56 protein-coding genes and 1 pseudogene (1 of these 57 only partly in view) are annotated in these 57,447 nt (G+C 66.0%); 39 read left to right on the top strand and 18 right to left on the bottom strand.

Annotated elements, in window-relative coordinates; translation table 11 throughout:
- From EDF27_RS19240 to EDF27_RS19210, 7 genes are all read left to right on the top strand, one after another.
- A protein-coding gene (locus tag EDF27_RS19240; protein ID WP_123704903.1) for a TadE/TadG family type IV pilus assembly protein crosses the window boundary here: on the top strand, positions 1–259 show its 3' portion. The gene continues 143 nt to the left of window position 1, outside the view; only the last 259 of its 402 coding nucleotides appear in the window; its start codon lies off the left edge, out of view; the stop codon is at positions 257–259.
- Entirely contained in the window at positions 256–699 is a 444-nt protein-coding gene (locus tag EDF27_RS19235) for a hypothetical protein (protein ID WP_243698436.1), read from the top strand. The genes EDF27_RS19240 and EDF27_RS19235 overlap by 4 nt, the downstream gene beginning before the upstream one ends.
- A 4-nt stretch (positions 700–703) precedes the next feature.
- Complete coding sequence (locus EDF27_RS19230; protein WP_123704902.1) at positions 704–1,078, top strand: hypothetical protein; 375 nt, start codon at positions 704–706, stop codon at positions 1,076–1,078.
- A 17-nt stretch (positions 1,079–1,095) separates the two neighbouring features.
- Positions 1,096–1,737: a hypothetical protein gene (locus EDF27_RS19225; protein WP_123704901.1), complete on the top strand. Its 642-nt coding sequence runs from the start codon at positions 1,096–1,098 to the stop codon at positions 1,735–1,737.
- A gap of 143 nt (positions 1,738–1,880) precedes the next feature.
- A complete protein-coding gene (locus tag EDF27_RS20175; protein ID WP_243698435.1) occupies positions 1,881–2,771 on the top strand; it encodes a hypothetical protein in 891 nt (296 codons plus the stop codon).
- A 138-nt stretch (positions 2,772–2,909) separates the two neighbouring features.
- Complete coding sequence (locus EDF27_RS19215) at positions 2,910–5,969, top strand: LysM peptidoglycan-binding domain-containing protein (RefSeq protein WP_123704899.1); 3,060 nt, start codon at positions 2,910–2,912, stop codon at positions 5,967–5,969.
- A complete protein-coding gene (locus EDF27_RS19210; protein ID WP_123704897.1) occupies positions 5,966–6,565 on the top strand; it encodes a prepilin peptidase in 600 nt (199 codons plus the stop codon). The genes EDF27_RS19215 and EDF27_RS19210 overlap by 4 nt, the downstream gene beginning before the upstream one ends.
- A 166-nt stretch (positions 6,566–6,731) precedes the next feature.
- Here the strand turns inward: EDF27_RS19210 and EDF27_RS19205 are convergent, their stop codons facing one another.
- Together EDF27_RS19205 and EDF27_RS19200 are read right to left on the bottom strand one after the other, a co-directional pair.
- Complete coding sequence (locus tag EDF27_RS19205; protein ID WP_123704892.1) at positions 6,732–7,268, bottom strand: hypothetical protein; 537 nt, start codon at positions 7,266–7,268, stop codon at positions 6,732–6,734.
- Between the two features lie 135 nt (positions 7,269–7,403).
- Positions 7,404–7,616, bottom strand: coding sequence for a hypothetical protein (locus EDF27_RS19200; protein WP_132050620.1), 213 nt, complete (start codon positions 7,614–7,616; stop codon positions 7,404–7,406).
- Positions 7,617–7,622: 6 nt separating this feature from the next.
- Here EDF27_RS19200 and EDF27_RS19195 point away from each other — a divergent pair, with 6 nt between their 5' ends.
- Positions 7,623–8,063: a hypothetical protein gene (locus EDF27_RS19195; RefSeq protein ID WP_132050618.1), complete on the top strand. Its 441-nt coding sequence runs from the start codon at positions 7,623–7,625 to the stop codon at positions 8,061–8,063.
- A gap of 55 nt (positions 8,064–8,118) precedes the next feature.
- On the opposite strand, the gene EDF27_RS19190 is transcribed toward EDF27_RS19195, so the two are convergent.
- Positions 8,119–8,340: a hypothetical protein gene (locus EDF27_RS19190; RefSeq protein WP_132050616.1), complete on the bottom strand. Its 222-nt coding sequence runs from the start codon at positions 8,338–8,340 to the stop codon at positions 8,119–8,121.
- 107 nt (positions 8,341–8,447) lie between these two features.
- On the opposite strand from EDF27_RS19190, the gene EDF27_RS19185 reads away from it, so the two are divergent.
- From EDF27_RS19185 to EDF27_RS19130, 12 genes are all read left to right on the top strand, one after another.
- A complete protein-coding gene (locus EDF27_RS19185; RefSeq protein WP_132050614.1) occupies positions 8,448–8,864 on the top strand; it encodes a hypothetical protein in 417 nt (138 codons plus the stop codon).
- A 21-nt stretch (positions 8,865–8,885) separates the two neighbouring features.
- The gene (locus EDF27_RS19180) at positions 8,886–9,266 is read left to right on the top strand and encodes a hypothetical protein (protein WP_132050612.1); all 381 of its coding nucleotides are present in this window, start codon (positions 8,886–8,888) and stop codon (positions 9,264–9,266) included.
- The gene (locus EDF27_RS19175; protein ID WP_123704884.1) at positions 9,263–9,730 is read left to right on the top strand and encodes a hypothetical protein; all 468 of its coding nucleotides are present in this window, start codon (positions 9,263–9,265) and stop codon (positions 9,728–9,730) included. The genes EDF27_RS19180 and EDF27_RS19175 overlap by 4 nt, the downstream gene beginning before the upstream one ends.
- 5 nt (positions 9,731–9,735) lie before the next feature.
- Positions 9,736–10,158, top strand: coding sequence for a hypothetical protein (locus EDF27_RS19170; RefSeq protein WP_132050610.1), 423 nt, complete (start codon positions 9,736–9,738; stop codon positions 10,156–10,158).
- Positions 10,104–11,045, top strand: coding sequence for a DUF1524 domain-containing protein (locus tag EDF27_RS19165; protein WP_311316816.1), 942 nt, complete (start codon positions 10,104–10,106; stop codon positions 11,043–11,045). The genes EDF27_RS19170 and EDF27_RS19165 overlap by 55 nt, the downstream gene beginning before the upstream one ends.
- Complete coding sequence (locus EDF27_RS19160; protein WP_123704880.1) at positions 10,927–11,439, top strand: hypothetical protein; 513 nt, start codon at positions 10,927–10,929, stop codon at positions 11,437–11,439. Before EDF27_RS19165 ends, EDF27_RS19160 begins: the two co-directional genes overlap by 119 nt.
- A 239-nt stretch (positions 11,440–11,678) precedes the next feature.
- A complete protein-coding gene (locus EDF27_RS19155; protein ID WP_123704878.1) occupies positions 11,679–12,101 on the top strand; it encodes a hypothetical protein in 423 nt (140 codons plus the stop codon).
- Positions 12,098–12,286 carry a hypothetical protein gene (locus tag EDF27_RS19150; protein WP_123704876.1) on the top strand — a complete coding sequence of 63 codons (189 nt, stop codon included), beginning with the start codon at positions 12,098–12,100 and terminating at the stop codon, positions 12,284–12,286. The genes EDF27_RS19155 and EDF27_RS19150 overlap by 4 nt, the downstream gene beginning before the upstream one ends.
- Positions 12,283–12,501: a hypothetical protein gene (locus tag EDF27_RS19145; protein ID WP_123704874.1), complete on the top strand. Its 219-nt coding sequence runs from the start codon at positions 12,283–12,285 to the stop codon at positions 12,499–12,501. Before EDF27_RS19150 ends, EDF27_RS19145 begins: the two co-directional genes overlap by 4 nt.
- Positions 12,502–12,517: 16 nt before the next feature.
- Complete coding sequence (gene nrdH, locus EDF27_RS19140) at positions 12,518–12,742, top strand: glutaredoxin-like protein NrdH (protein ID WP_123704872.1); 225 nt, start codon at positions 12,518–12,520, stop codon at positions 12,740–12,742.
- Positions 12,739–12,975, top strand: a complete 237-nt coding sequence (locus EDF27_RS19135; protein ID WP_123704870.1) for a hypothetical protein — start codon at positions 12,739–12,741, stop codon at positions 12,973–12,975. The genes nrdH and EDF27_RS19135 overlap by 4 nt, the downstream gene beginning before the upstream one ends.
- A 19-nt stretch (positions 12,976–12,994) precedes the next feature.
- On the top strand, positions 12,995–13,210 hold the full coding sequence (locus EDF27_RS19130) for a hypothetical protein (RefSeq protein ID WP_123704868.1): 216 nt from the start codon (positions 12,995–12,997) through the stop codon (positions 13,208–13,210).
- Here EDF27_RS19130 and EDF27_RS19125 read toward each other — a convergent pair.
- Positions 13,168–14,382, bottom strand: coding sequence for a competence protein CoiA family protein (locus tag EDF27_RS19125; RefSeq protein WP_165931583.1), 1,215 nt, complete (start codon positions 14,380–14,382; stop codon positions 13,168–13,170). The genes EDF27_RS19130 and EDF27_RS19125 overlap by 43 nt on opposite strands.
- Positions 14,383–14,535: 153 nt before the next feature.
- Between EDF27_RS19125 and EDF27_RS19120 the strand changes: the two genes are divergently transcribed.
- The gene (locus EDF27_RS19120) at positions 14,536–15,000 is read left to right on the top strand and encodes a helix-turn-helix domain-containing protein (RefSeq protein ID WP_123704864.1); all 465 of its coding nucleotides are present in this window, start codon (positions 14,536–14,538) and stop codon (positions 14,998–15,000) included.
- Between the two features lie 46 nt (positions 15,001–15,046).
- Here EDF27_RS19120 and EDF27_RS19115 read toward each other — a convergent pair whose 3' ends face one another.
- On the bottom strand, positions 15,047–16,123 hold the full coding sequence (locus tag EDF27_RS19115) for a Gfo/Idh/MocA family oxidoreductase (RefSeq protein ID WP_132050606.1): 1,077 nt from the start codon (positions 16,121–16,123) through the stop codon (positions 15,047–15,049).
- A 140-nt stretch (positions 16,124–16,263) separates the two neighbouring features.
- On the opposite strand from EDF27_RS19115, the gene EDF27_RS19110 reads away from it, so the two are divergent.
- The 3 genes from EDF27_RS19110 to EDF27_RS19100 all read left to right on the top strand — a co-directional run bounded on the left by EDF27_RS19110 (position 16,264) and on the right by EDF27_RS19100 (position 21,922).
- Complete coding sequence (locus tag EDF27_RS19110; protein ID WP_123704850.1) at positions 16,264–17,070, top strand: FCD domain-containing protein; 807 nt, start codon at positions 16,264–16,266, stop codon at positions 17,068–17,070.
- A gap of 186 nt (positions 17,071–17,256) precedes the next feature.
- Entirely contained in the window at positions 17,257–18,396 is a 1,140-nt protein-coding gene (locus EDF27_RS19105; protein ID WP_165931582.1) for a cellulase-like family protein, read from the top strand.
- Positions 18,397–18,670: 274 nt separating this feature from the next.
- Positions 18,671–21,922 carry a glycoside hydrolase domain-containing protein gene (locus EDF27_RS19100; protein ID WP_243698434.1) on the top strand — a complete coding sequence of 1,084 codons (3,252 nt, stop codon included), beginning with the start codon at positions 18,671–18,673 and terminating at the stop codon, positions 21,920–21,922.
- 15 nt (positions 21,923–21,937) lie between these two features.
- On the opposite strand, the gene EDF27_RS19095 is transcribed toward EDF27_RS19100, so the two are convergent.
- Both EDF27_RS19095 and EDF27_RS19090 read right to left on the bottom strand, forming a co-directional pair.
- Positions 21,938–23,623 carry an ABC transporter substrate-binding protein gene (locus EDF27_RS19095; protein WP_123704843.1) on the bottom strand — a complete coding sequence of 562 codons (1,686 nt, stop codon included), beginning with the start codon at positions 23,621–23,623 and terminating at the stop codon, positions 21,938–21,940.
- Between the two features lie 36 nt (positions 23,624–23,659).
- Complete coding sequence (locus EDF27_RS19090) at positions 23,660–25,807, bottom strand: cellulase family glycosylhydrolase (protein WP_165931581.1); 2,148 nt, start codon at positions 25,805–25,807, stop codon at positions 23,660–23,662.
- A 459-nt stretch (positions 25,808–26,266) separates the two neighbouring features.
- On the opposite strand from EDF27_RS19090, the gene EDF27_RS19085 reads away from it, so the two are divergent.
- The 10 genes from EDF27_RS19085 (at position 26,267) to EDF27_RS19040 (ending at position 39,091) form a co-directional block, all read left to right on the top strand.
- Positions 26,267–27,952 (top strand): ABC transporter substrate-binding protein, encoded by a 1,686-nt coding sequence (locus EDF27_RS19085; protein WP_165931580.1) that lies wholly within the window; start codon positions 26,267–26,269, stop codon positions 27,950–27,952.
- A gap of 33 nt (positions 27,953–27,985) precedes the next feature.
- Positions 27,986–28,972, top strand: coding sequence for an ABC transporter permease (locus EDF27_RS19080; RefSeq protein ID WP_123704837.1), 987 nt, complete (start codon positions 27,986–27,988; stop codon positions 28,970–28,972).
- 15 nt (positions 28,973–28,987) lie between these two features.
- A complete protein-coding gene (locus EDF27_RS19075; RefSeq protein ID WP_123704835.1) occupies positions 28,988–29,917 on the top strand; it encodes an ABC transporter permease in 930 nt (309 codons plus the stop codon).
- Between the two features lie 86 nt (positions 29,918–30,003).
- A complete protein-coding gene (locus tag EDF27_RS19070) occupies positions 30,004–30,783 on the top strand; it encodes an ABC transporter ATP-binding protein (protein WP_347812809.1) in 780 nt (259 codons plus the stop codon).
- Complete coding sequence (locus tag EDF27_RS19065) at positions 30,780–31,628, top strand: dipeptide/oligopeptide/nickel ABC transporter ATP-binding protein (RefSeq protein ID WP_123704833.1); 849 nt, start codon at positions 30,780–30,782, stop codon at positions 31,626–31,628. Before EDF27_RS19070 ends, EDF27_RS19065 begins: the two co-directional genes overlap by 4 nt.
- Positions 31,629–31,679: 51 nt before the next feature.
- Complete coding sequence (locus tag EDF27_RS19060; RefSeq protein WP_123704831.1) at positions 31,680–32,669, top strand: glycosyl hydrolase; 990 nt, start codon at positions 31,680–31,682, stop codon at positions 32,667–32,669.
- Positions 32,666–33,307, top strand: coding sequence for an SGNH/GDSL hydrolase family protein (locus EDF27_RS19055; protein WP_123704829.1), 642 nt, complete (start codon positions 32,666–32,668; stop codon positions 33,305–33,307). Before EDF27_RS19060 ends, EDF27_RS19055 begins: the two co-directional genes overlap by 4 nt.
- A gap of 46 nt (positions 33,308–33,353) precedes the next feature.
- Complete coding sequence (locus EDF27_RS19050; RefSeq protein ID WP_165931578.1) at positions 33,354–35,867, top strand: glycoside hydrolase family 2 protein; 2,514 nt, start codon at positions 33,354–33,356, stop codon at positions 35,865–35,867.
- The gene (locus tag EDF27_RS19045; protein WP_123704825.1) at positions 35,864–37,237 is read left to right on the top strand and encodes a glycosyl hydrolase family 28 protein; all 1,374 of its coding nucleotides are present in this window, start codon (positions 35,864–35,866) and stop codon (positions 37,235–37,237) included. Before EDF27_RS19050 ends, EDF27_RS19045 begins: the two co-directional genes overlap by 4 nt.
- 21 nt (positions 37,238–37,258) lie before the next feature.
- Entirely contained in the window at positions 37,259–39,091 is a 1,833-nt protein-coding gene (locus EDF27_RS19040; RefSeq protein WP_207909668.1) for a sugar-binding domain-containing protein, read from the top strand.
- A gap of 322 nt (positions 39,092–39,413) precedes the next feature.
- On the opposite strand, the gene EDF27_RS20170 is transcribed toward EDF27_RS19040, so the two are convergent.
- The 9 genes from EDF27_RS20170 to EDF27_RS18995 form a co-directional block, all read right to left on the bottom strand.
- A complete protein-coding gene (locus EDF27_RS20170) occupies positions 39,414–39,839 on the bottom strand; it encodes a hypothetical protein (RefSeq protein ID WP_243698433.1) in 426 nt (141 codons plus the stop codon).
- A gap of 596 nt (positions 39,840–40,435) precedes the next feature.
- Positions 40,436–41,284 carry an SMP-30/gluconolactonase/LRE family protein gene (locus EDF27_RS19030; protein WP_123704820.1) on the bottom strand — a complete coding sequence of 283 codons (849 nt, stop codon included), beginning with the start codon at positions 41,282–41,284 and terminating at the stop codon, positions 40,436–40,438.
- A gap of 4 nt (positions 41,285–41,288) precedes the next feature.
- The gene (locus tag EDF27_RS19025; RefSeq protein ID WP_123704818.1) at positions 41,289–42,743 is read right to left on the bottom strand and encodes an aldehyde dehydrogenase (NADP(+)); all 1,455 of its coding nucleotides are present in this window, start codon (positions 42,741–42,743) and stop codon (positions 41,289–41,291) included.
- 45 nt (positions 42,744–42,788) lie between these two features.
- Positions 42,789–43,694, bottom strand: a complete 906-nt coding sequence (locus EDF27_RS19020; protein ID WP_165931577.1) for a fumarylacetoacetate hydrolase family protein — start codon at positions 43,692–43,694, stop codon at positions 42,789–42,791.
- A 7-nt stretch (positions 43,695–43,701) separates the two neighbouring features.
- Entirely contained in the window at positions 43,702–44,754 is a 1,053-nt protein-coding gene (locus EDF27_RS19015) for an alcohol dehydrogenase catalytic domain-containing protein (protein ID WP_123704814.1), read from the bottom strand.
- Positions 44,751–45,950 carry a mandelate racemase/muconate lactonizing enzyme family protein gene (locus tag EDF27_RS19010; RefSeq protein ID WP_123704812.1) on the bottom strand — a complete coding sequence of 400 codons (1,200 nt, stop codon included), beginning with the start codon at positions 45,948–45,950 and terminating at the stop codon, positions 44,751–44,753. The genes EDF27_RS19015 and EDF27_RS19010 overlap by 4 nt, the downstream gene beginning before the upstream one ends.
- A 7-nt stretch (positions 45,951–45,957) precedes the next feature.
- Positions 45,958–46,842 (bottom strand): carbohydrate ABC transporter permease, encoded by an 885-nt coding sequence (locus EDF27_RS19005; RefSeq protein WP_123704810.1) that lies wholly within the window; start codon positions 46,840–46,842, stop codon positions 45,958–45,960.
- Positions 46,839–47,828 (bottom strand): sugar ABC transporter permease, encoded by a 990-nt coding sequence (locus tag EDF27_RS19000; protein WP_123704808.1) that lies wholly within the window; start codon positions 47,826–47,828, stop codon positions 46,839–46,841. Before EDF27_RS19000 ends, EDF27_RS19005 begins: the two co-directional genes overlap by 4 nt.
- Positions 47,829–47,838: 10 nt before the next feature.
- Entirely contained in the window at positions 47,839–49,167 is a 1,329-nt protein-coding gene (locus EDF27_RS18995) for an ABC transporter substrate-binding protein (RefSeq protein WP_123704806.1), read from the bottom strand.
- A gap of 75 nt (positions 49,168–49,242) precedes the next feature.
- On the opposite strand from EDF27_RS18995, the gene EDF27_RS18990 reads away from it, so the two are divergent.
- The 3 genes and pseudogenes from EDF27_RS18990 to EDF27_RS18980 form a co-directional block, all read left to right on the top strand.
- The gene (locus tag EDF27_RS18990) at positions 49,243–50,043 is read left to right on the top strand and encodes a FadR/GntR family transcriptional regulator (protein WP_165931576.1); all 801 of its coding nucleotides are present in this window, start codon (positions 49,243–49,245) and stop codon (positions 50,041–50,043) included.
- Complete coding sequence (locus EDF27_RS18985) at positions 49,992–51,182, top strand: cellulase-like family protein (RefSeq protein ID WP_132050600.1); 1,191 nt, start codon at positions 49,992–49,994, stop codon at positions 51,180–51,182. Before EDF27_RS18990 ends, EDF27_RS18985 begins: the two co-directional genes overlap by 52 nt.
- A 353-nt stretch (positions 51,183–51,535) precedes the next feature.
- A pseudogene (locus tag EDF27_RS18980) lies at positions 51,536–51,918 on the top strand (HAD family hydrolase); the annotation flags it as partial.
- A 69-nt stretch (positions 51,919–51,987) separates the two neighbouring features.
- Here EDF27_RS18980 and EDF27_RS18975 read toward each other — a convergent pair.
- The gene (locus EDF27_RS18975; protein ID WP_132050598.1) at positions 51,988–52,452 is read right to left on the bottom strand and encodes a hypothetical protein; all 465 of its coding nucleotides are present in this window, start codon (positions 52,450–52,452) and stop codon (positions 51,988–51,990) included.
- 2,024 nt (positions 52,453–54,476) lie between these two features.
- Here EDF27_RS18975 and EDF27_RS18965 point away from each other — a divergent pair.
- Positions 54,477–55,256, top strand: coding sequence for a hypothetical protein (locus EDF27_RS18965; RefSeq protein ID WP_132050594.1), 780 nt, complete (start codon positions 54,477–54,479; stop codon positions 55,254–55,256).
- A 30-nt stretch (positions 55,257–55,286) separates the two neighbouring features.
- On the opposite strand, the gene EDF27_RS18960 is transcribed toward EDF27_RS18965, so the two are convergent.
- Positions 55,287–56,213, bottom strand: a complete 927-nt coding sequence (locus EDF27_RS18960) for an aminoglycoside phosphotransferase family protein (RefSeq protein ID WP_132050592.1) — start codon at positions 56,211–56,213, stop codon at positions 55,287–55,289.
- A 239-nt stretch (positions 56,214–56,452) separates the two neighbouring features.
- On the opposite strand from EDF27_RS18960, the gene EDF27_RS18955 reads away from it, so the two are divergent.
- Positions 56,453–57,241, top strand: coding sequence for an NRDE family protein (locus tag EDF27_RS18955; RefSeq protein ID WP_132050590.1), 789 nt, complete (start codon positions 56,453–56,455; stop codon positions 57,239–57,241).
- The last annotated feature ends 206 nt before the right edge of the window (positions 57,242–57,447 follow it).

Below are 57,447 nucleotides of genomic sequence, written 5' to 3'. Positions count from 1 at the left end.
CCAGAACGCCGCCGTCGCGGCGTACAACGACGCCCGCGCCTACGAGTCCACGACGGGCGCCGGTCAGGCCTCAGCACGACAGGTGCTCGACCAAGCCGGCGGGTTCCTCCAGCACAGCAACGTGTCGGTGAACCGAACCGCCAACACAGTGACTGTCGACGTCACCGGCCAGGCCGTGTCGATGATCCCCGGCGTGCAGATGCCGGCGGTACACCGCACGATCACCGGTCCGGTCGAGCGATGGGTGCCGGCACCATGATGAGGACCATCCGACGCATCCTCCTCGACGAGCGCGGCGACCTCGAGGACCTGCCTCCGGTGACGATCATGATGATCGTCGCCCTGATCCCGATCATCGGGGTCGTGGTCTTCCTCGGGCGGTACGGGCTCACCGACAACAGCGTGCAGTCCGCCGCGTTCGCCGCGGCGCGGGACGCTTCCATGTCGAGGGGGACGGACGCCGTCTCTCACGCCAAGGAAGCCGCACAGCTCGCCCTCGGGGACAACGCTCACTGCGCCTCGCTCGACGTCGCGATCGGCGGCAACGGGCTCAGCACCGGTCTTGGTCAGACTGGGACCGTCACCGCGACGATCACCTGCCGCATCAACACCGCGGACCTGTCCGTCCCGTTCATCCCCGGCTCGATGACGATCACCAAGACCGCCTCAAGCCCCGTCGACCCCTACCGAGAGCGGTGAGCACATGAAGTTCATCCCGATGATGGTGATCCTCGCCATCGCCATGATGGTCATCGGCGGAGCCGTCGTCGACGGTGACGGGAAGACGCAGACCCTGCAGCAGGCCCTCACCATCGCGCAGGGAGCAGCCCGAGCCGGCACCAACGCGGCCACGGGCAACTCCGTCAACGGAGACGCCTTCACCCTCAGCCCCGACGCCGCCGTGACCGCGGCGGAGAACTACATCAGCGCCGCCGGTGTCCACGGCAGTGCCAGCATCATCGACAACCAGGTCTACGTCACCGTGCAGGAGACGTATACGCCGAAGATCCTCGGCGGCTTCGGGGTCGGCCCCATGCCGGTCCACGCAACAGCATCCGCCCGCCTCGTCGACCACTGAACGAACAGGAACACGACATGACCATCACCCCAAGGCTCGCCCCAGTTGCCGCGGTCGCGATCGGCGCGCTCGTCTTCCTCGCCGGCTGCACCAGCACCCCCGCAGCGGACCCGACCGCGAGCTCGAGCAAGACCGCCACACCCACCCCGACACCCTCGGCCTACACACCCCTCGGCAAGCCGGGGTCGGCCAGCGCGCCGAAGGACCAAAACGAGGCTTGGAGCGGTGCCTCCACGGCGGTGAAGGACTTCATCGCTGTGCAGTACGAGATCCAGCACGACGGCGGCGCAAACCCGGAACGCATCGACAAGTTCGCCATCGGCACCGCCCGCGATTCCGTCCATGCCGTGGCGAAGCAGATCGCAGACCAGAAGTTCAAGGTCTACGGAGCACCGAAGTGGACCGCCGACGCTGCTGCATCCACGTACGGCGCGCTCATCGACCATGACGGTACGCAGATCCCCAACGGCACCGTCTACGTCAAGGGGTGCTTCGACACTTCCGACCAGGTCTCGAAGAAGGCCGACGGGACGGTCGTGCCGAAGTCTGAGACGGTCCGCTTCCCAGTGCAGCTCAAGACGCAATACATCCCCGACGACAAGGCGTGGGAAGTCGCCGAAACGAAGTCGATCAGCGGTGAGGGGGCTCCGCAATGCTGAGGCGCAGGCAGTACCGCATCGCCGGTCTTCTTGCCGCAATCGGTGTCGCGGTCTCGATCATCACTGCAGCCCCTGCGTTCGCCGATGGCGGCGGTAGCGGCGGATGTTCAGGCGACATTCTGAACCCGACCTGCAGTGTCGGTGTGGGTACTCCCGGCACCCCCGGTGGTGGTTCGGGTGGAGGCGGGACGGCGCCGGCGCCGGGCGGCGATGACGGAGCGCCCGCTGACTTCACGCCGGGGCCGCAGAAGTGCTCCTACAACGACAAGGACGTCCCTTGCCAGAGCGATGATGGCTGGTGGTCGTCGAACGGCAACTGCACCGGCTACGTCAAGCTCAGCGACCCTCAGCCCGCACCCGAGGCGGGCGAGTCCGCCGCGACCGGTGCCTGGTACACCTGCACCTGCCCGGGCGCTGACGCCGGCAGCGGTCGCGACTGCTTCGGCGGCACGTTCTGGTCCAACACCCCGCCCGCCGGCATCAACCGGTACACGCCCGCGCAGGCTGCGGCGGCCCTGGTGAAGACCTTCCAGCTCAAGGGCATCGACATCGGCATGGCTCCGGCCAGCAAGACGCACACCGATGACCCCGCCGGTACCGCGCCGTACCGCCGCACCTGGGTCGGCATCCCCGTCTGGCTCTGGGTCGAGAACCCGCAGCCGCTGACGTACGGCCCGTACTCCAAGACCGCGACCATCGGCGGCGTCACCGTCACCGCCACCGCGTCGGTCTCCGGAGTCACGTGGTCTAGCGGCGACGGCCAGACCGTCAACTGCGGCGCCGGCACCGCGTTCAACCAGGCCGCGATGGGTAACCAGGTCGCCACCGACTCTCCGACCTGCGGGTTCCGGTACACGCACACCTCCAAGGGCGGCACCTTCCAGGTCAACGCCACCAGCCACTGGACGGTGAACTGGACCGGTGGTGGCACCGACGGCACGATCGCCGTCCGCGACACGCAGAGCTCCACGGCCGTCCGCGTTGGCGAGCTCCAGAGCGTCAACACCGTCCCCGACGGCGGCACCTACGGATGAGGCCCGTACAGGAGCGGCCGAGCGTGGAAAAGCCCGCGCTCGGCCGCTCCAGCGGCCTGTTCCGAGGCGGCTCCGGTGTGTCGGGCGGCCGTCTTCCTACACTGATGCCACCCGCACGGGGGACAGAAAGGCAGCACCATGCGTAGGTTCATCACCGGTTTCGGCGCTCTCATCGCGATCGTCGCCGTCCTCGTGGGCGTCCCGATCGTGCTCATCATCGCCGCGGGCAACCCGCTCCCCACCGGAGCTCAGCTGCAGAGCGTCATCACGCTCACCCCGGACTACGGCAACACGATCCTCCTGACCAAGCTGCTGCCCTGCGCCGGCTGGGTCGCCTGGGTGCTCTTCGCCGTCCCGTTCCTCATCGAGCTCGCCGCGACGATCACCGGACGCCCGACCAAGAAGCGTCTCCCCATCTTCCGCGGTCAGCAGCACGTCGCCGCGGCCCTGATCGCCGCCGTGCTCGTCATGTTCGCTGGCGGCACGATGATCGGCACTGCCCAGCCCGCCAACGCCGCCCCTGCTCCCGTCACGACGGTCACCTCTCAGCCGGCCGAGACCTCCGCCGCTGCTCCGGCCGCTCCGCGCGCCCCTCCTGCAGTTGAGACCCCTGCGCCCGCTGCTCCCAGCGTGACGACCAAGACGGTGCACCACACGGTGGTGCCCGGCGACAACCTCTGGAGCATCGCCGAGCAGTACTACGGCGACGGCACCCGGGATCTCGACATCTTCAACGCCTCCACCGCCACGGTGCAGCCGGACGGGCAGCACCTGACCAACCCGAACCTGCTCCGGCCCGGGTGGAACCTCACTGTCCCCAACGTCGCGGTCACCCAGACGCCGGCCCCCGCACCGAAGCCCGCCGCCCCAGCTCCGTCACCGTCCTCGAGCGCGTCCTCGAGCAACGCCGGAGCTGACGCCGGCGTACCGGCCGCGCCGAGCCCTTCTGCGTCGGCAACACCGACCGCTTCTGCCTCTGCCTCTGCGACGCCCACAGCCACGCCGAGCGCGTCGTCCACCGCCGCACCGACCGCGAACAGCAACACCGGCGCCGCGGGCGCGCAGCACGCAAACAACGCCTCGGTCGACAACGACGACGACATCAACATCCCCCTCGCGACCACCGGCGGCATCGCCAGCGTCCTCGCCGCGGGCCTCCTCAGTGCGCTGGCGGCGCGGCGCCTCAAGCAGCGCCGCAAGCGCCGTCCTGGTACCCGGATCGCGATGCCCGAGCCGGACGCCGCGAACCTCGAGCTCGAGCTGCGGATGATCGAGAACCCTCTCGGCCTGCAGGACATCGACAACGCACTCCGCAGCCTGCAGATCTGGGCCGAGGACACCGGCGCCGTTCTGCCGGAGCTGTTCGCCCTCCGCCTCGAAGACCAGGAGATCGCGCTCTACCTCAGCGAGCCCGCCGACCTACCGTCACCGTTCGTGGCCGCCTCTGCCGACCGCACCGCATGGGTCGTCCTCCCCAGCACGGCGACCACGCCCGCGCGAGAGTCCGTCTCCCCGTACCCCGCGCTCGCGACGATCGGCGTCGATGACCATGGCGGAGTACTCATGCTCGACCTCGAGCAGATCGGCTCCCTCAACGTCGTCGGCGACGAAGACACCGCCCGCGGCGTCCTCAACGCGATCGCCGTCGAGCTTGCCGAGAACCCGTGGTCCGAACAGATCGAGGTCACCCTCGTGGGTATGCCGCGCGGCCTCGCCCAAGATCTCGACCGGTTCCGTGTCCAACACGTCGACGACACGGCGGCCCTGGTCCGGAACCTCCGCACCAGCCTCGCCGGCCGCGAGGCCTCCTTCGACAGCTACGGCGTCGACGGGGTCCACAGCGCCCGCACCCGAGCCACCGATGCCGAGTCCTGGGCGCCGCACGTCGTCATCCTCGGCCAGCTCCCCGACGAAGCCGTGCAGCGCGAGCTGCAGGAACTCGTCGAACGCGTCCCGCGTCTCGGCATCGCCACCATCGCCAACGGCGAGACGCTCGGCACCGGCTCGATCGTGCGGATCTCGTCAGCGACGAGCGCAGAGCTCGTCTCACCCGGCGACGTCATGCCGCCGCTGCCCTTCACGCCCCAGGTACTCCAGGGGCGTGAACTTGAGCTCGTGCAGGAGCTGTTCGCCACGACCGAGCAGGACAGCGTTGCAGCACCCGTCACCGCCCCGATCGTCACTGTCGACGCCGCACAGGCCGCAGACGACGCTCTCACGGACGAAGCGCAGCAGGCCGAAGTCTCGGTCGTCCCGTCCGCCCTGAGCCCGGAGAGCGTCACAGACAGCGACGTGAAGGCGTCCGCAGGGGAGGATCAGCCGGCTACGGCATCCGATGACGGAGACACCGCTCCCGTGCAGCCCGCCGTTGTCGCAGACATGGCCGCCGATGTCGCAGCGGCCCCGACCGATGTCCCGAACGCGGCTCCGGATGTCCCAACGGCGACCGAAACCGCCACCGCGCCGGACTGGCCCGCCCCCTACGTGCGGATGCTCGGCCCCGTCGACGTGCTGCACCTGGCCGACCCGGACCGGCTGCCCGGCCGCGGAGCCGAGCTGCTGACCTACCTCAGCCTGTCCGCCCCCGTGAACGGGACGATGCTGCAGCAGGCGTTCTGGCCGGACACCGTCAACGCGAAGGACAGCCAGCGCAAGCTCGTCCGCCTCGTCCGCCAGGCACTGGGTGCCGACCCCGACGGCACCCCCTTGTTCCCCGAGAACAAGAACCAGGAGGGCTACCAGCTCCACCCCGCCATCGGGACCGACTGGCACGACTTCCGCCGGCTCATCGGGGACGACCTCGCCCGCACCAGCAACGAGAACCTCGTCACCGCGATCAAGCTCGTCCGCGGGACACCGTTCGCCGGCATCAGCACCCGCCGCGGATGGTGGGCGTGGATCTCCGTCCTGCAGGAGGAGATGATCGCCGCGGTCATGGACGCCGCAGACGAGCTCGCCCGCCGCGCGCTCGAGATCCGCGACGTCAACCAGGCCCGCTACGCCGCCGGCATCGCCAAGGCCGTCGAACCGCTCAACGAGGCTGGCTGGCGCACCGAGCTGCGCGCCGCGATGCAGGACCGCGACGTCGACGAGATCAACCGCATCGTCGACGAGATGTACGCCCGCGTCGGCGGCGGGGACCCGGACTACGAACTCGACGAAGAGACCGCCGAGCTCGTCGACGCCGCAACCCAATGACTGACGTGGCCCCGGACGCCCAACGTCTCCGGATCTCCACCACGCTCGCCGCGAGCATCGCGGCAGCGGGCGGCAGCGCGCTGCTCGCGATCGCGCTGCACGCGGTCGTCGGCACGGCGGCCTACGCGTGGGTCCTCACCGCCCTGATCACCGCCGCCGCGATCGCGCCCGTCGCGATCGACCTGCGCGTCCGAAAGCTGCCCAACCGGTGGGTCGCCCCGATCGCCGCGGCCGGCGCAGCCCAGGCCTTCGCCATCGCCTACGCCACCGTGGACCCCTGGCGCGTGTTCTGGCCGGTCATCGTCGCCAGCATCGTCGCTGCGTTCTACATCGCCCTCGGCCTCGCCGGCATGTTCGGGCTGGGCGACGCGAAGTTTGCCGCCGCGCTGAGCATCACCGTCGCGATCTACGCCGGCCCACTGGCCCTCTACCTGATCCCGATCGCCATGCTCCTCGGGGGACTCTGGCGGGCGGTCCTGGCCGCTGCCGGCCGCGGCAAGCGGCCTCGAGCACACGGCCCCGCAATCGCGATCGCCGCGGTCGCCATCCTGGTCACGACGATCGCGCTGCAGCAGGCCGCCGGCGCCCTGCAGTGACCGGCCCGACGCTGCGTCGCGCCGGGGTCTAGCGGCTCCGAGGGTCACCGAACTGGGGTCTCGTCAACCCGGTTTGAGCGAGCTCCTGGGCCAGGGGTCCACCGTCAACCGCGGCAGGGGTCCGAGACGGCGGGGTCGGCAGCTGTGAGGGTGTCAACCCCGCCGCTCACCGACTCGCGTCTGCGGTGCCGTCCCACTGCCCCTCCACCGTCCCGAACGCCCACACAGCCCACCCTCCCTGCAGCACGTAGATTGCGGCACCGCGGAGCCGGTACGTCACGCCGATCAGCTCGCAGGCCAGCGCGATCATGGCATCGGCGTTCGTCGTCGTGAACTCCTCGCCCTTCCGGTTCAGACGCATGAGCTCCCACTCCTTCGACAAGAAGTCGTCCCGGAGCAGGTCGTGCACGAACCGGTTGCGCCGCTCGTATACGGCACGGGCGGCGTCGAGCGTTGCCAGGATCTTCGGACGTTCCTCGTCGGTCAGTCGATCAGTCGTCGCGACCTTCCGAGCGCACTTCGTGGCGTTCTGCTGGAAGACGTCGGGGGCGTCCCGGAACGCGTGGACGTCGGTCTGTCCGTCCAGCGCGGCGTGGAGGAACCGCAGCGCCGCATCCATGCTCGTCGTCTCGGCCACGAGCCGACCGAGGAGGAACGTTCGCTGGTCGGCCGGCTCCAGGGCGTTGAGCGCACCGAGATCCATCCCGGCATCGTGCCAGCTCGTGTACCGAGCACTCGCCGTCAGGGAAAAGTCAGCGTGATCGCTGCCCGCCGACGTCGCGACCGATCTGGTCAAGCTCGGCGTCGACGCGACCGCGCGGTCGGAGCTGCCGATGTCTCACGAGCGGAGCACCCACACCTTCTGCAGCCGTCCCTGCCAGGTGGTATCGACGAGCACGGCTCGCTCCGAAGCTGCAACCGCGAAGCCGTGCGTCTTGAGGTGCCCGATCTCGACGTACTCGAGTTCGACCCACACCGGCATCGGCTTCTCGAACGCTGTTGCATCTGCTCGGTCCGCTTCCGGAGCCTGCTCGGGCGTGTAGAGGGTCACGTCGGGGTGATCGGGCGGGTGCCAGACATACCGCCGACCATCCCCGCCGGCAGCCGGACGGTCGCGGTCGAGGAACGCGTCAGTCATGCGCCCAGTCTGCCGCTCGTTCGAACGCATGTTCGATTACGTGGGATCATGACGGGCATGGGTAAGAACCGTCGATACGGCACGGATGTGTCGCGTGCTGCGATCAACGAGTTCCTGACCCGTGCCTCGCCCGTCTCGCTGTCCCCGGAGGAGATCGGAGCGGCACCCGTGGTCGAGGTCGACGGCGGCGACACGGTCGACGTGTGGCTCCGGTTCGTCGAGACGCGGGTTCAGGAACGTGCCGTGGTGGTTGCTTTCACCGATCGCGCTGTGCAGGTCGAGGTGACTCGCCGCGACGGGTCGCGGTACCGGGTGTGGGTCTGGCGTGGGGCTGTCACTCGCGCGGGGCGTGATCGGTAGAGACGTTCCGAGGCGGCCGGTACGGAGCGCGACGACGCGGACACCGCGGTGTAGGTCAGTCCTTCGTTCGTCCTCGGGTTGCGGCCTGAGTCTTCATCAGCCCGGTCTCCGTCATCTTGAGGATCGTCGCCGCTTCGCGCCAGGTGATGCCCGCCGCTCGAGCGGCCTCGACTGCGTCATAGCGCCGCGAGATCGCGGCGTCGAGCTCTTGCCGGAGCCGCTCGATGTCGTTGGCGATGTCCTTGAGTTGATCGCGGGCGTCGTCCTGAGGGGTCATGCCAACACTCTAGGTCCACCCAGTTACCCAACCCGGTGACACGCCAAACTCAACCCGGTTACTGAACATGGTTGACAGACACAACCTGGTTACGTAACCTGGTTGACATGAGGACAGCATTCGAACCCGGTCAACGCGTAGCCGGCATGTATATGAACGAGCGTGGTGCGACCGTGCTCGACTACAGCGGCGTGGTCGTCACGGTGACGCCGGCCGAGCTGTGGCCCCGCCTCGAGATCCGTTACCGCGACGGTCAGACCCGCACCACCTCGGCGCACCCCGACTTCGTCATCGCGATGGCCGGCCCCATCGAGTGGGCTCGCCGCGTCCGGGAAACGGTCCCGGACGCCCCTGCCACCGGCGAGGCCGTCGCCGCGGTCCTGCTCACCCAAGGGCACTCGCTCTCGATGCACGAGCTCATCCGGGTCGTGTGGGTGCTCCGCTTCGACCCTGACTCCCTCTCCGACCCCACGGCCGACGATTTTGTCCCGGTCCGGGCTGATCACGGCACCTCTAACAGGTAGAGACGCACGAAGGGAGCCACCATGCAGATCGAACCCACCGACCTGGTGCCGCTCGTGATTCACGTGCCCGCCGCGACGCTCGTGCAGCTGACCGTGATGGGGCGCATGCGCCCCGAGCCGGTCGCGCCGAGCACCCTCGTCGAGACCCTCGTCGACAAAGCGATCCACACGCCCCGGCGAACCCCGCTCGCGCCCGTCGTGCACCGCACCCTCGACAGCCTCACCGGCGGCGACTCGATGCAGATGCTCGCCCACCGCCTCTCCGGCTACACGACGGAGCAGATCGCGAAGATCTTTGGCCTGTCCATCGAGGACACCGCCGCCCACTTCGAGCAGCTCGACAGCGCTCACCGCAGCAAGACCCACCGGCAGCCCCGGAATCGACTGGAGGCCATCGCATGAACCGCCCCGACGACGTGGATTTCGGCTTCGACATTCCCGTGCACACCGATCTCCCGCGCACCCACTGGATGGCGCTCGACGCCTACGCCACGGCGAACGGCACCACGATCGCCGCGCTCCTGCGGGCCACCGCCGTGCACATCCTCAACGTCGCCGGCGCCGCGGCCATCGACGGAGCCACCCCGGCCCCGGTCCGCCCGGCGCCGCCGGCACCGGTCCAGATCCCCGCACCGCCGATGCCGGACGACGAGCCGGCTGCAGCGGAAGCCCCGACGCCCGTGGTCGCACTCCGCACCGTCACCGACGACGACGTGCGACGCCTCCACCGCGACGGCCTGAACGACGTCGAGATCGCCGCGGAGCTGCGCTGCAGCGAACACACGGCGTTCCGGCTCCGCAACACCAAGCTCGGCCTGCCGAAGAACGTGACCGGGCGCCCCGCCAAGCAGCAGAGGACCGCGTGAACGCCATGACCAACTTCGTCTCCCACTACCGCCGCGCGATCTTCTGGGCCACCAGCCACGGCGCCGACACTGCCCTCGCCGACCAGTTCGCCGAGGCGTATGCGACCCTGCTCGAGGACGCTCCCGCGAACCGTTACCCGGACCTGGCGCAGCCCACGCCAGCGGAGTTTGCCGACGACAACGTGCTCGAGTACGGCCAGCTCGTCGACACCACCCCGATTGGCACCGTCGTACCGATCGGCAGCCAGTGGATCGCCCGTTGCACCTCCTGCAAGTGGAACCCCGCCCGTGAGGACGCCACCACGTACGAGGCCGCCGAGCGCGCGGCAGCTCTGCACAACTCCGACATTCACTGCCCGGTACGCCGACCGCAGTGGGGCGACGTCGCCGCCTGGGCCACCGCCGAGCGCGCTGGAGCCCACGCGTGAGCCGCCGCCGTGCGCAACTCCGCACCGGTCTCATCGTCGGCACCGTGTCCGCTGGCCTGGTCATCGTCGCCCAAGTGGTCACCGGTGCGCTCCACCCGGGCGGCGGCACCCATGCCGTGGGCAGCCTGTCCATCAGGGGCGCCCCCTCCGTGACCAACCAGCTCCATGACGCCGGCCTCGTCGACGGCGACAGCATCAACGCCCCCGCCGTCCGCAAGCTCCTCGCCGAGATCCCGGCCACGGCCGCGGCACCTACGACGACGTATGACCGCGACTCCTTCGGCCCGGCGTGGGCAGATACCGACCACAACGGCTGCGACCAACGCAACGACGTTCTCGCCCGCGACCTCACCGCCGTCACCTACAAGCCCGGGACGCACGACTGCGTCGTCCTCACCGGCACCCTCGCCGACCCGTACACCGGCCAGGAGATCTCCTTCACTCACGGCTCAACGACGAGCACCGCAGTGCAGATCGACCACATGGTGCCGCTGTCCTGGGCCTACCAGCACGAAGCATCGACGTGGACTGAGCAGCGGCGCGAGCAGCTCGCCACCGACCTCAACAACCTCACGCCGTCGACGGTCCGAGCAACGAGTCCAAGTCCGACCAGGGCCCGGCGACCTGGCTCCCGCCTGCAGCGTCCTACGCGTGCACGTACGTCACCCGGTTCACCTACGTCGTGCACCGCTACGACCTCACCCTCGACTCGGCTGACCGTGCCGCCGTCAACCGCACCCTCGACACCTGCAAGTGAACGGACCAGCCATGACCCGGACACCCTCAGACCCAGCAGGCCTCGGCGACTTCATCCCCGAGCGGGACGGGCACGCACTGATCCTCGGCGCCGCCGCCGGCAGCGAAGCCGTGGGCTGGTGCTTCGCTAACGCACCGGGCGCCGACATCGTCGTACTCGCCGACCTCTCCGCCCGTCTCACAGGCCCCCGCATCACCACCACCCCCGACCCCGCCGACTGGGACGAGCTGCTCGAGCGAACCCTTGGGGAAGTCGCACGCCGCTACTCGACCGCCCTCACGTCCGTGCAGGCCCGGCGCCTGTATGTCGTCATCGACCTCGGACCACTGCTGAGTACCCCGCCGGCCCTTCCCGAGCCCGGACGGCAGCTCCTCCTCGAGCGGCTCGACGAGCTCGTGCAGATCGGCCGCGCTGCAGCCGTGCACGTCCTGGCGATCGCCACTGACCCGGCGGTTGGGCACCGCGTCAGCAGCAGGGTCCGGAACACGGCCCGCATCTTCCGGGACCCCAGGAGCAACGCGTGATGCACGGCCGTCAGATCCGAGCCGCGCTGATACTCGCGCTCCCGAGCGTGCGCCTGCGGCGCTACGTCGCCGGCGCCGCGTCCACCTACGCGATCGCAGCGTGAGCGCGGCGGACGGATTTGTCCCGGTGGCCGCGACGGAAGGCACCTCTAACCAGTAAAGGCACCTCTAACCAGTAAAGGCACCTCTAACCAGTAGAGGAAGCAAGCCGTCTCACACCGACGAACGGAAGGACCGACATGGGGTACCAGGTCTATGAAGACCCTGACCACAGCTGGCGCTGGGCGGGGTACGCCGTCCCCGCCGAGTGCGACTGGGACGGCTGCGACACCCGGATCGACCGTGGCCTTGCGTACAAGTGCGAGGACCACGGCGACTACGTCCTGATGCTCGACGGCCAGGAGATCTCCTACGACCGTTACGCCGACGAACCCGACGCCGAGGAGGTCTGGCAGGAACGCGACGGCTGCGGGCTCTACTTCTGCCCCGAACACAGGACGCGCACCAGCGAACACGCTCCGGTGCAGCCCAAGCTCGACCTGCTCGAGTGGGAGGCACACATCCTCACCGACGACTCCTGGGCACGTTGGCGCGAGCAGAACGCGACCCGCGTCGGCGTCATGCGCGCCCGCGCCCTGCACACCGCGGAGGCAGCCCGGTGAAGTACGTCCGCTGCCCCTCCTGCGCCGGAACCGGCTACCTCGACGACGAGCTCGCTACCGACGAACCCGCAGCCGTCGCCTGCACCACCTGCTGCAGCTACGGCTGGTTCGACCTCGAAACCGGCAAGCCGGCCGACGTGGAACCGCCCCTGTTCACCCTCACCGAGGAAGGAGTCCTCCAGTGACCACGCACACCACCACCGCCGAGTCACGCACCGCCCCGATCACCCCCGCGCAGCGGGAGCGCGCCCGCGCCTACCTGACTCGCACGATCAGCAACTACGAGCACGACCTCGAGACCACCGACACCGCCACCGAGACCGGCCTCGCACACGCCGCCGTGCTCGACATGACCATCGCCAGCTGGCGACGCCGCCTCGACGCACTCGCAGCGGCCTGACTGGAAGGACCCACCCATGACCGTCACCGTCTACACCAAGCCGTCCTGCGTCCAGTGCACCGCGACGTACCGGGCGCTCGACAGCAAGGGCATCCCATACGAGACCCACGACGTCTCCGCTGACGAGCGTGCGCTCGAGCACGTCAAGAGCCTCGGCTACCTGCAGGCCCCCGTCGTCGTCACCGATGACGACCACTGGTCCGGCTTCCGCCCCGACAAGATCGCCGCGCTCAGCGCATGAGCACCATCGCCGAGACCCGACCCGAGGTGGAGCCGATCGTCGAGTTCGAGCCGGTCACCCTCAAGCGCGGCAAGCCGGTCGAGCTCGTGCGCTGGTGGCACACAGCCGACGGCTGGTCCCACGATCTCGTCCGCGGCAGGTACCGACGCCGCAACCGCAACGCCATCACCCTCGAAGTCGACGGTGAGCTGCGTGACTTCCCCCGCAACCAGTGGCACGTCTGCGCCGCGTGAGCACCGAAGGAGCGGCGCTGTGACCAAGCGCTACGAGTCCCTCCAGACCGTCGTCCCACACGACAACACCCTGAGCACGGACTACTCCCGCACGCGGAAGCTCGCCCAGCGCCTCGAGGATCTCAACAGCTGGGCCAACCGCGGCTATGAGCTCCGCCACACCCACGTCTTCACCCACGACGACAGCGAGATCTACATCGACGACCTCGACAAGGATCTCGACGACCCGCGCTGACCCTGGGGGAGCCGATCAGCGTAGATCGGCCCCGACGCCGTGCCGAAGGTGTTGAACCAGACGACGTCGCCGGACTCGTTCCGCTCCGCCGGGTACGCCGTCCCCTGGACCGGCGGCGGCGAGCATCGTCCGTTCCCGACGTCGACGCACAGGTGCTCGACCGCGGTCACCCTCGGATCGAGCGGTATCCGCGTCAGCGGCACCGGGACCGCGTACGAGGACCAGTTGCGGTACTTCGCAACGATGAAGCCGTCGCCCAGATGCCACCGGCAGCGGGGGCAGTGCTGCGCTGTGTAGTCGGTGTTCGTCGTCTGGCTATGCGCCGCCCGGTACTCCGTCGCAGGCGGCAACGAGCTTGCAGCGAACGCCTTCCGCACCTCCGCCTGGAAGACCAACTCCGGTCGGTCCCGCACCCAGGTCGGGTACCTCGAACCGAACGACACCGTCCCGACCTGGCCGCATCGGGTCTGCAGCTGCACCTCACCGAGCCACCAGAACGAGAACCACGCACCGCAGCGCTCGTTGTGGCACTTCGACATCGCCGTGACGATCTCGACCGCCTCGACTACCGCTTGGTACCGGAGCCGGATCTCGCTGCGAAACCACCGCGTGAGCGCAGTGCGCATCGCAACGAACTCACGCCCCTGCGCCAGCCCGACAGGCATGTCCATCTGCAGCGCGTCCGCTGTCCCGCGCATGTTCCACAAGCCCCGATCGCGGTTCTTCGGCCCGACCAGCCACACGCACTCCACGCCGGCGGCCTCGTACCGAGCCGTTCGACGAGCGAAGTCTTCCGGGGTCTGGCCGGCCCACTGCACCTCGATAGCGACAGAAGACACCCCCGGCTTGGAGACGAGCACGTCAGCGATCCACGAACGATCCGCCGCCGGCGCTTCGACGATCGCCTCCCAACCGTGCTCCCGGGCGACCTCCGCCACCAGTGCTTTCGCCGCCAAGTGCTCACGCGACTCCGGCCCGCCCTCGTGCAGCTCACAGCTGACTGCCTTGTGCCGGAAGTACCGGGTCCCGGCCCGCTCCACCGGGACGCCCGGCTCACCGCACGACATCACCAGACCACGATCCCGGTACGTCGCCCGCACCTGCGCCCACGCCTCATCACCGAGCCCCCAAGACTCGACACGTTCCCCACCCCACAGGGCAACAAGCGGCACAGCAGCTCCCTCATCGGGCCGACGCCCGCTGCACGCGATCCTGCTGCACCCCGCCGTCATCGTCCAGCAGCCGAAAGCCCGCGCAACACGCACACCACACCCACCGCCGAGGCCCACCCAGGTACATTCGTCCTAGCGAGAGGAGCCCTGACCATGACGAAGACGAAGCTGCTCAACTACGCCGACATCGCCAAGGCTCTCAACGTCTCGATCGAGACCGTCTGGGCCTACGCCGTCCGCGACAGCGACTTCCCCACACGCGTGAACCCTGAGACGGAGCGCTCGCCGCTGTTCCTCGAGGAGCAAGTCGACGAGTACTGCCGGCAGAAGCGTGAGCGTGCCCGCGGACGCGCCGGACACCCGCCCCGCGTCCAGGACGCCTCTGAGCGGGTCTCTACGGGCCGATCAGCTGGCGACCGCATCAGAGGGCTCATGGACGCTCCCGACGCCCCAGTGAGCGACGTACGGGCACTGGCGGGGCTGCTGGGTCTCGAGGTGCCGGCGCTGCGGTATCGACTGCGTGGTCAGACACGATGGAAGCCGGCGGAGTTGGAGAAGATCGCCCGCGTGTTCCGGGTCTCCGTCGATGAGCTCACCGGCGCCCTCGAGCTGGTCTGAGCAGCGGAGTCCAGATGGCTCGAGGGTCTCAGATCGGTTCGGCCTCTTATGCGTGTTGGAGTGGAACCGGCAAGGGCCGGTCGCACGTCGAGCAAATTGCGACGGCGGACCCGGATTTGGAGGCAACGAGGAGCGAGAGCATGACATCGAGGACGTGGTACGCGAGATCGCCGTTCGCGCGGAACGGTACTCCGGGGGGAGCGGCGACGAGGTCCGCGACCCCGATGCCACGCGCGACACCCCGGTACCCGGCGCTCGGGTCGAGGGTCTCCCACGATCCGCCAAGGACGTGGAGGCGCACGTCGCCCTCGAACTGATTCGGGTCCGGCACGACGAGTGACGCCGCGTCCCCGTGGATCTCGATGTTTGATGCATGCGTCGCGACGGCGTCGAAGCTCATCACCAGCGTGGAGAGCGCACCGGACTCGTGCCGCAGCACGCCCGACACGTGAGTGTCGATATCGACCGGAACGACCGTGCCCGCACGGGGTCCGGAGCCGATCGTCCTGGCGGATCGTGTGTGGCTCGCGAGCCCGACCACCGACGCGACGGGGCCGAGGAGCGTGACGAGCGCCGACACGTAGTACGGACCCATGTCGAGCAGGGGACCACCGCCGGGCTGGTAGTAGAAGTCGGGGTTCGGATGCCATCGCTCGTGGCCCGGCGTCACCATGGTCGCCGTCGCAGCGATCGGCGATCCGATCAGGCCGTCGTCGATGGCCCGCCTGGCGGCCTGGAGGCCCGTGCCGAGAACCGTGTCGGGTGCGCATCCGAGACGCACACCCGCGGCACGCGCCGCTCCGACGACGCGGGCGGCGTCGTCGAGGTTCGTCGCGAGCGGCTTCTCGCCGTACACCGACTTGCCCGCCGCGATCGCGTCGAGCGCGATCGCGGCATGCGCCGCGGGGATGGTGAGGTTGAGCACCAGATCGACCTCGGGATCGCGGACGAGCTCGTCGACAGTCAGGGCGCGAATTCCGTGCTCGGCCGCGACGGTGGCGGCGCGGGCCGCGTCGATGTCGGCAACGGCGACCACGCGGACCGTGTCCATGCCGGCGAACGCGGCGAAGTACTGGGCTGAGATGGTCCCCACGCCGATTATTCCCACGCGTGACGGTGTCAACGGCGGCTACGACCGGGAATCGGCGGCCGCGACCGGAAGGCTGAGGCATCGTAGCTTCACTCGTGCAGCAGAAGATCAAATCGAGCCGAGGGACTCAAGCTTAGGCCTCAGGACTGGTCGGACCACCATACGATGGGGCCATGGAAATTAGCGAGAGGGTCACGACTCGCGAGGAGCTCGTGACGATCCTTGAGGGTCAGATTCTCAATGGGACGCTGGCAGCCGGCACGATGCTCGCCTCGGAACGTAAACTGTCAGAACAGTATTCCGTAAGCAGATCAGGCGTGCGCGAGGCTCTCCGCGTCCTCGCTGAGCGACGGCTCATCGTGGTACGGAGTGGGCGCGGAGCGTTCGTTCGCGAGCCCGACTCCACGGCTGCAGCCGCTGCCGTGACAAACGCCCTTCGCCGCGAACAGGTCACCGCCCGAGACGTGATTGTGGGCCGCAGGATGCTCGAGGCTGAAACGGCCGCACTCGCTGCGACCGCTCGCACAGCTTCTGATCTTGACGAGATGCAGCGCGCCCTTACCAATCTAGGCATTAGGAATCCGCTGCTAGAGCGCGTTCGAGCTGACCTCGAGTTCCACTTGGCCGTTGCTCACGCTTCTCACAACCCCGTCTTGGAAACGATGTTCCGCGCCATCAGTGGTTTCACGGCCGAGCTCATTTTGCGTAGCCTGTCGGACGCTGAGGTGTCGGAAGTTGGCCTACCACAGCATGCCGAGATACTGGATGCGATCCGCTCAGGGGACGGCGTGGGCGCGCGAACGCTCATGTGCGAGCACCTTGACGTTGCTATGTCTAGGTATGGCCTCGATTTGGATCAGGGATTGGACGCGGTGGCGGAGCGCCAGCTCTCTGAGGTCCTTGGTTCGAGGCGAACATTGGGGGACCTTCTCGAGGTCGGGCGTGTAGGGCAGGTTCAGCCCGGTGCGAATGGGGGATGACCGTCGTGGCGCGGTCACACGCGCGTGTTGGGAGCGTTGTCTGAGCTGAAGCGTTGCGCGCTTCTGCTGGGCACTGGCGCCATCGGTCGTCACCGCACCTTGACGGCTGCGCCGTGAAGCATGATGCTGGTCCAACCGGTTCGACCGCTATGCGGCGTTCCGCGTTCGAGATCAGGAGGCAACACGTTGACGAAGAGATCCGCTGTGACAATGTGGGATTTTTCATGGCTGCTGCGGCGCGAAGGGGCTACCGCGGAATACGCAGATGTCGACCGGGTGCTCGATGAGCTCGCCGAGCGCGGGTACGACACGGTTCGGATCGACGCCTTCCCGCACCTGATCGCTGCGGACTCCGACGGAGTGACGGTGGAGGAACACGTTGTGTTGCCGCAGCCTCCGGGGTTCATGTGGGGCAATCGCGAACCCGTCCGTGTCGCGCCGCGGCCGGAGCTCATCCGTTTCGTTGCGGGCGTCAAGCAACGAGGGATGCGCGTCGGGCTCTCGACGTGGTTCACGCCCGACACCACGGACCGGGCCGGACAAGTCCGCACACCTGAGGATCTCGCGCGTATCTGGATCGAGACGCTCGAGGTCTTGGAACTGGCCAACTTGATCGACGCGGTCGAGTGGGTCGACCTGTGCAATGAGTGGCCCGGCTGGGCGGGGGGAGTGATGGACGAGGTCTTCGGTCCGCCGAAAGATCGTGGCGACCTGGAGCAACGTCCTTGGACTGATGACGAGGTCGTTCGTCTTTCTCGATACGCACGCTCACTCGAGCTGGTCGGAGAGCAATTCCCGATGATTCCAACGACGTTATCGTACTACTTGCGAGGCAACCAGCCGCCGCTCAGTCGTGACATCATGCGCTTGCCGACGGCCGCGTATGGACTCGGCGAGCCGCACCTGTGGTTGTCTACGGCCGCCCCAAAATTTATCGAACAGACAAAGTATCAGGACAACTATTCCCAAGACACCACCAATCTGACTGAGCACGAGCAGCTCGTGCATGACCGGTACTGGGTCGAACGCGGTATGTACCTTGCCGACTTTGCGAAGACGCTCGATGAATGGAGTCAGTGGTCGAAGGAGCGGGACATCCCGCTGTACACGACGGAGGGCTGGGCAAGCGTCGGCTGGTCACCTGACCTCGTGCAGGGGTGGAGCGGGTGGGATTACGTGAAGGACGTGGCGGAACAGGTCGTGCCCATGGCGATCGATCGGGGATGGGTTGGTATTTGTACGAGTAACTTTTCCCAGCCTCATTTCCCTGGAATGTGGGAGGACGTCGAATGGCACCGACGGATGACTGATTTGATTCACGCCTAAGCCGGCACATTGGCCAATCAAGAGCAAGACCTCACGAGCAGAAATGAACGGTCGAGTGATTCGGCCTTTTTGTGTTCACATCTATGATGAGGCCTCATTTATGCGAGTTTTGAGACGGAGCGCTGGCCCAACGACGGCCGTTGCCGCGAGGAATGGCGCCGGGTTCACTTCGACGGCGCCGCTCCTAGTCGAGGGAGACACGAGGGGCGTCACGACTGCTGAGGTGCCCGGTTGGTCCGGTCATGTCATTCGGCCCGGGGATGCGCTCGTCTGGGTGTGGTTTCCCGAGCGGACGCTGCCCGAGGGGCGCAACGAACCCCTCGTCGCCGATCTCGGCCGATTCTGGGACGCCACCGCGTTCGGGCTCGACATTAAGTTCGAGGACGGTACGCGCCTCTCGTCGAGCGCGCGGGACCAGTACGGCGCCCGCATCGATGCGGATGCACAGTACGACGCGCGGACGGCCTGGGTAGACCAGTGGAATCGACGGACGGTTTCACTTGATGCCGTCGCCGGGCGCACCGTGACGACGGTGGTCGCGACGATCGGGAGGCGCCTTCCATCCCCCACGCGGCTCCTCCAGTTCGGTGGCACGGACGGGACCGAGACGGATTGCACGGCGAGGGACGAGTCCGCGACGAGCGGCACCTCGACTAGTGTGGATGCGCCCTTGACGCTCCGAGGGTGGCTCGATGATGTGACGATTGCGCAAGCGTCGGACCGACCGTCCCGGCCAATCGACCTGGTTTCGACCACGCGAGGGACCCAATCGTCCGCCCGGTTTTCGCGCGGCAACAACGCGCCGCTCGTCGGGATCCCGCACGGTGGAGTGTTCGGGCTACCGATGACGAACGCGTCCGAGGCCCGGTGGCCGTACTCGTACCAGGAGCACAACCGAGCCAGCGACAATCGCCCAACAATCCAAGCGTTCGCGACGTCACACATCCCCTCCCCATGGATGGGCGACCGCGGCGTGTTCCAGATCATGCCGTCGCCGCTCGCCCACCCTCCAGTCGATCGTTCGGAACGCGCGCTCGCGTTCAACCACGCGGACGAGGAAGACCATGCGCACCGTTACCGCGTGCTGCTCGACGGCGGCACCGACGGAACCATCGATGCGACCATGACGGCCGGTGAGTTCGCGCTTGGCTGGCGGTTCACGTTCTCGGACGCCGGGAGCACCAAGACCACGGATACCGGGACGTCCGTGAGTACTGGGGCGTCAATCATCCTCGACCACCATGGCGCGGTGCGCGACGTCGACATTCGCTACGAGGGTGACGTCGTCGTCGTGGAAGCACTCCTTGACGACCGCCTGCAGACTCCGCCCCATCACATCCACCTCCGTGTGGCCGGTGTCACCGGCGAGCATCTCTCGTTCGACCACACGCCCGACGGTGTCGGCGAGCTCCGCGGCTCTCTGACCGTCGCCACGGACGCCCCCGTCGACGTGCTCCTTGGGATCTCGACGGTTTCGTTCGAGGATGCGACCGCAAATCTCCATGCAGCCGGGACCTTCGACGCGATGTTGGCTCACGCGGAGCAGCTGTGGACGGATGAGCTCTCAACGCTCTCTGTGGAGGGTGCCACGCACGATCAGCTCCTGTCGATCTACTCGGACCTGTACCGGCTCTTCCTCTATCCCAACCGTGCGGGCGAGAGCGCGCTGACCGGGGAGCCGCACTACCGTTCGCCGTACGGCGAGATCCTCGAGGAGCCGATCCGCGATCAACCTGCGACGGAAATCGTGGCCGCGGCGTTCAGTACTACGAACGGATTCTGGGACACGTACCGGACCGCATGGCCGCTCCTCGGGCTCCTCACGCCCGACACGGCCGGGGAGCTTGCACGGGGATTCGTGCAGCACTTCATCGACGGTGGTTGGACGCCACGGTGGAGTGCACCCGGCGCCGAGGACGTCATGACCGGTACCACGAGCGACACCGTGTTCGCCGACCTGCTCATCAAGGGTGTTCCGCACATCGACCTGGTGCAGGCGTACCGGAGCGCGGTGAAGAATGCGACCGTCCCGGCACGGGACTGCCGTGTCGGTCGTAAGGGGCTCCAGCCGGGAGCGTTCCGCGGATTTGTCGACGTCGACACCAACGAGGGCATGTCGTGGACCCTCGACGCTGCGATCAACGACTGGTCAACGTCGGTTATGGCGCGGCTTCTCGCCGAGCAGTCGACGTCGGGATCGGCAGATGCGATCCGCTACGAAGTTGAGGCTGAGTGGTTTGCGCGAAGATCGCTCCAGTACCGAAACGTATTTCGCGTGGTTTCGGGCTCTAGACAGGAGAAGCAGCTGACCCCCTTATCCGCACGTGACGTTACATCGGACCCGCAGACGAACATCGACGGTCTGGGGTTCTTTGTCGGTCGGAACGCGGACGGATCGTGGCGGGTGCCCGACGCTGAGTACGACCCGGACCAGTGGGGCGGCGACTACACCGAGACGAACGCGTGGGGGACGATGTTCACCGCGCCGCACGACGGCGCCGGGATTGCCGCGCTGCACGGGGGTGAGGACGGCCTCCTCCGCGCGCTGGCGGCGTTCAGCGCTCGGGCCGAGACCGGCCGCACGGCGGTGGCTGGCCACTATGGGTCACCGATCCACGAAATGACCGAGGCACGCGACGTTCGTATGGGGATGCTCGGCCTGTCGAACCAGCCGGCGCACCACATCCCGTTTTTTCCAATGTATGCCGGGCACCACGACGATGCACACCGCACCGTCCGCGAGGCGCTCGACCGGCTCTTCGTCGGCTCGGACTTCGGGCAGGGCTACCCAGGTGACGAGGACAACGGCGAGATGAGCGCCTGGTATGTTTTCGGGACGATCGGGCTGTACCCGCTTGCCCCGGCAACGGGAACCTACGTACTGATCCCTCCGTCTGTGCGGCGCACTGAGCTGCGCCGGCCCGAAGGAGCAGCGACGGTGATCGAAATCGGCAACCCTATGGCGGACGGTCACTTCGGCCGCTACATCGAGTCGGTCACGGTCGACGGCAAACCCTGGACCTCAATCTCCATCCCACACTCCGTGGTGGCGTCCGGTACGCACATCGTGTTCACACTCTCGGACGAACCGAGCGGGTGGGCATCGGATACACGGCCGGCAAGTGCGTCGGAGCTACATGGGTTTGCAGACACCCCCGCGGACGTCCTGCCCGTCGGTGCCGCCACCGGGAAAGCCGCCGTCCTGACCGACGACCTCGGTGCGACCGAAGTGCAACTTGCAGCGGGCGAGGCCGTCGACGTCCCGGTTTCGGTCGAGGCAGCGTCGTTCTACACCGTGACGGTCGCGCAGCCGGGCAGGTTCAGCTGGATCACCATGCTGATGGACATCGAAGGGCGAGTCCGCTCCTCGGACGAGCAAACAGATGAGCTGTTTGAGTGGGCGGGGCAGACACGCGCATTCCGAATTCAGGGCGGCGTGAGGTCCGGGACTTTTCGATTTTACGCAGAAAGAAGACTCGCCTTGACGCAGCTCGAGCTTGTCGCCAGGGACTCCAGTAGTCATTGAGTTAGCGCCTCCGATTTAAGATCTGATCCGGAGGTGCATCAGCACCTGTTCGTTATCTGGCGCAGCCCAGGGCGACGCCTCCGCGTACGGATTCGACGCGTCTGGGAATCCTGAGAAGCGTCCTGACCGGAACTCAGCAGTACTCCCGGCCGCGAGGAGCGGGATGTACGGCATCGAGGTTGCTATCTGGTCCTGCACGGAAGCATAGGCCTCTGCCTTTTGGCTGATGTCGGTCGTACCGCCGGCCGCACTGAGCGAGGCGTCCACCGACTGGTCGGAAAAGCGCGTGACATTACCGCTTGGATCAACCGTAGACCCGACGCGCGCCGTCTGTGATGATGCAAAATACTGGTGATACAAGTAGTAAGGGTCTGGAACAGGCCCCGAGAATAGGGCATTAATGGCCAGCTGAAAGTGCCCCTGTCCCACCTCACTATTCGCTTCCTGTCCAGCAACCTGCTGTACAGTAAGTTTAATTCCGGCTTCCTTCAATTGTTGCTGAATGAGGCCGAGAGCTGAAACGTAGCCGCTGTACCCACTGGTCACGAGCGCAGTTACAGCGAGAGGTCTACCATTCTTCGCAAAGATGCCATCCGGGCCTTTCGACCAGCCCGCCGAGCGGAGAATCGTCTGGGCTCCCTGCACATCCGCCTCATTCGGTAGGACTGATGTGTGAGCGTGGCTGATGAAATTCTTGTCTCGGCCTGGCTGAAGCAGGGTCGGGGAGATAGACTCCGCAGTGCCGTACCACACGAGCTTGTTGAGCTGACGGCGGTCGATGGCGGCGGATATTGCCCTTCGTACTTGCGGATCCGTTTGTGGTCCACTACACCCGAGTGCCGCATTCGAGCATGTCTGGAGAACAACCTGGTTCGGCGTGTCGACGGAGAAGCTCAGGTCGTCTCGAGCACTGAGGACCTTGCTGATGTTCGGGATGGCGACACCGGCCCAGTCAAGTTGCCCGGCCAACAGCTTCTTCGTAGCAACCTCATCCGTGGCAAGCGAGTAGTAACGGACCCCGCCGACATGGACATCTTGCTGATCTCGGAAGCGCTTGTTCGGGACCAGCGTGTACGCCTGCGAGGTGAAGCTTCCCTTGGTTAGGGGACCCGTACCGACCGGGTGCGAGTTTAGATACTTGGACGGATCAGGAACCTGCTTCCAGATGTGTTCGGGAACAATATATGTAAGCCCAAGAAGTGTCGGGGCCAAAGTGAATGACGGTTTGTCGAACTTCAATTCCACATGCGTGTTATCGGTCGCGGTGGCCTGCGGTGCACCGCCTGAGACGTCCAGCGCGGGATTGGTGCGGAGCAGGTTCATGGTGAACGCAACATCGTGCGCTGTGAACGGTCGCCCATCGCTCCAGGTGATTCCAGGCTGTGTCCGCACGTCGAGGACAGTACCGGAACTGTTCCAGGAGTACGAAGCGCCGAGCAGCGGTACAGGTTTCGTTGACAAAGCCGCACGGCGGTTAAAGAAGAACAGAGGTTCATAGATAAAGCCGGCGGTACCGGACATGCCTGTCGGTGACAGCGGATTGAAGTTGTCCGTGAACGGTCCGGTGCCTCCATTGCTAATGCCGAGGATCGGCGGTCCCGACGTGCCAGTTGATCGAGCCCCGGTACACCCGGATAACGTAACAATCACGGCTGTTGCGGCGGCGACCATAACAACGATGCGCGATATAGCGTTTTTCATTTTGGATTTGCTCCTGAAGCGATGATCTGGTCATGATTAAGGATTGAGTCGTTGACTCAATCGGCTCAGGAAGTCGATGAGAGGCTGGCTCTGCCGAACTCCGCTCTCAGGGAGGTAGAGGTTCACGCTGAAGTCCGGGTCAACCGAGTTCGTCAGCGCCCAGATCCCTGACGCACCACCACCAGCGGCAAAGAAGCGGGTGTTAAGGGACTCGGTCCGAGCCGTCCACGCGTCGGTGAACGCGGCATCCGTGGGCCGTAACAGCGTGTGGTCGTCGGAGTAGAGGGGCGCGTTGCGGTCGAACGCGTACTCCTCCATGACGAGCGGCTTCCCGAGAGACTGCGCGGTCTTCACAAACGCGTTCACCATCTGATTGGCTTTGGTAGGCGTCGGATTGAACCAGCCTGCGTTCAGATACGGGTGGAAGGTGAAGAAGTCAATGCCCGGCACGTTCTGGGTCAAGAACGGATCGTTACCGTCGCCCTCGGTCTGCCCCGCCCACTGGACATCCCCGCCGGTAGTGTGGATGAGGCCGTGCCCTTCGCTGCCCGCAGACACCATGTGGTTCGGATCGAGCGATTTGATGTAGTTGCTCTGGTCGGCGATCCAGCCGCGGAGTGTCGCGCCAGACTCGTCGCAGGCGTTCGCCGTGCAGGCGTAGCGCGGCTCGTTCATGAGCTCCCACGAGAAAATCGTTGGGTCGTCAGCGTAGCGTTGTCCAGTTACTGTGTTTGTGCGATCCACGAGGTGTGCGACGTAAGCACGGTACGCGGAGATCGCTGTCGGATCGGTGTAGAACGCGTTGTCGTCGGGGAGTCCGAGCCACTGGGCGTATTGGTGGATGCCGCCGTAGTCGGCCCAGTTGTTCGTGAGAACGAGCGTGAGACGTACGTTGTGCCGTTGCGCACTTGCGAGGACGTAGTCGAGACGCTGGAACGCGCTTTCGTTGTACCCGGTGAGCGACGTCCGGAACGCGGCGGGATCGGTCGGATTGTCGTTGAAGGCGAGGGTGCGGAGCCAGGTGATGTGGTGCTGTTCGGCGCTGAGCATGTCGCGGTCGACCTGCTCCTTCCACGACATCGTCGTGCCCTTCGGGATCACTGCGCCGTCTGCACCGACTTGAAGGCTCGTTGTGGTCATGTCCTGATACAGCGGGAGAGTCCAGTCGTTGCCCCCTACGAAGCGCTCTTGAGTACGGCCGACCCGGAACACGCCATTCTTCGCGGTGACGAACTGTGCCTTAGTGGGGTGGTTGACGACTGTGACGGTTACCGTGTCGCGAACAGTGAAGTGAGCGTCGGTCACGGAGAAGACAACAGACTCCACACCATCTGGGACGGCCCTGGTGTCGACGATTGCGTGAGCACGCACGGTGCCGGCCGGCGTTGGCCGTGAGAACGACAGCGGCCAGCTGGAGTTGCCCACTTTCACGGTTCCCCGCCGAAGCGCGAACCTTGGGTCAGGGGTGACGGTCGCGGAGAGTGTCTTCGTTGCTGACAGTGCTGCGTCAAACGTTGGCGTGACTGCCTCAATGCGGAGCTTACTGTTCTGCACGAGCACGCGCTCGGGGACTGTTGTCGTTGCGCCGGAGGAGTCGGTGGCGGTGATCGTGAGACCGGTTGGGCCCTCTGGCTCGTTCCAGAGGTTCCAATCGCCCGTCCACTGATCACTTTCCTGAGTGGTCGTCAAGGCACCTTTCTGTGTGGCGGTGGCCCAGGTGACCGACGTGATCGCTCGACTGGGCGGAGCTGTAACAGTGGCCTTGATCGAATATGCAGAATTTTGCGGTGATGAAACTGTGGCGTCGGGGAGAGGAGCGGTGATGTCGAGTCCCGGCTTCGTCAGCGGGTTGAACGTCACGTCGTCCACGTCAACGTCGCCTGAGTACGTCGCTGATCGGCCCACAACGCGAATCGTCAGGCTTGAGGCCTCATGGACCCCACCGGCGAAGTCGGTGCTGGCGGCGCCGATGTCGAAGGTCACCGTGTTCCATCCCGCGGTCGTAGTGACCATGCGCGAAGGGACTCGTGTAGGTGAGTCGAAGCCGATGTCGACCAGATCTCCCGCTTGCGGTATGTACACGTGCGCGGTCACGGATCCGAACTGGTTCAGGTCGGCGTCGCCGCCGAAGTCAACCGTCGTGGCGGCCTCGTCCCAGCTTCCACCGGAGTACGACACCGGCATGACGAGCGACTGAACGCCGCCAGTCCTCTGCGCCGTCGTTGTGCTCGTGTCGCCCGCGTTTGCCGGACGTCGCGCCGAGGTGAACCCTTCGGTACCGCTTTCGAAGTCGTAGGAACTGCGAAATCCAGACGGTGGTGTCGGAGCTGCCGTTGAGGCACCCGCGGACAGGGAACCCGATGTGACAACCGCCGTGATAGCGATCGCCGCCGTGATGAGCGCGGCACGCCTCCATCTTGCGGTAGGGCCAGAACCTGAGCGTTCTCGTGAGTTCGTCATCGAATCTCTCTCGTCGTTGGGAGGGGCGCGCTGCCCGTCCACCGTAGCGCGGTAGAACCGGTTGGACCAGTGCTACTGTGAGATCAGCTTCGAGTTGCATGGTCCCGGTGCCCCCTGGCCAAGGACAGTTGCAGCGTCTACTACCACAGTCGACGGCGTCGTCGACTGAGAATGAAGGGTTCGATGAAGAACTGGAAGCGGCGGGGGCTCCCCGCCATGTGTGTTGCTGTTGCCCTGGCAGCACTGTCGCTCAGCGGGTGCACCTCGACGGCTTCGCAATCCGCCGTCGGCGGTCCGACGTTGACGACCTACCTGGGAGGAAGTGGGACGTTCGTCGAGAATTTCAACCCATTCAGTCCGACCGTGCTCGGCGAGACCGCGGGCATGCTCTACGAACCGCTGTTCTTCATCAACGAACTCAAACCGCTGAATAACCCGGCCATGCCGTTACTCGGTACGAAGTACGACTGGAACAAAGCAGGGACGCAGCTCTCCGTCACCATTCGCGACGGGGTCAAATGGAGTGATGGCAAGCCATTCACCGCGGCAGACGTTGCGTACACCTTCAACCTGAAGCACGACACACCAGCTTTCAACACGACTGGCAACGCGCCAGAAGCGAAGGCATCGGACACCACGCATGTGACGCTCACGTTCGATCGGCCCTCGTTCGCGGACGGAGCCACCGTCCTGGGTCAGACGGCGATCGTGCCCGAGCACGTCTGGAAGAAGGTCGCAGACCCGACCAAGTTCGTGAACAAGGCGCCGGTCGGTACCGGCCCCATGACGCTCTCGTCCTTCACCTCCCAGTCGTACCTCCTCAAGAAGAACCCCGATTACTGGAACGCGTCGAAGGTGCGTGTCGGCGGGATCCGCGTTCTCTCGCTTTCCGGCAACCAGGCGGCTACCGATAGATTTCTCGCCGGCCAGCTCGACTGGGCCGGTATCTTCATCCCGGACATCAAGAAGGTACTCAAGAACCGTTCACCGTTGGGATACACGCTCTACGGGAGCCAGCAGGTAGCGCTCGCCGCATGTTCCAACGCAGAACTTGGGTGCACCGGTCCGCAGACCGACCCCGCAGTCCGCCAGGCCATCTACTACGCGCTGAATCGCGGCCAGGTTGACAAGCTTGCCTACTACGACAACGCAACGGCGATCTCTCCGACGTTCGCGTTGCTCGGACGCGACAAGCAGTTCATCGCTTCCGAGTACGCCGCAGCGGCACCGATGACCCCCAACGTCGCGAAAGCGCAGTCCATCCTCGAGGGAGCTGGCTACACGAAGGGGTCCGACGGTGTCTACGAAAAGGACGGGAAGAAGCTCGCGATCAACGTCACGGTAACGAGTGGTTACACGGACTACATCGCTGCGCTGAGCGCGATCACGGAACAACTGAAGTCCGCCGGCATCGAGATCAACACGCAGCAGATCGCATTGAACGAGATGCTGAACCAGCAGGGCCTAGGGCAGTTCCAGATGACCATCACCGGCCTCTTCCAAGGCCCCGCCCCGGACCCGTACTACGTCTACCAGAACGCGTTCTCGACCATCAACACAAAGCCCGTTGGTCAATCGGGTAACCCCTACGGGAACGTATCGCGGTTCTCGGATCCGATCGTGGACGCGCAGCTCAAGGTGGCAGCCAGCAGTGAGAGCTCGGCCGTGAAGGCTGAGGCATACAAGAAGATTCAGCGTCAGATCGTGCCAGCCATGCCGTACATCCCCATCATCAACAACACGAGCGGTGCTGAGTGGAGCACGAAGCAGGTCACCGGATTCCCCACGACCGAGGATCTCTACGCGCAGGCTTCGCCCGGTGCGTTCCCCGATAACGAGATAGTCCTGACCCACCTCGAGGTCAAGTGACAGGAGCAATCAGGACAGAGAATTAGGTCAAGTATGCAGATACTTCGGAAACTCGGTTTCTACCTTGTCGCCTTCTGGGCTGCGATCACGCTCAACTTCGCCATCCCGCGTCTCCTTCCGGGGAACCCGGTCGATGCGCTCCTGGCAAAGCTGTCCAGGCAGGGACCGGTCGCCCCCGGGACGCGGAAAGCCCTGCAGGCGTTGTTCGGCTCGAATTCCCATGAGAGCTTGTGGCAGCAGTACGGCGACTACCTCGGCCAGCTCGCACACGGGAACCTTGGGATCTCCGTGACCTACTATCCGACACCGGTAGTGGACATCATCGCCCAGGCAATACCGTGGACGCTGGTCCTGGTGGGGCTCTCCACCTGTATCACCTTCGCCATCGGGATCGCTCTCGGGACCTTCGCAGGTTGGAAACGAGGGACCTGGGTCGATTCGATCATCCCCGCCACGACCCTGATGCAGTCCATTCCGTACTTCTGGCTGGCGCTGGTTCTCGTCTATGTCTTTTCGTTGGCTCTGGGCTGGTTCCCGATCAACGGTGGGTACGACGTGAACACGGTGGTTCCCGGGTTCTCGTGGTCGTTCATCTCGAGTGCGATCGTCTTCGGGACCCTTCCAGCGCTCACCATCGTGCTCTCCTCGATCGGGGGTTGGTTGCTCGGGATGCGCAACATGATGGTTTCGACACTGTCGGAGGACTACGTCGTCACAGCGGAGGCGAAGGGGCTGCACCCCATGAGGGTCATGATCACCTACGCCGCGCGAAACGCAGTGCTGCCGTCGGTGGCCGGGTTCGCCATCTCGCTCGGATTCGTCGTGGCGGGATCGATCGTGACCGAGCAGGTTTTCTCCTACCCCGGTATCGGGAACCGCATGCTCGACGCCGTTGGGAACAACGACTACTCGCTCATGCAGGGGCTTTTCCTGATCATCACCATTGCCGTTCTTGCGGCGAACCTCATCGTCGACATCTTGTACGGGATCATCGATCCCCGGACCCGCGCCCGTGCCTGAGCTAAAGGAAAAGCCATGAGTGAATTGCTCATCAATGCAGGCGCCACCTCCGTGGCGGAATCAGACCTGGGGGAGAAGCGCGGTCTGCGCCGCTTGCTCAGCGGGAAGTTCGTCGTCGGTTCCGTGATCGTCATCGCGATCGTCCTGTTCGCACTCATCGGTCCGCTGCTCGTACAGAATCCGCGAGCGGTGTCGGATATCGGTATGACGGCGCCCAGCTCTCAGCACCTCCTCGGAACGACCCAGACAGGTCAGGATGTGCTTGCTCAGCTCGCCTACGGCGCACGTGGGTCACTGCTCATCGGTGTCCTGGTGGCTGTGATGGTGACCGCACTGACCGCCGTCTTCGGCATATTCGGCGCGTACGCGGGCGGTTTGCTCGATGAGACGTTCTCCTTGATCAGCAACGTCATGCTCATCATCCCGGGCCTTCCACTGATGATCGTCATCGGCAGCTACGTCCCGCAGCGCGGGATCTTGCTCGTGGCAGCGGTCCTTGCATTTACGGGTTGGGCTGCCGGCGCACGGGTGCTCCGGGCCCAGACACTCTCGATCCGCGGTCGCGACTACGTCCTCGCAGCGCGGGTCTCCGGCGAACGAGCGTGGCGCGTGATCTTCGTTGAGATCCTGCCCAATCTGCTACCGGTCATGTCCAGCGGTTTCGTGTTCGCAATCGTCGGGGCGATCCTCGGCGAGGCAGGCCTGTCGTTCATCGGCATCGGAGCGTCGGACTCGATCACCTGGGGAACGATGTTGGCCAACTCGCAGAGCGGGCAAGCGCTACTCCTGGGTGGATGGTGGTGGTTCGTGCCGCCGGGCCTCTTGATCGCTGTGTTCGGGTGTGGGTTCGCGCTGATCAACTTCAGCCTCGACGAAGTGATCAACCCCAAGCTCCGGTCGCAGCGGACGTCTCCCGTCGTCAAGACCGAGGAGATCACCGCGTGATGTCTCCAGACAACCCCTCGCTCCTCTCGGTACGCGGATTGAGCATCGACTACGAGGGTCCGCGGACCACCCATGCCGTCCGTTCCGTGGACCTCGAGCTCGCGCGCGGGGAGATCCTTGGACTTGCTGGTGAGAGCGGGTGTGGCAAGTCCACTCTTGCGTACGGACTCAACCAGCTGCTTCGACCGCCCGCCGCCATCATCGCGGGTGAGGTCGTGTTCCACGAAGAGTCCGGTGAGGACGTCGACGTCCTCCGTCTGCAGGGTCGTGCCCTGCGGAGTTATCGCTGGAGCAAGGTGTCGATGGTCTTCCAGGGTGCCATGAACTCCCTGAACCCCGTCACGAACGTCGCGGCGCAACTCGCGGACGTGTTCACCACACACCGGCCGGACTTGACCAAGCCCGAGCGAGAAGAGCGTTCACGCGAACTGCTGCAACTCGTCGGCGTGGACGAAGGACGGCTGGGGAGCTTCCCTCATGAACTTTCCGGCGGGATGCGTCAGCGGGTGATGATCGCGATGGCGCTTGCCTTGCAGCCGCAGCTCATGATCATGGATGAGCCGACGACAGCGCTTGACGTCGTGGTGCAGCGCGACATCCTCACCGAGATCATGCGGCTACGAGAGCAGTTCGGGTTTGCCGTCGTCTTCATCACACATGACCTGCCGCTACTGCTCGAGGTGAGCGACACGATCGCGATCATGAAGGACGGTGAGATCGTGGAGAAGGCGTCAGCGGAGGACGTCTTCTTCGATGCGCAGCATCCCTATACGCGCCGGTTACTCGGTTCGTTCCCGAGTCTCACCGGTGATCGCGGTGACTTCATCCGAAGCGGGATCGACGCCAACGAAGGAGGAGGACGATGACGACCCTGTCCGTACGGTCTCTCAACAAGACGTTCAACCTTCGTCACGGGCTCCGAGTCACGCGCCTGCAGGCGGTGGACGACGTGTCGTTCGAGCTCGAGCCCGGCCGCACCGTGGCCCTTGTCGGTCAGTCGGGGAGTGGAAAGTCTACTGTTGCTCGGATCATCGCTCAGCTTGAGCGGCCCACGAGCGGTGCCCTGCTGCTTGACGGCGAAGCGATCGGGGGACGCGGCCGCAGGCTCGCTGCGTACCGCGACGAAGTCCAGATGGTGTTCCAGGATCCGTTCGCCTCGCTCAACCCGTTCCACACCATCGCGCACCATCTGGCCCGGCCGCTCGTACTGCACGGGGTCGCGAAGGATCGGCGCTCTGTGCGCGACCAGGTGCTGCAACTCCTTGAACGAGTGAACCTGTCGCCTGCGTCGGACTTCATCGATCGGAAACCGCACGAGCTGTCAGGGGGGCAGCGTCAGCGTGTCGCGATTGCACGAGCGCTTGCGCCCTCGCCGTCAGTCCTGATCGCGGACGAGCCCGTTTCAATGCTCGACGTCTCCGTCCGACTCGGCATCCTGAACCTGTTGGCGCGACTCCAGCGCGAGGAGAACCTCGCGGTGCTCTACATCACGCACGACCTCGCAACCGCGCGGCACTTCTCGGACGAGATCCTCGTGATGTACCAGGGGAAGGTCGTGGAGCGTGGCGCGGCCGATGACGTCATCCTCCGCCCGCAGGCCGCTTTCACAAAGGCACTTGCTGCTGCAGCTCCTGAGCCGGCCCGCAGTGAACGGTTCGTTCGAGAAGCCGAACGGCGCAGAGGACTCGGCACGAGTCCCAGACAACCCTGAACTGCAGTCGCTGTGAAGCAGCACCACGTCCCGAAAGGAACTCCCATCTCGATGAACAACCACCCCTCGACCACTCGTGAGCCCGTCAATCCGAGCGCCTCGACGGAGGCACGGCAATTGCTCGCCTTCTTGTACACCCTGGCAGGGCGACGAACGATGAGCGGACAACACAACACACCCCGAGAGATCTCGAAGTACAGTCACGAGGCCGAGGAGATCACCGGACGTGCGCCCGCCGTCTGGGGTCAGGACTTCGGCTTCGCCGCTAACGGCGACATGGACGGGATCGACTTCCGGCCCGCCATCGTCAGCGAGGCAAAGGCGCAGTACGCTGCTGGTGCAGTCATCACGCTGATGTGGCACGCCGTCCGTCCCACCGAAGAAGAGCCGGTGACGTTCGAGGGGAGTGTCTGTCGGGGACCGCTCGAAGCGTCGGCTTGGCGAGACCTCTTGACCGAAGGAACCGAGGTACACACCCGCTGGGAACGCCAGGTGGACGTGATCGCTGGCCATCTCGCGGAGCTCCGCGACGCGCATGTCCCCGTGCTCTGGCGGCCGTACCATGAGATGAACGGCGACTGGTTCTGGTGGTGTGGTCGTGCGGGGCAGGACGGGTACGCGGCGCTGTACCGGATGATGTACGAGCGATTCGTCCAGGTGCACCACCTCGACAACCTCGTCTGGGTCTGGAACGGCAGTACACCGAACGAGAAGATCCTGCCCTACGGAGACTGTTACCCCGGGCATGACGTCGTTGACGTCCTCGCAGTCGACATCTACGCGAACGACTTCCGGCAGGACCACCACGACGGATTGGTTGCTCTCGCGGACGGGCGACCGGTCGCGCTCGGTGAAGTGGGCACGATGCCATCGCCTGCCGTCCTCGCTGAGCAGCCGCAGTGGACGTGGTTCATGACGTGGACCGACTTCCTCACCACGGGGAACGATCGTCATGACGTGCGCGATCTGTTCGCCGACGGGCGGGTGTTGAACCGGCCGGCCATGAGCTGGCGGTCGGATGGAGATGACGCTGCGTCATGACCTGTGTGTTACACCCAGGCGACCGACTGCTCTTCATCGGTGATTCGATCACCGACAGCGGACGAGACCGTGACGACCCGACCAGCCTCGGGAGCGGGTACCCAGCCCTGGTCGCCGAGGAGCTCGCTGATGACCCGACGTTCGCCGGCATGGACGTTCGGAACAGGGGCATCGGGGGCAATCGCGCTGTCGATCTCCGGGAACGCTGGGAGGAGGATTGCCTCGCCCTCCAACCGACTGTCCTGTCGCTCCTCATCGGCGTCAACGACACCTGGCGTCGCTTCGACGCAGGCGACATCACGACGGCCGAGACATTCCGGGACACGCTGCACGACCTCATCGCCCGCGCCCGCGAAGGGGGAGTCAGAGAGATCGTCCTGATCGAGCCGTTCACGCTGCCGATCGGCGTAGTCACCCCGGATTGGTCGGACGACATCGCTGCACGAATCGCCGTCGTACATGAACTTGCCGACGCGCACGGCGCTCTCCTCGTGCCGGCGCATGCATCGTTCGCACGATGGGCGACCGAACGCGACCCCAAAGACCTGCTGGAGGACGGGGTGCATCCCACCCCGCTCGGACACGCATTGCTGGCAGCGGAGTGGATCAGGACGGTCGTGGGACGTGGCGACGCGTGATCACATACCGACTGACGCACGACAAGGCACAAGAGAAGAGCATCAGATGAACAAGCTCGCGCTGACGGGAAGCTGGACGCTCCGCCCTACGGGCGGCCCGGTACCGACGACCCTCCCGCCCGAGGTCCCCGCGACCGTCCCAGGCACGATCCACACCGATCTCTTCGCCGCCGGTCTCATCCCAGACCCGTACCTGGACGAGAACGAGCGCGAGCTCTCGTGGATCGGCGAGTCGGACTTCGCCTACGCGACCCGGTTCAGCGTCCCAGAGGGGCAGCACGACCGCATCGACCTCGTTGCGGAGGGGCTCGACACCATCGCGCGGATCCGCGTCGACGGCGTGGTGATCGGCGAGACCCGCAACCAGCACCGGACCCACCGCTTCGACCTCCGGGAAGCGCTTGACCAGCACCCCGACGGCGACCACGAGCTCACGGTCGACTTCACGTCGGCGCTCCGCTGGGCGCGCGGCGCCGAGGAGCGGATCGGTGCCCGGCCGTTCGTCGGCAACGCTCTGCCGTACAACGCCATCCGGAAGATGGCCTGCAACTTCGGCTGGGACTGGGGACCCGTCCTCGTGACCGCGGGCATCTGGAAGCCCATCTCGGTCCACGCGTGGTCGACCGCGCGCATCGACCAGGTCGTACCGCTCGTCACGGTCGGCGCCGACGGCGTCGGCACGGTAGAGGCCCGGGTGCACCTGGAACACGCCACCGACGCCCCGGTCGCCGTCCGCGTCCGGATCGTCGGTCCGGACGGAGCCAGCCGGGACGAGGTGAGCGTGGACGCGCCCGGTGACGACGTGACCGGGGTGCTCATCGTGCCGGACGCTGCGCTCTGGTGGCCGCGCGGGTACGGTGACCAGCCGCGGTACCGGCTCGAGGTCGACCTCCTCGCTGACGGCGAGCCGATCGACGCCTGGTCGCGTTCCGTCGGGTTCCGTACGGTCGAGGTCCGGAACGACCGTGACGAGTTCGGCACGAGCTTCGTCTTCGTCGTGAACGGGACACCCGTCTGGGTCAAGGGCGCGAACTGGATCCCGGACGACTGCTTTCCGTCGCGGGTGACCGCTCAGGACTACGAGGCCGGGGTCCGCGACGCCGTCGACGGTGGCTTCAACCTGCTCCGGATCTGGGGCGGTGGCCTGTACGAGGACGACGCCTTGTACGAGGCATGCAGCCGCGAGGGGCTGATGGTCTGGCAGGACTTCCTGTTCGCGTGCGCCGCGTACTCCGAGGCGGACGAGCTCCGCGACGAGGTCGAGGCCGAGGCCCGGGAGCACGTCGGTCGACTTGCCGCGCACGCGTCGCTGGTGTTCTGGAACGGCAGCAACGAGAACGTCGAGGGCTACTACGAGTGGGGGTGGCGTGACGCGCTCGGCGAGGGCGTGGACTGGGGTCGAGGGTACTACGACGAGCTGCTGCCCCGGATTGTCCGCGAAGTGGACCCGACCAGGTCCTACCTGCCGTCGAGCCCCTTCTCGCCGAACGACTACGAGCACCCGCGCGAACCGTCCGACGGCAGCGTCCACAGCTGGGAGGTGTGGAACCGCGAGGACTACTCGGCGTACCGCAACGACATCCCCCGGTTCGTCGCCGAGTTCGGGTATCAGGGACCGCCGAACTGGGCGACCCTCACCCGCGCGGTGCACGACGAGCCGCTGCGCGCGGACGCCCCCGGCTTCCTCGCCCACCAGAAGGCGGAGGACGGCAACGGGAAGCTTGAACGCGGGATGGCACCGCACGTGGCCGCATCCACGTCCTTCGACGACTGGCACTTCGCGACACAGCTCACGCAGGCGCGCGCCATCACCTTCGGGGTCGAACACTTCCGGTCCTACTGGCCGCGCACGACGGGTAGCGTGATCTGGCAGTTGAACGACTGCTGGCCCGTCACGAGCTGGGCGATTGTCGACGGCGACCGCCGTCGGAAGCCGGTCTGGTACGCGCTGCGCGCGGTGAACGCTCCGCGTCTGCTGACCTTCCAGCCGCGTCCGGAGGGGCTCGCGCTCGTCGCGCACAACGACACCGCGACCCGCTGGGCGGAGTCGGTCACGGTCGTGCGCACCACATTGGACGGCACCGAGCAGGGTCGGGCGGTGGTCACCGTGGACCTGGATGCCCGTGGCTCATTCACGATGATCCTCCCGTCCTACGTCGCGACGGTCCAGGACGCGTCGTCAGAGGTGCTCGTCGCGACGGCCGGATCGGCGCGGCGCGCCGTCTGGTACGCGTCGGAGGACCGGCACCTCGCGCTCCCGCCGCTCACGATCGCAGCATCCGCGACGGCGACCCGGGACGGGGTCGTCGTCGACGTGCGCGCAGACGCGTTCACGAAGGACCTCGTCCTCGCCGCCGACCGCGTCGCAGCGGACGCGGTCGTCGACGACCAGCTGGTCACGCTGTTCCCGGGGGAGACCCACCGGTTCACGGTCCGGACCTCCGGGGCACCCGATCCGACGGCCTTCCTCCGTCACCCCGTCCTGCAGGCCGCCAACGTGCTCGCACACCCGGACGACATCTCCGTCGCCGTGACCGACCTCGAGGGGATCAGCGCATGACCACCGTCTCCATCCGGGACCACGGTGCCGTCGGTGACGGCGTCACGAACGACGCTCCGGCGATCCAGGCGGCGATCGACGCGTGCTCCGCCGCGGGCGGTGGCCGCGTGCTCGTGCCGAGCGACGGCGTGTTCCTCACCGGCTCGATCATGCTGAAGGACCACGTCGAGCTGCACCTCGAGCGCGGATCCGTGCTCGACGGCAGTGCGGACCCCGCCGACTACACCGAGCGCTTCACGGTGTCGGCGCTCTCCGGCGGTGAGCTCCGCGACGGCACGGACGACGCGTTCATCCTGATCGGCGCGCGGGACGCCCGGGACATCGCGATCACGGGGAGCGGCACAGTACGGGGTGGTGGCCGGCACTTCATCACCGGCGACACCGGGTACATCTACGAGTGCCCGAACGCCAGGCCGTTCACGGTGTTCCTCATCCGCTGCGAGGACGTCACGCTCCGCGACACCACGTTCACCGACGCCGGGCTCTGGTGCATCCGGCTCACCGGCGTGGACCGTGCGCTCATCACCGGGATCCGCGTGGACACCGACCTCAAGTACCCGAACGCCGACGGCATCGACATCGACCGCTGCCGTCAGGTGCGGATCAGCGACTGCGAGATTTCGAGCGGTGACGACGGCATCTCGCTGAAGACGTGCGAGGAGTTCCCGGACCTCGGACCCACCGAGGACATCGTCATCACGAACTGCACGATCCGTTCGACCTCGAGCGCGATCGTCGTCGGGGTGGACGCCGTGGAGCCGATCCGCAACGTGGTCGTGTCGAACTGCGTGATCCGCTCGTCGCACCGCGGCCTCGCCGTGAACCTCGGGCAGCGCGGCGACTTCGAGAACATCCTGTTCTCCGGCTGCGTGGTCGAGACGCGCCACTTCGACGATGCCTGGTGGGGACACGGCGAGCCGATCTACGTCAGCGCCTTCCCGTGGCACAATGAGGTCGGACGCATGCGGAACGTGCGCTTCCGGAACATCCTCGCGCGCTCCGAGAACGGCGTGTACGTCGCCGCCGAGTCGGTCGGCCTCATCGAGGGGGTCGTGCTTGACGGCGTCCGGGTCGAACTCGACCGGTGGTCGCACTGGCCCGGCGGCGAGTACGACCGGCGCCCGTACGACCGCGGGCAGGAGATCTACCAGCACCCGACGAGCGGGTTCCACATCGACACCGCCACCGACGTCACGCTGCGGAACTGCGAGGTCGTGTGGGGGAGTCGTCCGGAGAACTTCGCGCACGCCGTCGAGGCGATCGACGTCAGCGGGCTGACCATCGAGGGCTTCCGCGGAGCGGCAGCGCACCCGGAGGACCTCGACGCGATCGTCGAGCGCACCCGTGCGACCGCCGACGCGCGACGCTAATTCCTTCGACGGAGAATTTGTATGTCTTTGAAGATCCCCGCCATCCCGAAGCCGGAACATCCGCGCCCACAGCTCGTGCGGGACGACTGGGTGAACCTCAACGGCGTGTGGGGGTTCGAAGTGGACCCGGGTGACTCCGGCCTCGAGCGAGGACTCCGAGATCGGGAGCTGTCCGGCGAGGTACTCGTCCCGTTCGCTCCCGAGTCGAAGTTGAGCGGCGTGGAGAACGTCGACTTCATGCACGCGGTCTGGTACCGCCGAACGGTCACGATCCCTGCGGAGTGGAGGGGCAAGCGCGCACTCCTCCACTTCGGTGCAGTGGACCACGACTGCACCGTGTGGGTGAACGACACCGAGGTCGTTCGACACCGGGGTGGCTTCACCTCGTTCACCGCCGATCTCCACGCGGTGGCGCAGCCGGGTGAACAGGCGACCATCGTCGTCAGGGCTCGGGACCCTCGAAGCGGTCCGCAGGCGCGCGGCAAGCAGTCCGTCCCGTTCGGGAACGCCTCCTGCAACTACACGCGCACGACCGGCATCTGGCAGACCGTCTGGCTCGAAGCCGTCCCCGACGTCCGCATCCTCGTCCCGCGGATCACACCGTCGTTGTCCGACGGCAGCCTGACCGTCGAAGTCCCCCTCAGCGCCAACCGGCCGGACGACACCGTGCGGGTCGTCATCAGCGACGCGGAGGGCACGGTCGTCTCGCAGGAGGTGGCGGCGCACCTCGACCTCGTACCAGCAGCGCGGCTCGTCATACCTCCGGCTCGGCTGCGCCTGTGGTCGCCCGACGACCCCCACCTCTACGACGTCGTCCTGGAACTGCTCGACGGAGCCGGCACCGTTCTCGACTCCGTCCGCTCCTACGCCGGCGTCCGCTCGATCGCGATCGACGGACAACGTCTGCTGCTGAACGGAGAGCCGGTGTTCCAGCGGCTCGTCCTGGACCAGGGGTACTACCCGGATTCGCTGATGACATCGCCTGACGACGAGTCGTTGATCAGGGACATCGAGCTCGGTCTGGCAGCGGGGTTCAACGGTGCGCGGCTGCACCAGAAGGTCTTCGAAGAGCGGTTCCTGTTCCACGCGGACCGTCTCGGTTACCTCGTCTGGGGGGAGTTCGGGGACTGGGGGTCCGGAGGGTACGGAGACCCGGACGACTCGCAGCAGCCGACCGCCTCCTTCGTGGCCCAGTGGCTGGAGGCGCTCGAGCGCGACTACAACCACCCCGCGATCGTCGGATGGTGCCCGCTCAACGAGTCGCAGCAGGTCATCACCGACCACATCCGCCAGCTCGACGACGTGACCCTGGCCATGTACAACGCGACGAAACTGGCCGACCGGACGCGACCCGTCGTGGACGCGTCCGGGTACTCCCACCGCGTTCCTGGGTCCGATGTGTACGACTCGCACAACTACGAGCAAGATCCGGTCGAGTTCGCTCGTCAGATGGAGGGTCTCGACCAGGGGCGGGCGTACACGAACGTCAACGACGACGGCCGGCCGATCTCCGTCCCGTACGCGGGCCAGCCGTACTTCTGCTCCGAGTTCGGCGGGATCTGGTGGAACCCGGAGGCAGCGGCTGAGTCGGCGTCTGCGCCGGAGACCGACGTCGACCGCGAGCGCTCCTGGGGCTACGGCGCCCTGCCGGGTTCCGAGGAAGTCCTCCAGCAGCGCTTCGCCGGCCTGGTCGGCGTGCTCCTCGACGATGCCCGCATGTTCGGCTACTGCTACACGCAGTTGACGGACGTGTTCCAGGAGCAGAACGGCATCTACCGGTTCGACCGTTCCGAGAAACTCGACGTATCCCGGATCCGGGCCGCGCAGCTCCGCAACGGAAGCAGCGGCGTATGACGGAAACGACCAACAGAGCCGTCCCACCCGCACCATGGACATCGACTCGTCTTCTGCGACGCTGTCGCTCGTGCAATCACACCTCGCGTCGAGAGGGCATTCTGTCGACCTGGGTCGTCTTGACACCAGCCTCACGCACACCCGCGACGGTGCGGTGATGTATCGCAAGGTAGGGGATGCGCTGGGGCGGCGAGACATACCGGTCGTTTCGTGGGAAGCGCTTTGGGCCAACTTCGAATCCAGACGCTGACTTGTGAAGGCTTCTCAGCAAGTTTCTCCGCCGGTCGGTCTCGTTCTCGTCGGCCCAAGCCTGCAATCAGCATCAGAGTTGTTCTATGAGGAGTTCCTTGCTGGACTGGAGGGTGTGCTCAGTTTCTCGGGAATAACCGTTGTCCTGCAGGTGGTCGCACGCGAAGCCGACGAGCGCGCAACGTACGAGCGCTGGGCGCGTGGTGGCATGGTGAGCGCGGTACTCCTCACAGATCTCGCTTACGACGATGACCGCGTTGCCCTTCTCGCCGCGCTCGGTATTCCCACTGTCGTGATTGGAGACCCGGCCACGGCTGGTCCATTTGCGGCAGTTTGGACTGACGATGCCGAAGCGATGCGGGATGCTGTCGACCGGATGTTCGAGCTTAGCCACCGGTGCGTCGGTTTCGTTTCGGGGCCTCAGCGGCACGCTCACGTTCAGATTCGATTGAATGCTTTCCGATCGCGGGCAAAAGCCCTTCATATTGATGCAGTCCATATAATTTCCGACTACACGGAAGTAGGTGGGGCTGACGCGACCCGGAGCATACTGGCACTGCCCCATTCACCCACTGCTATCATTTATGATAACGATCTGATGGCGCTTGGCGGGGTTGCTGCGGCGCAGATCCTCGGATTGCAGATACCCAAGGATTTATCCATCTTGGCCTGGGGTGACTCGGTAGCTTGCCAGCTATCGAATCCAAATCTTGCTGTGATGATTTACGACATTCAGAAAATCGGCCAATTGGCGGCTGATGTGCTTCTTGCGCTCTTGCGTTCAGGAACGGCGTCAATCGCGAAGGCTTCGACGGCCTCATGTCTTGCAAGGGCCTCAATCGATGTGTCTCCCTAAGCTGACCCGTATTTCCGGCCAACGAGGGGTGATCAAACGTCTCGATAGTGAGCCACCTGGCTTAGTAGTATATCATTTGGGTTGCCCGGCGGTTGGTTATCTAGACATTTTTTCATTGCGCCCACTCGGAATGGTTTCACAACAAAGGTAGCGAAATCGTCGCCACTGCTAGTCAAACCGAGAGATCGAATGCTTTGGTTTGCATTGGCTATGAATGGGCATATCGAGCCTGCTTTACCTTATCCGGTATATGGCCGCGTTGGTTGGCCTAGTACGCCGGGGTGGCACGTGAAGATCGCTCCGGCTTGCGGTTCTGGGTCGACGAGACCGTGTCGAGACGTGGTGATAATAAGCGTATCTAGCTGTTCGCCGACGAACGCGACGGCCGTGACTTGACTGACCGGAAGGCCGACGATTTGTTCGAGGCGACCGGTCGGCGAGTAGCACCGGACTTCACTGCCTCCGAAGATCGCGACCCAGATGTTGCCGTCTGCGTCGACGGTCAGGCCATCGGGCGCTCCGGCACCGGCGACGTCGGCGAGGGGACGCCGGTTGCTGAGCCCGCTGGGCGACCAGTCGTACTGGTCGATCCGCTGCGTAGGGGAATCGACGTAGTAGCACGACCTGCCGTCGGGCGACCAGTCGATGCCATTCGATATCGTGACCCCTGATTCCGCGACGGTGGGGGAGTGCGCCCTGTCGATCCGGTATAAGGTGCCACGAGCCGGGGAACTGTCGTGAGCCATCGTGCCGACATAGAGATTCCCCGCTGGGTCGCAGCCGCCCTCATTCATCCGGACTGCGCTGCTGGTGACGATGTCGGGCAATGTATTGAATCGGGCATCGAGATCGTCATCCTCAGCCAGGATGAGACCGCGTTCGGTCGCCACGACGAAGCCGCCATCACTTCTCGGCCTGATCATTGCCGCGATTGTGCCGACGTTGCGCCGGCGGACCCCACCATCGGGTCGGAGCTCGCAGACGTCGCCGGCGAGCATGTCTACCCAGCGTGGGCCTGCCCATTCCGGCGCCCAGGCGGGACCCTCAGCGTGGTGTGTGACCGCTGCAGTCAGCTGCTCGGTTCGCATCGGTTCAGCTCGTTCGCTCGGTCACCGGACCGGTGGGGACACCATTGACGCGACGCCATACGTTCCAAGGGTTGTCATCCCGAACTGCCGGTGGCAGGAGCTTCGCGGGAAGCCCCTGCACAGCAATTGGGCGTACGAACCGGCGGATCGCGGTCGGACCGACGGAGGTGTGGAGGGAGGCAGTCGTCGACGGCCAGGTACCGCCGTGATGCATGGCCCACGTCACGGACACTCCAGTGGGCCAGCCGTTCCACACGATTCGTCCGGCATGTTCGATCAGCGCGTGGATGATCGGCTGCGCGGCGGGGTCGTTGTCGTCGCTGTGGACGGTAGCGGTCAACTGGCCTGGAAGGGTGGCGATGACCTCGACGAGCTCCGCCGGGTCGTCGTACTGGATCAGGACAGCGGCAGGCCCGAACGTCTCCGCGAAGAGCGCGTCTGGCGCCGAGCGGGCCTGTTGCATGGAGGCTTCGAACAGTGACGGCGATGCGCTGCTGTCCGAACTCGCTCCGCGCTGCACCTGAGACCAATCTTCTTGCATGGCCTGGATGCGGTCGTTGAACCCGTCCATTATGTGTGGGTTCAGCAACTGGGAACCGGACACGGCAGCGACGAGATCAGTGAGTTCTTCTTGAACACCAGATGCACGAGGTACGAAGATGACCCCGGGTTTGGTACAGAACTGTCCTGCGCTGAGGGTGAAGGAGTTGACGAAGCCCTCGAGGACGGCGCGCCTCCGGTTCGCGAGGGCAGACGGCAGGACGAGGACCGGGTTGACGCTGCCGAGTTCGCCGTAGAAGGGGATCGGGTCGGGCCGTGCCGAAGCGATGTCGAGGAGGGCCCGGCCGCCGCGCACGGAGCCGGTGAAGCTGCCAGCCTTGACACGCGTGTCAGCGAGCGCTTCCCGTGCCTCGTCTTCTCCTTCGATGATCGCGAATGTGCCTTCGGGTGCGCCAGCTCTGCGCAGAGCGTCGGTGACGATTTGCGCCGTCCGGCGTGAGAGCAGCGGGTGGCCGGGGTGCGCCTTCACGATGACGGGGCAGCCGGCCCCGAGCGCGGTGGCGGTGTCCCCGCCGGCGACACTGAACGCGAACGGGAAGTTGCTGGCAGCGACGACGAGCACCGGCCCGACGGGCTGGAGCATGCGTCGGAGATCCGGTCGTGGTGCAACTGGCCAGGCCGCATCAGCGTGGTCGATGGTCACTTCGAGCCAGGAACCCTCCACGACTGCATCGGCGGTGAAGCGCAGTTGGAAACTCGTGCGTGCCACCTCGCCCTCAAGACGCCCGATCTCCAGGTGGGTCTCCCGCGTGGCGAGATCCACGAGCTCGCCCACCGCCGCGTCGAGCCCGTCGGCGATGACACGCAGCCAGGTCGCCCGTTCGGACGGAGTGCTCCCGGCAACGCTGGTGCTGGCGTTAGCTGCATCAGTGAGGATCGAATCGAGTTCTGGGGTCATGGCTTCCTTCAGTGGGTTCTGAGGACGAACGATCACTTGCGGCGGTCATCCCGCCATCGGTGCAGGCGCCGGCGGGACGCGCTGGACGAGGTTGGTGAGCGTGCCGACAGTCGGGATGTCGATGATGATCTCGTCGCCATCGGCGACGGAGAACGGGAGCTCCGGTACGAGGCAGGTGCCGGTGGAGAGCCACACTCCGTCGGGGAACCGCAGTTCACGGTGGAGCCAGTCGACGAGGTCGTGGATACGCCGGTGCAGTTGCGCGACGACGGCGGAGCCTGCCCATGCGGTTTTGCCGTCGCGGACGATGGTGAGACGGAGTTCGAGTTCGTACGGGTCGGCGATCTCCCACACGGGTACGACACCTGGGCCCAGGGCACTGGATCCTTCGTAGATCTTGGCCTGTGGGAGGTACAGGGGGTTGGCTGCCTCGATGGTTCGGGAGCTCATGTCATTGCAGACCGCGAAGCCGACGAGCTCACGGTGTGCGTTGACGAGGACGGCGAGTTCTGGCTCCGGGACGTCCACGACGGAGTCGGCGCGCGCTCGGATCGTTCCGCCGTCGCCGATGACGCGCCAGCCGACCGATTTGAAGAACAGCTCAGGGCGGTCCGCGTCGTAGACCTTTGCGTAGACGTCGGCCGAGCTTTCGCTCTCGTCGATGCGGGCGCTCTGGGACGTGGCGTAGGTCACGCCCGCGGCCCAGAGTTCAGTTCGTCCGTCGATGGGAGCCAGCACCTCCACGTCGGTGCGTGGAACGGAGGTGTCGCCCCGCTTGTCGATCATCCGACGCAGGTCATCGATGCGCAGCTGCAGGAGATCGCTCAGACTGTCGGCGAGCGGGACGACGACGTTGCCGTCGGCCCAACCGATCTGGGTGTGGTCGTGGTGGCGGTAGCGGAGGATCATCGGGTGCTCTCCTGGATCGGTCCGGAGCGGGAGCTCGGACAATCGGTCATCATCTGTCGGTTGGTGCGACGAGGATCTTCGTGAGGTCCGGTTCCGTGTCGAGGCGGGCGTAGGCGTCTGCAGCCTGACGCAGACTGACGGTCGCCGAGTGCAGCGGCGTCGGATCGACCACGCTCCGAGCGAGCATCGCGACGGCCGCGGCTACGTCCTCGTCCCAGAGATGCGCTGCTGATCCGATGAGGTGCCGTTCCTGGAGGACGACGTCAAGCCACGGGAGTTCCAGTGTCCCGGCGCGGAAGCCGACGAGGAGGATCGTCCCGCCTCTCCTGGACAGGCGTACCGCGGCCGTGGGCGTCGTTCGCGCGCCGGCGCACTCGAACACGACGTCGGCGCCGCGACCGCCGGTGATCGACCCGATCCGGGCGGCAGCGTCCTCGGGGGCAGCCGTCCGGCTTCCGAACCGCGCAGCGAGGTCACGGCGTGAAGCGTTGGGGTCGACTGTGACGACGTCTCGGCACGTGCTGGCGAGTGCGATCTGCGCGACGAGGTTGCCGACCGTGCCCCCTCCGACCACGGCGACGGTGGCGCCGGTGAGATCCCCTGCTTTCCGGATCGCTCGTACGGCGACCGCAACGGGTTCTGCGAACGCTGCAACGTCGAGGTCCAGCGTCTCGGGAACCGTGACGCACGTCGCTGCATCAGCCAGCATGTACTCGGCCAGGCCGCCGTCCTGCTGCTGCCCGCGCACACGGAGTTGCGGGCACAGCCCCTCCTCGTGGCGGTTGCACCACCAGCAGTGACCGCAGCCGACGACCACGTCCGGAACGACGCGGGTACCGGGCGCGGGGAGTCCGCTGGGGCTTTCCACGACAGTGCCGACGACCTCGTGACCGAGGATCAGCGGAACAGCCTCGGGTGGGATCGCGACTGGCCCGTGACGGTACTCCTCGAGGTCGCTGCCGCACAGTCCGACCCGTTCGACGGCGATCAGGACTTCGGTCGCGCCGGCTCGGGGGACCGGAACCTCCTCGTAGCGGACATCGCGGGCGCCGTGCCAGCGCAGCGCGTGCATGGTGTCGGGACGCGAGAACGTCTTGGTCACCGGTTGCTGACCCGTCGCTGGACCGACCCGTCCTCCCGGATCCCCGGTCGCAGACTGACGCCGTGTCCGGGCGTGGTGGGAGGCACGATGACACCGTTGACGATCTCCGGCACGCCGATGACGAGCTCGTCGTACCAGGTGCGCAAGAAGGCCCGGACCGTCTCCTGGATCAGACCGTTCGGGGCGGAGAGTGCGAGGTGGGCGCAGGCGGCGAGGGTTGCCGGGCCGGTGCAGTCGTGTGGTGCGATCGGGATCCCGTAGGCATCTGCGAGGGACGCCACCTTCCGAGCTTCGGTCAGGCCGCCCGTCCACTGCACGTCGACCGTGACGACGTCGATGGCGTTGGAGGCCAACAGCGGGAGAAATCCCCGTCGGCCGACGACCGTCTCGCCCGCTGCGATCGGTACACCGACATCGGCACGGAGCGCGGCGAGCGAACCGATCGCGTCGGGCCGGATCGGATCCTCGACCCAGTACGGCGCATACGGCTCGAGCGCCCCGATGATCGTCGTCGCTCCACGTCGGTTCCACAGACCGTGCATCTCGACCATGAGGTTCATCTCCGGACCGACCTCTCCGCGGATGGCATCGATGATCCGGATGCCGTCCGCCAGCGCTGGCCCGGAGATGTGGGTGCCGTTCGTCGTCTCCGCGGCACGGTCGAAGGGCCACACCTTCATCCCACGGATGCCTTCGTCCCACAGCTCCCTAGCGAGACGAGCGGGCTGAGTGAGGAATGCTTCGAGATCCTCCCAGGCGCTCGCGGTCGGGTCTGTCGGAACGCCCCAGTTGCTCGGCTCTTGGCGTGTGCTCGTGCTGACGTACCCGGGGCCGGCGCAGGTGTTGTAGATCGGGATGTCCGACCTGGCTGGGCCACCGAAGAGCGTGACCAGTGGCAGTCCTGCGCGTTTGCCGATGAGGTCCCACAGGGCAAGGTCGATTGCTGCATTGCCTTTCACCTCGGCACCGGCGCCTTGGTACCCCGTGTACGGGTTCAACGCGCGGGCCACGCTCTCCGGGGTCGGGTCGAGTGCTCCGAGGAGGACCTCCGCCGCAGATTCGTGGATGTACTCCTCGACGGTCCTCGCTCCGAAGAACGCCTCGCCGAGACCGATCTCGCCGTCGTCGGTGTGCAGCAGGACGAACAACAGATTGGGTTGGACGGTTGGGCGGAGTGTCTCGACAGCGACGATCATGATGTCCTCATCCCTTGACGGCTCCGACGGTGAGACCGTTGATGAGCTGTTTCCTGAGTCCGATGAACAACGCGACTGTCGGTATCGCGGCGATCACGGAACCGGCCAGGATCACACCGTAGTTCGCAGTGTAGGCACTCGTCAGCGAGTTCAGCCCCAGCGGCAGCGTGTACTTGCTGCTGTCGGCGAGCACGATCAGCGGCCACATGAAGTTGTTGTAGCTCGTGAGGAACAGCCACACAGCCAGTGCACCGAGTGCGGGCCGCAACACCGGGAGCACGATGGTGAAGAAGATCCGGAGCTCGCCGGCGCCATCGATGCGAGCAGCCTCGATCATCTGGTCGGGTACGGCCTGGATGATGAACTGTCGCATCATGAAGACCCCGAACGCCGGTGCCAGCCACGGCAGGATCAGGGCGACGTAGGTGTTGCCGAGACCGGCCTTCGCGATCATCACGAACAAGGGGATGACCAGCACGGTGATGGGGATCATCATGGAGGAGAACATCACATCGAACAGGAGCTGGTCGCCGCGGAACCGGAACTTCGCGAACGCGTAGCCGCCCATCGTGGAGAACACCACAGCGATCGTCGTGCTGACCACCGCGACCCACAAACTGGTCCACAACCACCGCGGCAGCGGGATCTCGGTGAACAAGGCGGCGTAGTTCGAGAGTGTCGGGCTCGTCGGGATCAGGTTCGGCGGTATCGCGAAGATCTCAGTGATGCCCTTGAACGATCCAGACACAGCCCAGGCCATCGGTAGCACGGCGATGACCAAGATGATCACGAGGACCACGTAGAGGAGCGTCCTGAGCAGGATGCGTCGGCTCTTCGCGTGTTCGAGCCGCCCCGTCGCGGCCCGAGGCGGTCGAGGTGTCGTGGCGGTCATGCTCGGTCCTCTCGTCCGATGCCGAAGAACTGTCGCGCCAACCGCGTGAAGATGAAGAGCACGATGAACAGCAGGAAGCTGGCAGCGGCCGCATACCCGAGCTGCTCTCTGGTGAACGCGGCGCGGTAGATGAAGTAGGCGATGCTCAGCGTCGATTCGCCCGGGCCGCCCTGTGTCAAGATGAAGGGTTCTTCGAAGATCTGCGCTGCGCCCACGAACGAGGTGATGGCGACGAACGCGGTGACCGGAGCGAGCATCGGGATGGTCACGTTGCGGAACTTGGCGAACAGTCCGGCACCGTCCAGCTCTGCGGCCTCGTAGAGCTCGGTCGGGATCGACTGCAGGCCGGCGAGGAAGTAGATCACCAGGTACCCGGTGTACCGCCAAACCATGAGGATGATGACGGTGACCTTCGCCCAGAACGCATCGCCGAGCCAGTTCACGGGTCCGATCCCGAACAGGCTGTTGAGCAGGCTGTTGACGAGTCCCGCATTGGGGTCGAACAGGATCGTGAACACGAGTGCGACGACGACCGGCGACAGTATGAAGGGGATGAAGAACGCGACGCGGAACAGGTCGCGTGCTCGGAGGCCTTTCGCTGCGAGCGCGGTCGCGATGATCAGGGAGATGGGCACGATGATCAGGACGCTGGCCGCGACGTACCAGAAGGTGTTCAGCGCGGCGGTCTGGAAACTCGTGTCACGGAAGAGCCGTACGTAGTTGTCGAGCCCTACCCATTGCATCGCACCGATCCCGGTCCAGGTGTGCAGGCTGATCCACAGCGCGATCAACGTCGGGATCAGGAGGAACAGGGCGTACAGGACGAAGAACGGGGAGAGGAACGCGTACGGGACCCCCCGCCGGTACTGCGCCGATCGATGGTGTGACGGCTGTCGACGCCGCGGCTCGGTCGACGGTGCCGCCTGCTCGCGGCGTCGCGTGTCTCGTGGTCGCGTCGTCCGTGCGGACGAGATGTCGGATGTCATGGTCGGTGCCTCACGCCATCTGGGATCGGATCGACGCGGCGGCGTCGCGCACCGCGTCCGTTGACTTGGTGTTGCCACTCATGACGTCGGACAGTGCGATGACCATCCGGGCACTCATGACGTCCCAGTAGGGGCTGGTCGTCATCGTCGGTGCTTGGTCGACGATCGTGCCGTAGACGTCGAACGGGCGCTGGCCACCGAGGAACTTCGACTCGTACGACAACAGCCGGTCGTCCTTCCAGGCGTCCTTCATGGTCGGGAGGTAGCTGGCCTGGAGGTAGCGCTGCACCTGACCGTCGGTCGTGGTGTACGCCTGCTTGAGTAGGTCGAGGGCGGCTCTCGTTCCGGCCTGGTCCTTCGGCACGCCGAAACCGGTGCCGCCCCAGACTCCGGTCGGACCGCCCTCCGGGAACCTGGGGAACTCGCGTATTCGCCACTGACCGGTCTGCTTCGGAGCGTTCAGCTGCAGTACGAACGGCAGGAACCAGTCGGGCATGAAGTACCCGATGACCTGACCAGAGTTGAGTGCGGCGACGCCGGCGGCGCCGTAGAAGTTCGAGAGGCTGAGGAACGCGCCGGAATCGACACCTCGCCGGAGCAGCTCCAGTGCGGTGTGGGTGTACGGGTTGTCGACCTGGAGCTTCCCGCGATCGTCGAAGAACTGTCCGCCCTGCTGCAGCATGAGCATCGCCATCCAGGCGATGTCACTCGAACTCACTGCCGCAACCGAGACCTGGTGCTTCTTGTGCGCGGCGGCTCCGATCTCCACCAGGTCGTCCCACGTCTCAAAGTCCGTCGGGAGCCCGAACTTCTTCCAGAGGTCCTCGCGGTAGAAGTAGGCCCCGAGGCACATGTCCGACTCTAGGCCGTAGACGGCGTCACCAACGCTGTAGGGAACGATCCGCGAGGTGTAGAACCGGCTGTCGAGATCCGGTATCTCCGCACGGAGGTCGACCGCGATGTCACCGCCGATGTCGTCGCGTTGCAACCGTGAGAACTGACTGATCTCGAACCCCGCGATGTCGGGCAGCTTCGTGCCGGACATGTACGAGGTCAGCATCTTGGTCACGATCTGGTCCGGCGACTGGATGAGCGAGCTGATCGACAGGTTGTACGGCGTCGTGCGCGACGCGGTGAGCTCCTTCGCGCGCTCCGTGAAGTACGAGACGTAGTTCGGGTCGTTCGTCCAGACGTCCAGGTCGAGCGCCCCGGCTGTCTTCGCTTGCTGCCTGCTGCCACTGGCGCAACCGGCCAGCACGGCCGTGGCCGCGACGCCGGCCAGGCCGAGGAAACTCCGCCGGCCGTACATGGCGGCAGGAGTGTGCGGAACTCGGTCCATCAGATCTCCCTCATTGGAGTCATGGAATCATACGACGATTGAATGATATGCACAGTCAGGGGTATGTTGTCCAGCGTGACCGCCGAAGAAGAAGTTCCGTCCGCAGTCGGCGGCTCCCCAGATCCGGTACTGCGTCGGCTCGAGCGCCCGCAACGGTTCGGGGACGTCGTCGCCGAGGAAGTCGTCCGGATGCTCGCTCGCGGCGACTTCGGAGCAGGAGACCGGCTGCCCCCGGAGCCGTCCTTGCAGCGGAGCTTCGGGGTGAGCCGTACTGTGCTCCGCGAAGCGCTGAAGTTTGTGGAGAGCCGCGGCATGATCACCATCCGCCAGGGACGCGGTGCAGTCGTCAGCGCGCCCTCCGAGTGGAACCTCCTCGATCCTCTCGTGCTGTCGGCCATGCTCGAGAACCATCCGACTCCGGCAGCCTTCGAGCAGTTGATGGCCGTGCGGACCATGCTCGAGCCAGAGCTGGCCCGGGAGGCTGCCACAGCGATCGGCGCGGACGATCTCCGCCGGCTCGCGGGGCTCCTGGCGTTGATGTCCGACGAGCTGACCAACCCCGAAGCCTTCTTGCAGCACGACGTCGAGTTCCACGACATCCTCACCGCCGCTGCGGGAAACATGATCGCCCACTCGATCCTGAGTTCGATCGAACAGCCGCTCCGATCCAGCCGACGACTGACCAACACCATCCCGCACGCGCTCGACCAGGCGCAGGTCGACCACCAACGCATCTACGACCAGCTTGCTGCCCGCAATCCGGACCTCGCCGCGGCAGCCATGCGCGATCACCTCGAGTGGTCCCGCGACCACCTCTTGTCACGTTGGATCAGCGCCAGTCAATCCCTGCCCACGAAGGAAGAGCAACCGGTATGACCATTGCAACTCGCCCCACCTCGGTGACGATGTGGGACTTCTCCTGGCTCCTGCGCCGTCACGGCCGTGAATCCGAGTACGCCGATGTCGACCGCGTCCTCGACGAGCTTGCAGAGCGCGGATACGACAGCGTCCGGATCGACGCATTCCCGCACTGGGTCGCCGCGGATGAGAACGGGGTCAGGACGGAACGCATCACGGCACTTCCGCAGGGCACGACGTTCATGTGGGGCAACCACGAGACGGTAGAGGTCGAGCCGACGACGGCCCTGCTGGAGTTCCTCGACGGGCTGCGTGCCCGAGGACTCCGAGTTGCATTGTCGACATGGCTGACCCCGGACGCCACGGCGCGCTCCGAACAGGTCCGCACGCCGGAGGACCTCGCCCGCGTCTGGATCGAAACGCTCACCCTGATCGAGGAAGCCGGTTACACGAATCTGATCGACTACGTCGATCTCTGCAACGAGTGGCCGCTGTTCACGCCCGGACCGCAGACGACGATCTGGCCCGACGGCGCACCACACGGAGAACACCTCGAGCCGTGGTCCGACGAAGAAGTTGCACGCATCGACGCGTTCGCGGCCGCTGTCCGTGCGGTCAAGGACCGGTTCCCGGAGCTTCCCGTGCTGTTCTCCTACTGTCTCCGGAACGCGGAACTGCCAGCGGCAGACGACTGCATGCGCATCACGACGGACGGGTACGACCTCGCCGAGGCCCACCTCTGGCTGAGCTCGACCCCCGACTTCGTCCGCGACACGTCCTTCGCCAACTCCCCGGTCGCATGGGACCGCCTGGCCGAACATCAACGTGCGGTCGCGCAGGCCTACTGGCCGGACAGAGCCCGGTGGATGGATGACCTTGACCAATTGATGCGCCGTTGGAAGCACTGGGCAGACGATCGCGGGCTTCCGCTCTGGACGACGGAGTGCTGGGCGAGCGTGTTCTGGAACCCCGATCTCTCTGATGACGCAGACCCTTGGGCATATGTAAGGGACGTTGCCGAGTTCGCTGTGCCGAGGGCCATCGAGTACGGGTGGGTCGGGATCGCTACCAGCAACTTCTCTCAGCCGCACCACAAAGCGCTCTGGGCCGATGCGGACTGGCACCGACGAATGAATGACCTGATCCATAACCGGTGACCGCTCTAATGAGCACGGCTTGACGTTCGAGGTTGGCTCGACGAAGGGGCAGACGATGTCGGACTTCTGGTACCCAAGTTTGATCCGATATGTACGAAGGTAACTAGGCTGCCAACATTCGGCTGCTTTTCGTACCGATCACCGTGTCAGGCGGCCTCCGGCGGAGACGGGCCTCGAGCGCCGGCATCGAGGAGCAGGCCTAAGAGATCAGGGGTGTGGGTCATCGTTTCACCAACGCGCCATCACCCTGTACATGTCCGGCGCACAAAGAAATGTCCATCGCCGAGGTAACGATGACGGGCGTCGGCGTCAATTTCTGCCGGCCGGACCGCGATACCGTGTCGTTAGGTTTTGCTGAGGTCGGCGTCGACGAGGTCATCGCCCGCGTCCTCCCCGACGAGAAAGCCGAACGCATCGCTCAGCTGCAAGCGGCAGGACACCACGTCGCCATGGTCGGCGACGGCGTCAACGACTCCGCAGCCCTCGCGACCGCAACCCTCGGCGTCGCCGTCATGCAGGGTACCGACATCGCCATGAAGGCCGCCGACATCATCATCGTCCGTGAAGACCTCCGCGCCGTCGTCGACTCGTCTGGGCGTTCGGGTATAACATCGCCGCCATCCCGCTCGCAGCAGCAGGACTCCTCAATCCGCTCATTGCCGCCGCCGCGATGGCGCTGTCATCAACGCTCGTCGTTTCGAACAGTCTTCGGCTGCGGTCGTACGGACGCGGCTAGAACGACTTAAGCCGTCACCTGAGATCAGTGGCACTCAGCTGCAGCGCCGGATCGAATCGCGTTGCAGCCTTACGAGTGCGCGCCGATCGAGGCGTGGGTGTTGATGTAGTCGTTGTACGGGACGGCTTGAACATCGGCGAGCCGCCAAGCTTCCAGTGCCGCTTCGAAGATGTCCGTCCGCCAGGACGAGTTCGTTTCTGCCGTCGGCTTGACGTATACAGCCTCAATGGGCTCGTGACCCGCGAGGTGCGTTTCCGTAGCGTCGAGGGTGGCATCGCCACCGTCGCTGCGGAATCGCGAGACGAGGTAGTTCCAGGACTGGATGTCCCGCTCGAGGTGGTCCAGTGTCGCGGCGTTGAACGTCCAGGTGTTCGTCAAGATCGGGCCGCTGGGTTCGGTTCGGGCGAGGTCAAACGTGCCGCGCTGGCGACCGACGGTCATCCTTGGTTGCAGGAAGAGAGTACGGCCCGGCAGGTAGTCCAACTCGTACTGGTACAGGTCGCGTATTGCGGTGCGCATGCCCTTTCGGGTCACACCTGCCCTTGTCCGACGCGGGTGCTCTCGTTCGATCAGGTGCGGGAACAGCAGGGCAAGTGCTTGCTCTGCAGACTCGGCTGCGTGCGTTCGTGCGCTTCGGCCTCGTTCGGTTTTGATCCCATGGTTGCACTATGTCGGTTGCCGGCGACATCGGTTTGAGAGGCGTGTTACGGCTGCTCGGCAGCTGGCCCAATACCGGACGACCGATCGGGTGAGCTTGAGTCGGTGTCCGCGCTACTTGTCGCAAGTGACAAGTAGGTGACATCTCGTTCCGGAAAGTGAAAAGTTCCCGCGGAACCTACAGGCCCGTGGACGCACGGAACGCCCGGCCTGAAAGGAACAACTGTCAGATCGAACCTCGGCCGGGCGTCCTGTGGACTGATTCTACGGCAGGATGCGGCGAGCGCCCCTAGTAGCGACGGACTCGGAGGATATCCCGACTTGGGGGTGTTGGTTGAGTCACCCCTGAGCGGTATGTGGTTGTCGGTCCTTTTGGTCTGTGGTTGTGAGGGGTAACCGCGTTTGGTATCCGAGTTGGGCGTTTCGGGCCGCCCAACTCGGACCGGTCATCGGGTCGTCCGCGCTCCGTCCAGCCGGTCGGCAGCGCCACGGGGTTGCCGTATCCCTCGTGTACGTAGCAGAGGCCGTCGTCGGAGCGCTCGTCGTAGACGGGGCTGATGCTCCGGTGGTCGTGGTCGAACTCGTCGGCCGCGACGATCGTTGTGCGGTCGCTGGTGTCGAGGACCCCGAGGGTCTCGCTGTTCTTGACCTCGGCGCCGCACCAGGGGCAGCGGATGCCCCGCCTAGGTGTACCTGGCCGTGACGTTGGTGTCGTGTACCGGGAGCAGTGGTGGACGCGCGGCCTCACGGACGCGCTGGGCAATGGCGAATCAGACCGAAAGCGCGAGATCTGTGTGCTCGTCGGTGAGGCGCAGTACTGGCGCAAGAATGGATGTACGCCTTCGGGTCGGGGAGAGCCATCGCCACAGGCTCGATGGTGTCGCTCGTGCGCACCCCTCCCTTCGTGGTGGTGTCGATCCCGCGCCGTGCGCAGGACGCGTCCTCGGCGCATGCGGGAGCGTCGCAGCGGCTGTCCAGGGTGCGACGCCCTCCGTCTGTGGCCGCCGTTTCCGAGCCGCCGGGGGTCTTCTTTGTAGCAGCGGACATCCTTGACATCGCGGGGGCGATGCGATGCAGTGGGGATGGCGCAGCGCGGCGAGGACGTTGGTGTTCATCGATCGGGTCCGTCGTGTGGGGAGATGTTGGGTGGTTGCCTGACGGAGGCGAGGGGGACGGATGGAAGAGACCCGGCGTGGGGCGGGACCGGACGTATCCGATGCGCGGACAGCCGCATCCGGGCGGACGATCACGAGCGACGAGGTCGCTGCGTGGTCGGCCCAGGCGGCCGACGCGCTCCTTGCAGGCGGTTGTCGAGAGGTGCGTGTCGTACTCGGCGCCCGGGCGGAGGAGGCGCGCGCCCTTCTGCCACAGGACCCGGCCGTCTCGCCGCTCGTCGCGGAGCGGTGGGCTGAGGGCGTGAGCGCGTCGCTTACCGTTGGCCTCGAGGCAGCGGCTGGGATGCCTGGTGTCGACGCTGTGGTCGTGACCCTAGTTGACCTGCCCGCTTTGCCCGCCGGAGCGGTGCGGCGCGTGCTCGGGCACGATGACGACCGACGCTCCTCGCTGCGACGGGCGTTCTACGGAGCACTTCCGGGTCACCCGGTGCTCATCGGTCGTCGGCACTGGCCACCGCTCCAGTCGGCACTGGTTGGGGACCATGGTGCCGGGGCGTACCTCGAGGCGCACGGAGCAGAGCCCGTGGCGTGCGGGGACCTTTGGGACGGTCGAGATCGTGACCGTCCCTGACGATCCATCCGGATGTCATGCAAGATGTGGGGCATGACCGAGCCCGGAACGCCGAAGCCCGGGACGTCGGCGAGGACGTCACCGGCGGTGCTCGCCGTTCCGTCTGCAGTCCATTGCCCGCACGTCGGTCGTATACCCCGTCACGGTGTTGTCCGATGAGCGCCCGGCAACCGGGCAGGCTCACGCTGCGCTTGGAGGACCTGTCACCGGAGACCGTCGCCGTGCTGCGACTGGCTCAGGCCGGCGAGGACATCGGGCTCTCACGGTCGGGTCGCCCGATTGGCGTTCTCCGTTTCGAGGTGCGGAGCGACGCGGCGCCGCAGTCGGGCGATGGGCCAGGCGGCGCCGGATGGCCGGATTTCACCGCGAATGTGGGGTGCGAAGGCCGTACAGGGGTCGCCGCCGAGCCGGACCAGCCCGAGCCAACGGACGGTACTCGGCAGGTCCGTCGCACCGATCGGCACGACGGGCCTCCGCGGTCCGCCGATGTGACCGTCGTCGCGGTCGCGATGGAGCTGTCGGACACGGCGCGGGCGCGGCTCTCCGACGAGCTGGGCCCCGGGTACGTCGTCCTCGACCTCGGCAGTGCGCCAAGCACCACCGACGTCGTGCTGACACCCGCGACCAGCCCACAGCTGCTCGGCCACCTACGGCAAGACTTCCCGGCTGCCCATGTCGTCATCGCCGAGATCGACGACGACGAGCTCGGTGTCCGCCACGTTGGGCCGGTGACCCGTCTGCTCGAAGCGGGGGCGTCTGCCTATCTTCCGCCGAGGCCGATCGCGCAGATCGCCTCGGGTCTCAGCGCGCACCTCGCTGAGGTCCGTGCCCGAGCGCTCTCGTCCGCTGAACGGAGCGGTCCGGCACTGCCGTCACGGGACGGCGCCGAGTCGCCAGAGGCCCACCACGACGGAATCGAGTCGCCGGAGGCCTGAATAGTCGGTGCGGAACCGGACACGAACGAGTTACTCGAGTCGGTCGGCGACCAACCGCACGAAAGAGTCATGGGCTGGCGGACCCCATGATGGCTTGCCGCCGGGCTCCCCGCGTCGCCCTGCTTCGGCGATGAAGGTGCTCGACAGCGCCCTCCAGACGGCCCAACCGCGCGCGCGACGCCAGACCGCAGGGTCGGTCATCTCGGCACCGTTGTGGTAGGTGCTCCGGAACCGCTCGATGCTCGCGACGTCGGGTAGCAGGATCCAGCTTGCGGCGAGGTCCAGCGCCGGGTCCCCGGCGCAGAGGTCGCCGAAGTCGATGACGCCGACGAGCTCGCCGTCGTCTGTCAGCACGTTCGCGGGATGCAGGTCCCCGTGCAGCCACATCAATGGTCCTGGCCACGCTGGGGCCGCGAGAGCGTCCTCCCAGATCGCGCGCACCTCCTGGTGCGCCGGGACGAGGTTCATTGCCACGGCTGCCTCCATTGACTGGTGGACCATGCCGGCTACCTCGCTCAGGTCGCCGCCCCGACCGCGCCCCGGTGGCGCGTCGACGGGCGCTGCGGTGTGCATCGCGACCATAAAGTCGGCGAGGGCCGTTGGTGCCCCGGTGCTCGTCATCGGCTTACGGTCTGCCGGTGACCCCGCAACCCAGGTCGTTACGCTCCACGGGCGGGGGAACCGGTTGCTCGGTACCCCGAGGCGCTGTGGCACAGGGACCGAGAGCGGCAGCCGGGGGGCGAGGCGCGGGACCCACTTGTCCTCCTTTAGCAGGAGCTCGTCGGCGGACTCCGTGGCCCACGGCAGGCGCACAGCGAGTTCATCGCCGAGGCGCCACACCTGGTTGTCCCACCCCTCGGCGGCGAGCGCGAGCGGGAGGTCAGCGAGGTCCGGGTGCTGGTCTTCGAGGAGCCCCCTGATGAGCTCCGCGTCGATGTCGTTGGTAGATGACTGCATGGCACCGATTCAATCGGCATCCGAGCCGGAAGGGGCAAAGCTGTCGCGCGCGCCGTTTCGACGGCGTCCGCGGCGGTGACGGGGAGGGCTTTCGACCCACTGGGTCATGACCAGGGCATCGAGTGTGGAGATCGTCATCTTGCCCACGCCGGACGAGGCCGGTCGCGTCGCCGCTTCCGAGGTCACGAATAAGCTGTTCGCCGTCGGTCTCCTGACCTGTTCGTGGAAGGATCGAGCGTATGTGCACCGTCGTCGTCCGCGTCGATCCCGGTTCGGACTGGCCCATCACCATGCTTGCGCTGCGCGACGAGTCCCCGACCCGCCCCTGGGACCCTCCGGCGGCGTGGTGGCCCGAGCGCAACCCGTCGTTCCGTGGAGTCCGTGATCGCCAGGCTGGCGGTGCCTGGCTTGCCGCGTCGGACGACGCGGGGCTCGCCGTGGTGTTGAACCGCGGGGAGGACGTCCCCTCCGCCGACGGTACCTGGACCACTCGTGGTTTGCTGCCGCTCAACGCACTGCAGGGATCGATGCCCGGTGGGGACGGCTCGACGCCGACGACCCGCGCGTTCAACCTGGTCCGGGCAACGTCCTCTGGCGCTTCTGTGGTCTCGTGGGACGGTTCCGGCGTGCGGACGACTGCACTCGATGCCGGCGTGCACATGGTCACGCACGGTGAGCCCAACGACTCCGGGGTGCCGCGCATCGGGCGCTGGCTGGAGTCCTTCCGAGCTGTCGCTGCCCCGGCTGGCCCGCCGGCGCTCGCACCGTTCGACGAGCTCCGGGCAGCGGACGCGGGGATGGACCCAGGCGACGGGTGGAGCCCCTGGCTCGGGTTGCTCGCGCAGTCGGCCGCGCTGCCCGCTAACGATCCGGACGCGATTTTGCGTGACACCGTCGAGCCAGAGGGGCACTTCGCGACGCTGTCGATTGTCGCTGCGGCGGTCGGTCATGGTCGGACGGTGCTGCAGCACGCCCGACTTGCGGAGCCCGGCGTCATCAGCGGTTCCGTCGAGCTCCATAGCGCCTGAGGCGGCGGGCGGTTCCGCTGCCGTCGTTGCACCCGGTGGAGCGTCAGGTGCGCTGTTTGCCGGTGACGTGCTCGAGTGCCCCTGTGTCCGTTCTCGGTCCCGTGGTGGTTTGCGTGTGTGTCTGGTGGGGTGCCTGTCGTCGCGTTTCTGCCGACCGTCCGGCCGCTGACGCCTGTTCTGTGACTTCGGGTGTCTGGGTGTCTGTC

The organism is Curtobacterium sp. PhB136, assembly GCF_004346855.1.
Taxonomy (GTDB): domain Bacteria; phylum Actinomycetota; class Actinomycetes; order Actinomycetales; family Microbacteriaceae; genus Curtobacterium.
Note: the sequence above shows the minus strand (reverse complement) of the source record. Positions and strands in the feature narration are given on the sequence as shown.

Excerpts from the sequence above, each read along its gene's own strand:
- EDF27_RS19235 (WP_243698436.1), top strand. The coding sequence starts at position 256 with ATGATGAGGACCATCCGACGCATCCTCCTCGACGAGCGCGGCGACCTC.
- EDF27_RS19230 (WP_123704902.1), top strand. The coding sequence starts at position 704 with ATGAAGTTCATCCCGATGATGGTGATCCTCGCCATCGCCATGATGGTC.
- EDF27_RS19225 (WP_123704901.1), top strand. The coding sequence starts at position 1,096 with ATGACCATCACCCCAAGGCTCGCCCCAGTTGCCGCGGTCGCGATCGGC.
- EDF27_RS19215 (WP_123704899.1), top strand. The coding sequence starts at position 2,910 with ATGCGTAGGTTCATCACCGGTTTCGGCGCTCTCATCGCGATCGTCGCC.
- EDF27_RS19210 (WP_123704897.1), top strand. The coding sequence starts at position 5,966 with ATGACTGACGTGGCCCCGGACGCCCAACGTCTCCGGATCTCCACCACG.
- EDF27_RS19205 (WP_123704892.1), bottom strand. The coding sequence starts at position 7,268 with ATGGATCTCGGTGCGCTCAACGCCCTGGAGCCGGCCGACCAGCGAACG.
- EDF27_RS19190 (WP_132050616.1), bottom strand. The coding sequence starts at position 8,340 with ATGACCCCTCAGGACGACGCCCGCGATCAACTCAAGGACATCGCCAAC.
- EDF27_RS19185 (WP_132050614.1), top strand. The coding sequence starts at position 8,448 with ATGAGGACAGCATTCGAACCCGGTCAACGCGTAGCCGGCATGTATATG.
- EDF27_RS19180 (WP_132050612.1), top strand. The coding sequence starts at position 8,886 with ATGCAGATCGAACCCACCGACCTGGTGCCGCTCGTGATTCACGTGCCC.
- EDF27_RS19175 (WP_123704884.1), top strand. The coding sequence starts at position 9,263 with ATGAACCGCCCCGACGACGTGGATTTCGGCTTCGACATTCCCGTGCAC.
- EDF27_RS19170 (WP_132050610.1), top strand. The coding sequence starts at position 9,736 with ATGACCAACTTCGTCTCCCACTACCGCCGCGCGATCTTCTGGGCCACC.
- EDF27_RS19160 (WP_123704880.1), top strand. The coding sequence starts at position 10,927 with ATGACCCGGACACCCTCAGACCCAGCAGGCCTCGGCGACTTCATCCCC.
- EDF27_RS19155 (WP_123704878.1), top strand. The coding sequence starts at position 11,679 with ATGGGGTACCAGGTCTATGAAGACCCTGACCACAGCTGGCGCTGGGCG.
- nrdH (WP_123704872.1), top strand. The coding sequence starts at position 12,518 with ATGACCGTCACCGTCTACACCAAGCCGTCCTGCGTCCAGTGCACCGCG.
- EDF27_RS19135 (WP_123704870.1), top strand. The coding sequence starts at position 12,739 with ATGAGCACCATCGCCGAGACCCGACCCGAGGTGGAGCCGATCGTCGAG.
- EDF27_RS19120 (WP_123704864.1), top strand. The coding sequence starts at position 14,536 with ATGACGAAGACGAAGCTGCTCAACTACGCCGACATCGCCAAGGCTCTC.
- EDF27_RS19110 (WP_123704850.1), top strand. The coding sequence starts at position 16,264 with ATGGAAATTAGCGAGAGGGTCACGACTCGCGAGGAGCTCGTGACGATC.
- EDF27_RS19095 (WP_123704843.1), bottom strand. The coding sequence starts at position 23,623 with ATGAAAAACGCTATATCGCGCATCGTTGTTATGGTCGCCGCCGCAACA.
- EDF27_RS19090 (WP_165931581.1), bottom strand. The coding sequence starts at position 25,807 with ATGCCGGTGTCGTACTCCGGTGGAAGCTGGGACGAGGCCGCCACGACG.
- EDF27_RS19085 (WP_165931580.1), top strand. The coding sequence starts at position 26,267 with ATGAAGAACTGGAAGCGGCGGGGGCTCCCCGCCATGTGTGTTGCTGTT.
- EDF27_RS19080 (WP_123704837.1), top strand. The coding sequence starts at position 27,986 with ATGCAGATACTTCGGAAACTCGGTTTCTACCTTGTCGCCTTCTGGGCT.
- EDF27_RS19075 (WP_123704835.1), top strand. The coding sequence starts at position 28,988 with ATGAGTGAATTGCTCATCAATGCAGGCGCCACCTCCGTGGCGGAATCA.
- EDF27_RS19065 (WP_123704833.1), top strand. The coding sequence starts at position 30,780 with ATGACGACCCTGTCCGTACGGTCTCTCAACAAGACGTTCAACCTTCGT.
- EDF27_RS19060 (WP_123704831.1), top strand. The coding sequence starts at position 31,680 with ATGAACAACCACCCCTCGACCACTCGTGAGCCCGTCAATCCGAGCGCC.
- EDF27_RS19055 (WP_123704829.1), top strand. The coding sequence starts at position 32,666 with ATGACCTGTGTGTTACACCCAGGCGACCGACTGCTCTTCATCGGTGAT.
- EDF27_RS19050 (WP_165931578.1), top strand. The coding sequence starts at position 33,354 with ATGAACAAGCTCGCGCTGACGGGAAGCTGGACGCTCCGCCCTACGGGC.
- EDF27_RS19045 (WP_123704825.1), top strand. The coding sequence starts at position 35,864 with ATGACCACCGTCTCCATCCGGGACCACGGTGCCGTCGGTGACGGCGTC.
- EDF27_RS19040 (WP_207909668.1), top strand. The coding sequence starts at position 37,259 with ATGTCTTTGAAGATCCCCGCCATCCCGAAGCCGGAACATCCGCGCCCA.
- EDF27_RS20170 (WP_243698433.1), bottom strand. The coding sequence starts at position 39,839 with ATGGACTGCATCAATATGAAGGGCTTTTGCCCGCGATCGGAAAGCATT.
- EDF27_RS19030 (WP_123704820.1), bottom strand. The coding sequence starts at position 41,284 with ATGCGAACCGAGCAGCTGACTGCAGCGGTCACACACCACGCTGAGGGT.
- EDF27_RS19025 (WP_123704818.1), bottom strand. The coding sequence starts at position 42,743 with ATGACCCCAGAACTCGATTCGATCCTCACTGATGCAGCTAACGCCAGC.
- EDF27_RS19010 (WP_123704812.1), bottom strand. The coding sequence starts at position 45,950 with ATGATCGTCGCTGTCGAGACACTCCGCCCAACCGTCCAACCCAATCTG.
- EDF27_RS19005 (WP_123704810.1), bottom strand. The coding sequence starts at position 46,842 with ATGACCGCCACGACACCTCGACCGCCTCGGGCCGCGACGGGGCGGCTC.
- EDF27_RS19000 (WP_123704808.1), bottom strand. The coding sequence starts at position 47,828 with ATGACATCCGACATCTCGTCCGCACGGACGACGCGACCACGAGACACG.
- EDF27_RS18995 (WP_123704806.1), bottom strand. The coding sequence starts at position 49,167 with ATGGACCGAGTTCCGCACACTCCTGCCGCCATGTACGGCCGGCGGAGT.
- EDF27_RS18965 (WP_132050594.1), top strand. The coding sequence starts at position 54,477 with ATGAGCGCCCGGCAACCGGGCAGGCTCACGCTGCGCTTGGAGGACCTG.
- EDF27_RS18960 (WP_132050592.1), bottom strand. The coding sequence starts at position 56,213 with ATGCAGTCATCTACCAACGACATCGACGCGGAGCTCATCAGGGGGCTC.
- EDF27_RS18955 (WP_132050590.1), top strand. The coding sequence starts at position 56,453 with ATGTGCACCGTCGTCGTCCGCGTCGATCCCGGTTCGGACTGGCCCATC.